50 protein-coding genes and 3 pseudogenes (1 of these 53 running past the window's edge) are annotated in these 57,671 nt (G+C 66.7%); 30 read left to right on the forward strand and 23 right to left on the reverse strand.

Annotated features, from left to right (window positions below; genetic code table 11):
* Positions 1-127: 127 nt before the first annotated feature.
* Positions 128-325, reverse strand: a pseudogene (locus tag ACXMYJ_RS15785) (SLC13 family permease); the annotation flags it as partial.
* Positions 326-811: 486 nt separating this feature from the next.
* On the opposite strand from ACXMYJ_RS15785, the pseudogene ACXMYJ_RS15790 reads away from it, so the two are divergent.
* The 5 genes and pseudogenes from ACXMYJ_RS15790 to ACXMYJ_RS15810 all read left to right on the forward strand — a co-directional run.
* Positions 812-1,033, forward strand: a pseudogene (locus ACXMYJ_RS15790) (2Fe-2S iron-sulfur cluster-binding protein); the annotation flags it as partial.
* Positions 1,030-1,677 (forward strand): FAD binding domain-containing protein, encoded by a 648-nt coding sequence (locus ACXMYJ_RS15795; RefSeq protein WP_460357513.1) that lies wholly within the window; start codon positions 1,030-1,032, stop codon positions 1,675-1,677. The pseudogene ACXMYJ_RS15790 and the gene ACXMYJ_RS15795, both read left to right, overlap by 4 nt.
* Positions 1,674-3,809 (forward strand): xanthine dehydrogenase family protein molybdopterin-binding subunit, encoded by a 2,136-nt coding sequence (locus tag ACXMYJ_RS15800; RefSeq protein ID WP_460357516.1) that lies wholly within the window; start codon positions 1,674-1,676, stop codon positions 3,807-3,809. Before ACXMYJ_RS15795 ends, ACXMYJ_RS15800 begins: the two co-directional genes overlap by 4 nt.
* A 291-nt stretch (positions 3,810-4,100) precedes the next feature.
* Entirely contained in the window at positions 4,101-4,529 is a 429-nt protein-coding gene (locus tag ACXMYJ_RS15805; RefSeq protein WP_460357518.1) for a PPOX class F420-dependent oxidoreductase, read from the forward strand.
* Between the two features lie 460 nt (positions 4,530-4,989).
* Positions 4,990-5,898, forward strand: a complete 909-nt coding sequence (locus ACXMYJ_RS15810; RefSeq protein ID WP_460357520.1) for a hypothetical protein — start codon at positions 4,990-4,992, stop codon at positions 5,896-5,898.
* 267 nt (positions 5,899-6,165) lie between these two features.
* Here the strand turns inward: ACXMYJ_RS15810 and ACXMYJ_RS15815 are convergent, their stop codons facing one another.
* Positions 6,166-6,549 carry a DUF2267 domain-containing protein gene (locus tag ACXMYJ_RS15815; protein WP_460357522.1) on the reverse strand — a complete coding sequence of 128 codons (384 nt, stop codon included), beginning with the start codon at positions 6,547-6,549 and terminating at the stop codon, positions 6,166-6,168.
* A 249-nt stretch (positions 6,550-6,798) separates the two neighbouring features.
* Between ACXMYJ_RS15815 and ACXMYJ_RS15820 the strand changes: the two genes are divergently transcribed.
* The 5 genes from ACXMYJ_RS15820 (at position 6,799) to ACXMYJ_RS15840 (ending at position 10,294) form a co-directional block, all read left to right on the forward strand.
* Complete coding sequence (locus tag ACXMYJ_RS15820) at positions 6,799-7,524, forward strand: type 1 glutamine amidotransferase domain-containing protein (protein WP_260756063.1); 726 nt, start codon at positions 6,799-6,801, stop codon at positions 7,522-7,524.
* Positions 7,525-7,542: 18 nt separating this feature from the next.
* Positions 7,543-8,154, forward strand: a complete 612-nt coding sequence (locus ACXMYJ_RS15825; RefSeq protein ID WP_460357525.1) for a hypothetical protein — start codon at positions 7,543-7,545, stop codon at positions 8,152-8,154.
* 88 nt (positions 8,155-8,242) lie between these two features.
* Positions 8,243-9,298 carry an MBL fold metallo-hydrolase gene (locus ACXMYJ_RS15830; protein ID WP_460357528.1) on the forward strand — a complete coding sequence of 352 codons (1,056 nt, stop codon included), beginning with the start codon at positions 8,243-8,245 and terminating at the stop codon, positions 9,296-9,298.
* Between the two features lie 179 nt (positions 9,299-9,477).
* Entirely contained in the window at positions 9,478-9,711 is a 234-nt protein-coding gene (locus ACXMYJ_RS15835; protein WP_443188260.1) for a hypothetical protein, read from the forward strand.
* 25 nt (positions 9,712-9,736) lie between these two features.
* Positions 9,737-10,294 carry a type 1 glutamine amidotransferase domain-containing protein gene (locus ACXMYJ_RS15840; RefSeq protein ID WP_460357530.1) on the forward strand — a complete coding sequence of 186 codons (558 nt, stop codon included), beginning with the start codon at positions 9,737-9,739 and terminating at the stop codon, positions 10,292-10,294.
* 48 nt (positions 10,295-10,342) lie between these two features.
* Here ACXMYJ_RS15840 and ACXMYJ_RS15845 read toward each other — a convergent pair whose 3' ends face one another.
* Complete coding sequence (locus tag ACXMYJ_RS15845) at positions 10,343-10,684, reverse strand: putative quinol monooxygenase (RefSeq protein WP_443188262.1); 342 nt, start codon at positions 10,682-10,684, stop codon at positions 10,343-10,345.
* A gap of 376 nt (positions 10,685-11,060) precedes the next feature.
* On the opposite strand from ACXMYJ_RS15845, the gene ACXMYJ_RS15850 reads away from it, so the two are divergent.
* A complete protein-coding gene (locus ACXMYJ_RS15850; protein WP_443188263.1) occupies positions 11,061-11,870 on the forward strand; it encodes an inositol monophosphatase family protein in 810 nt (269 codons plus the stop codon).
* A gap of 90 nt (positions 11,871-11,960) precedes the next feature.
* Positions 11,961-15,146 carry a beta-phosphoglucomutase family hydrolase gene (locus ACXMYJ_RS15855; RefSeq protein WP_460357532.1) on the forward strand — a complete coding sequence of 1,062 codons (3,186 nt, stop codon included), beginning with the start codon at positions 11,961-11,963 and terminating at the stop codon, positions 15,144-15,146.
* Positions 15,147-15,179: 33 nt separating this feature from the next.
* Here ACXMYJ_RS15855 and ACXMYJ_RS15860 read toward each other — a convergent pair whose 3' ends face one another.
* The 3 genes and pseudogenes from ACXMYJ_RS15860 to ACXMYJ_RS15870 form a co-directional block, all read right to left on the reverse strand.
* Complete coding sequence (locus tag ACXMYJ_RS15860) at positions 15,180-15,698, reverse strand: hypothetical protein (RefSeq protein ID WP_460357534.1); 519 nt, start codon at positions 15,696-15,698, stop codon at positions 15,180-15,182.
* Positions 15,695-17,101, reverse strand: a complete 1,407-nt coding sequence (locus ACXMYJ_RS15865) for a zinc ribbon domain-containing protein (RefSeq protein WP_460357537.1) — start codon at positions 17,099-17,101, stop codon at positions 15,695-15,697. The genes ACXMYJ_RS15860 and ACXMYJ_RS15865 overlap by 4 nt, the downstream gene beginning before the upstream one ends.
* A pseudogene (locus ACXMYJ_RS15870) lies at positions 17,101-18,432 on the reverse strand (S53 family peptidase); the annotation flags it as partial. The pseudogene ACXMYJ_RS15870 and the gene ACXMYJ_RS15865, both read right to left, overlap by 1 nt.
* Before the next feature lie 294 nt (positions 18,433-18,726).
* Between ACXMYJ_RS15870 and ACXMYJ_RS15875 the strand changes: the two are divergent.
* Positions 18,727-19,839 carry a coiled-coil domain-containing protein gene (locus ACXMYJ_RS15875; RefSeq protein ID WP_396885358.1) on the forward strand — a complete coding sequence of 371 codons (1,113 nt, stop codon included), beginning with the start codon at positions 18,727-18,729 and terminating at the stop codon, positions 19,837-19,839.
* Positions 19,840-19,859: 20 nt separating this feature from the next.
* Here ACXMYJ_RS15875 and ACXMYJ_RS15880 read toward each other — a convergent pair whose 3' ends face one another.
* The 7 genes from ACXMYJ_RS15880 to ACXMYJ_RS15910 all read right to left on the reverse strand — a co-directional run bounded on the left by ACXMYJ_RS15880 (position 19,860) and on the right by ACXMYJ_RS15910 (position 26,608).
* On the reverse strand, positions 19,860-20,669 hold the full coding sequence (locus ACXMYJ_RS15880; RefSeq protein WP_260756054.1) for a DUF1906 domain-containing protein: 810 nt from the start codon (positions 20,667-20,669) through the stop codon (positions 19,860-19,862).
* A 69-nt stretch (positions 20,670-20,738) separates the two neighbouring features.
* Positions 20,739-21,524: a 5'/3'-nucleotidase SurE gene (gene surE / locus ACXMYJ_RS15885; RefSeq protein WP_460357539.1), complete on the reverse strand. Its 786-nt coding sequence runs from the start codon at positions 21,522-21,524 to the stop codon at positions 20,739-20,741.
* A 25-nt stretch (positions 21,525-21,549) separates the two neighbouring features.
* On the reverse strand, positions 21,550-22,557 hold the full coding sequence (locus tag ACXMYJ_RS15890) for a 1-phosphofructokinase family hexose kinase (protein WP_460357542.1): 1,008 nt from the start codon (positions 22,555-22,557) through the stop codon (positions 21,550-21,552).
* A 94-nt stretch (positions 22,558-22,651) separates the two neighbouring features.
* Entirely contained in the window at positions 22,652-24,109 is a 1,458-nt protein-coding gene (locus ACXMYJ_RS15895) for an aldehyde dehydrogenase family protein (protein ID WP_260757874.1), read from the reverse strand.
* Positions 24,110-24,123: 14 nt separating this feature from the next.
* Complete coding sequence (locus ACXMYJ_RS15900; RefSeq protein WP_260756051.1) at positions 24,124-24,927, reverse strand: carboxymuconolactone decarboxylase family protein; 804 nt, start codon at positions 24,925-24,927, stop codon at positions 24,124-24,126.
* 25 nt (positions 24,928-24,952) lie between these two features.
* Positions 24,953-25,771 carry a mycofactocin-coupled SDR family oxidoreductase gene (locus ACXMYJ_RS15905; RefSeq protein WP_260756050.1) on the reverse strand — a complete coding sequence of 273 codons (819 nt, stop codon included), beginning with the start codon at positions 25,769-25,771 and terminating at the stop codon, positions 24,953-24,955.
* 6 nt (positions 25,772-25,777) lie between these two features.
* Positions 25,778-26,608 carry a mycofactocin-coupled SDR family oxidoreductase gene (locus ACXMYJ_RS15910; RefSeq protein ID WP_260756049.1) on the reverse strand — a complete coding sequence of 277 codons (831 nt, stop codon included), beginning with the start codon at positions 26,606-26,608 and terminating at the stop codon, positions 25,778-25,780.
* Positions 26,609-26,718: 110 nt separating this feature from the next.
* Between ACXMYJ_RS15910 and ACXMYJ_RS15915 the strand changes: the two genes are divergently transcribed.
* A complete protein-coding gene (locus ACXMYJ_RS15915) occupies positions 26,719-27,318 on the forward strand; it encodes a TetR family transcriptional regulator (RefSeq protein ID WP_460357547.1) in 600 nt (199 codons plus the stop codon).
* Positions 27,319-27,440: 122 nt separating this feature from the next.
* On the opposite strand, the gene ACXMYJ_RS15920 is transcribed toward ACXMYJ_RS15915, so the two are convergent.
* Complete coding sequence (locus ACXMYJ_RS15920) at positions 27,441-28,373, reverse strand: serine hydrolase (RefSeq protein WP_443188271.1); 933 nt, start codon at positions 28,371-28,373, stop codon at positions 27,441-27,443.
* 77 nt (positions 28,374-28,450) lie between these two features.
* Entirely contained in the window at positions 28,451-29,641 is a 1,191-nt protein-coding gene (locus ACXMYJ_RS15925) for a lycopene cyclase family protein (RefSeq protein WP_260756046.1), read from the reverse strand.
* 168 nt (positions 29,642-29,809) lie between these two features.
* On the opposite strand from ACXMYJ_RS15925, the gene ACXMYJ_RS15930 reads away from it, so the two are divergent.
* Positions 29,810-32,338: an excinuclease ABC subunit UvrA gene (locus tag ACXMYJ_RS15930; RefSeq protein WP_260756045.1), complete on the forward strand. Its 2,529-nt coding sequence runs from the start codon at positions 29,810-29,812 to the stop codon at positions 32,336-32,338.
* Positions 32,339-32,383: 45 nt separating this feature from the next.
* On the opposite strand, the gene ACXMYJ_RS15935 is transcribed toward ACXMYJ_RS15930, so the two are convergent.
* The 5 genes from ACXMYJ_RS15935 to ACXMYJ_RS15955 form a co-directional block, all read right to left on the reverse strand.
* Positions 32,384-34,522, reverse strand: a complete 2,139-nt coding sequence (locus tag ACXMYJ_RS15935; protein ID WP_260756044.1) for a DNA gyrase subunit A — start codon at positions 34,520-34,522, stop codon at positions 32,384-32,386.
* Between the two features lie 10 nt (positions 34,523-34,532).
* A complete protein-coding gene (locus ACXMYJ_RS15940) occupies positions 34,533-36,566 on the reverse strand; it encodes a toprim domain-containing protein (protein WP_260756043.1) in 2,034 nt (677 codons plus the stop codon).
* 126 nt (positions 36,567-36,692) lie between these two features.
* Positions 36,693-38,138, reverse strand: a complete 1,446-nt coding sequence (locus ACXMYJ_RS15945) for a serine hydrolase domain-containing protein (RefSeq protein ID WP_260756042.1) — start codon at positions 38,136-38,138, stop codon at positions 36,693-36,695.
* Between the two features lie 40 nt (positions 38,139-38,178).
* Positions 38,179-38,607 (reverse strand): NAD(+)--rifampin ADP-ribosyltransferase, encoded by a 429-nt coding sequence (arr, locus tag ACXMYJ_RS15950; RefSeq protein ID WP_260756041.1) that lies wholly within the window; start codon positions 38,605-38,607, stop codon positions 38,179-38,181.
* Positions 38,608-38,815: 208 nt separating this feature from the next.
* Entirely contained in the window at positions 38,816-39,517 is a 702-nt protein-coding gene (locus ACXMYJ_RS15955; protein ID WP_260756040.1) for a GntR family transcriptional regulator, read from the reverse strand.
* A 231-nt stretch (positions 39,518-39,748) separates the two neighbouring features.
* On the opposite strand from ACXMYJ_RS15955, the gene ACXMYJ_RS15960 reads away from it, so the two are divergent.
* Genes ACXMYJ_RS15960 through ACXMYJ_RS15995 form a run of 8 tightly spaced genes read left to right on the forward strand, consistent with a single transcriptional unit; the run spans position 39,749 to position 47,005 of the window.
* Entirely contained in the window at positions 39,749-40,531 is a 783-nt protein-coding gene (locus ACXMYJ_RS15960; RefSeq protein ID WP_260756039.1) for a transporter substrate-binding domain-containing protein, read from the forward strand.
* Positions 40,532-40,547: 16 nt separating this feature from the next.
* Positions 40,548-41,210, forward strand: a complete 663-nt coding sequence (locus tag ACXMYJ_RS15965) for an amino acid ABC transporter permease (protein WP_260756038.1) — start codon at positions 40,548-40,550, stop codon at positions 41,208-41,210.
* Positions 41,210-41,920 carry an amino acid ABC transporter permease gene (locus ACXMYJ_RS15970; protein WP_260756037.1) on the forward strand — a complete coding sequence of 237 codons (711 nt, stop codon included), beginning with the start codon at positions 41,210-41,212 and terminating at the stop codon, positions 41,918-41,920. The genes ACXMYJ_RS15965 and ACXMYJ_RS15970 overlap by 1 nt, the downstream gene beginning before the upstream one ends.
* Entirely contained in the window at positions 41,917-42,645 is a 729-nt protein-coding gene (locus tag ACXMYJ_RS15975) for an amino acid ABC transporter ATP-binding protein (protein WP_260756036.1), read from the forward strand. Before ACXMYJ_RS15970 ends, ACXMYJ_RS15975 begins: the two co-directional genes overlap by 4 nt.
* 1 nt (position 42,646) lies before the next feature.
* Positions 42,647-44,278, forward strand: a complete 1,632-nt coding sequence (locus ACXMYJ_RS15980; RefSeq protein WP_460357559.1) for an N-acyl-D-amino-acid deacylase family protein — start codon at positions 42,647-42,649, stop codon at positions 44,276-44,278.
* Complete coding sequence (locus tag ACXMYJ_RS15985; RefSeq protein WP_260756034.1) at positions 44,275-45,411, forward strand: mandelate racemase/muconate lactonizing enzyme family protein; 1,137 nt, start codon at positions 44,275-44,277, stop codon at positions 45,409-45,411. Before ACXMYJ_RS15980 ends, ACXMYJ_RS15985 begins: the two co-directional genes overlap by 4 nt.
* A gap of 5 nt (positions 45,412-45,416) precedes the next feature.
* Positions 45,417-46,043: a bifunctional 4-hydroxy-2-oxoglutarate aldolase/2-dehydro-3-deoxy-phosphogluconate aldolase gene (locus tag ACXMYJ_RS15990; RefSeq protein ID WP_260756033.1), complete on the forward strand. Its 627-nt coding sequence runs from the start codon at positions 45,417-45,419 to the stop codon at positions 46,041-46,043.
* On the forward strand, positions 46,040-47,005 hold the full coding sequence (locus ACXMYJ_RS15995; protein ID WP_260756032.1) for a sugar kinase: 966 nt from the start codon (positions 46,040-46,042) through the stop codon (positions 47,003-47,005). The genes ACXMYJ_RS15990 and ACXMYJ_RS15995 overlap by 4 nt, the downstream gene beginning before the upstream one ends.
* A 79-nt stretch (positions 47,006-47,084) precedes the next feature.
* Here ACXMYJ_RS15995 and ACXMYJ_RS16000 read toward each other — a convergent pair whose 3' ends face one another.
* Positions 47,085-48,509, reverse strand: a complete 1,425-nt coding sequence (locus tag ACXMYJ_RS16000; protein ID WP_260756031.1) for a GntP family permease — start codon at positions 48,507-48,509, stop codon at positions 47,085-47,087.
* 36 nt (positions 48,510-48,545) lie between these two features.
* Complete coding sequence (locus ACXMYJ_RS16005) at positions 48,546-49,061, reverse strand: gluconokinase (RefSeq protein ID WP_260756030.1); 516 nt, start codon at positions 49,059-49,061, stop codon at positions 48,546-48,548.
* Positions 49,062-49,184: 123 nt separating this feature from the next.
* On the opposite strand from ACXMYJ_RS16005, the gene ACXMYJ_RS16010 reads away from it, so the two are divergent.
* The 7 genes from ACXMYJ_RS16010 (at position 49,185) to ACXMYJ_RS16040 (ending at position 57,254) form a co-directional block, all read left to right on the forward strand.
* Positions 49,185-49,901: a FadR/GntR family transcriptional regulator gene (locus tag ACXMYJ_RS16010; protein WP_260756029.1), complete on the forward strand. Its 717-nt coding sequence runs from the start codon at positions 49,185-49,187 to the stop codon at positions 49,899-49,901.
* Between the two features lie 116 nt (positions 49,902-50,017).
* Positions 50,018-50,893: a CPBP family intramembrane glutamic endopeptidase gene (locus ACXMYJ_RS16015; RefSeq protein WP_260756028.1), complete on the forward strand. Its 876-nt coding sequence runs from the start codon at positions 50,018-50,020 to the stop codon at positions 50,891-50,893.
* The gene (locus ACXMYJ_RS16020) at positions 50,893-52,116 is read left to right on the forward strand and encodes a sensor histidine kinase (RefSeq protein WP_260756027.1); all 1,224 of its coding nucleotides are present in this window, start codon (positions 50,893-50,895) and stop codon (positions 52,114-52,116) included. Before ACXMYJ_RS16015 ends, ACXMYJ_RS16020 begins: the two co-directional genes overlap by 1 nt.
* Complete coding sequence (locus ACXMYJ_RS16025) at positions 52,113-52,790, forward strand: response regulator transcription factor (protein ID WP_443188275.1); 678 nt, start codon at positions 52,113-52,115, stop codon at positions 52,788-52,790. Before ACXMYJ_RS16020 ends, ACXMYJ_RS16025 begins: the two co-directional genes overlap by 4 nt.
* Before the next feature lie 983 nt (positions 52,791-53,773).
* Positions 53,774-55,012: a Tm-1-like ATP-binding domain-containing protein gene (locus tag ACXMYJ_RS16030; RefSeq protein WP_260756025.1), complete on the forward strand. Its 1,239-nt coding sequence runs from the start codon at positions 53,774-53,776 to the stop codon at positions 55,010-55,012.
* Positions 55,009-55,845, forward strand: a complete 837-nt coding sequence (locus tag ACXMYJ_RS16035; RefSeq protein WP_260756024.1) for a phosphoenolpyruvate hydrolase family protein — start codon at positions 55,009-55,011, stop codon at positions 55,843-55,845. Before ACXMYJ_RS16030 ends, ACXMYJ_RS16035 begins: the two co-directional genes overlap by 4 nt.
* 287 nt (positions 55,846-56,132) lie before the next feature.
* Positions 56,133-57,254 carry an aminotransferase class I/II-fold pyridoxal phosphate-dependent enzyme gene (locus tag ACXMYJ_RS16040; RefSeq protein WP_443188276.1) on the forward strand — a complete coding sequence of 374 codons (1,122 nt, stop codon included), beginning with the start codon at positions 56,133-56,135 and terminating at the stop codon, positions 57,252-57,254.
* A 17-nt stretch (positions 57,255-57,271) separates the two neighbouring features.
* Here the strand turns inward: ACXMYJ_RS16040 and ACXMYJ_RS16045 are convergent, their stop codons facing one another.
* A protein-coding gene (locus ACXMYJ_RS16045) for a GntR family transcriptional regulator (RefSeq protein ID WP_443188277.1) crosses the window boundary here: on the reverse strand, positions 57,272-57,671 show its 3' portion. The gene runs 611 nt beyond the window's last position; the window shows 400 of its 1,011 coding nt (coding positions 612-1,011); its start codon lies beyond the right edge, outside the window — the gene reads right to left on this strand; its stop codon occupies positions 57,272-57,274.

Raw genomic sequence — 57,671 nt, forward strand, 5'->3', positions numbered from 1 at the left:
ATCAGTTCCTCGTCACACTGACGGTGCACACGAACAAGATCAATTCGACAACGGCGGCACAGGCCACATCAGCACGCTCAATGACGTCCACATACCCCGTGATCGTCATCCCGAGAGACGGTCAACACACCAGCCCTCCATTGCTGGATAGCGGGCTCATATCGACAATGACCGCGCAGAAAGACAGTGCTGCAACAAATCCGATCAGCCCGAGATCGCCCCTGGCGAGCAGCGGTGCCGCCAGCGGCAGCACGATACCCAGGGTGCCGATGGAGGATCCAACTGCTGATACGGCTGCCACGGCGAAGCACAGGATGATGGCCGTGCCCGGGCGCCCTGCCGGTTTCCATCGCGGCTCGGCCCTCATACATGTGCAGATCAGATCCGCAAAAGGTGGGTAGTGGTTATCCGAACGATCACATCGGTGGGTTGCTCGATGGCGGCATCCGGGACGTCCGGCTCCTGGGCCCAGCGGGGCGAATCCACCACCCCATACTGGTCCTCGCAGGATGATCGAACGCGAATCCCATGGCCCGACTTGCTAATACAGCAGCTGCCGTTGCTCGCCCGACGTCAGGCCGTCCACTCAGGTGATCCGTCGTGCGTGACTCCACCAGCGTCCGAAATCGATCCGAGCGCGGGTAAGGTCGCCAGTTCAACATCAACGAGAATGCTGTGGTTTGAGAGCGCGGCGCGCGGGTAGGCACGCCCGATGGGGTCAGCCCACTTCACCGACATCACCGTGCACGTCGACGGCGTCGAGCGTTCGGCCCGCGTCGACAACCGCGTCACCCTGCTCGCCCTGTTGCGCGAGCATGACGGCTTCCAATGCGGCTACTGCACACCCGGCCAGATTTGCTCGGCGGTCGGCATGCTCGACGAAGTCAAGGCTGGCCCCAGCCACGTCACCGATGACATCGAACAGTCCGCCGAGCTCACCGACGATGAGACCAGCGAGCGCATGAGCGGTAATCTCTGCCGTTGCGTGGCCTATCCCAATATCGTCGCCGCGATTCACGAAGCCGCCCGATGATCCCCGTCGACGACCACCGCGCCACCAGCGTCGCCGACGTCGTCACCACCGTGGCCAACCGCCCTGACGCGATGTACCTCGCCGGCGGCACCAACCTCGTTGACCATCTGAAGCTCGGCATCGTCGAACCCGCACTGATGGTCGACGTCGGCCACCTGCCGCTCACCGATATCGAACAGCTGCCCGACAGAGGCCTGCGCGTCGGCGCCGACGTCCGCAACAGCGACCTCGCCGCTGATCCTGGGGTTCGCGGGCGCTACCCCGTGCTGCCGCCCGGCGCCCTCATCACCGCGATCGAGATTCCCCCGCCGCCCGACGCTGCCCGCTCGATGTACCGCAAGGTCCGCGACCGCGCCTGCTTTGCGTTCGCACTGATCTCGGTGGCTGGCGAACCGGTCGTCCATGACGGCAATGTCGCCTCGGCGCGCATCGCCCGTGGCACCGTGGCCCACAAGCCGTGGCGGGCATATCGTGCGGAGGAGGCCCTCGTCGGCGCCTCCGCCACCGAGGAGCCTTTCCGTCACGGGGAGGATGCCGAGCTAGAACCTGCAGAATCGTTGCCCCGGAACGAGTTCGAGGCCGAACTGACCGGGCGCACGATGGTGGCCACGTTGACCGCCCTGGCCGAAGGAAGGCAACGGTGACCGGCATTGAGCCTCGCGCCATCGGCACCGCGCTGACCCGGCTCGACGGGCGGGCCAAGGTCACCGGCACCGCCCCATACGCGTTCGAGTACCGCGTGAAAGACCCGCTGTACCTCCATCCTGTGCAGGCCACGATCGCCAGAGGACGCATCACGGCGATGGACACCACCGAGGCCGACGCCGTAGACGGTGTCGCGGCCGTGCTGACAGTGTTCGACGCGCCTCGCCTGGCTGATACCTCTGACGGCGACCTGACCATCCTGCAGGACGACCAGGTGCACTACCACGGCCAGATCATCGGCGGCGTCATCGCGGAAAGCGCTGAAAACGCCCGTCACGCTGCCAGTCTGGTGCGGGTGCGCTACGACGCCGATGCTCACGACACCGAACTGCGCTCCGACCACCCGGAGTTGTACGCGCCCGAGAAGGTCAAGTCGTTCTCCACCGACACCTCCGACGGCGATAGCGAGGCCGCGCTGCGCAACGCGCCGGTCACTGTCGATCAGACGTACACCACGCCGCTCGAGCACAACAGCCCGATGGAACCCCATGCCAGCATCGCGATTTGGGATAGCGACGGCGACCGGCCACAGCTGACGCTGTACGACTCCACTCAGGGTGTGCACGCCTGCCGGAAGCAGATCGCGACGACGTTCGGTCTCGACCAAGAGCAGGTGCGTGTCGTGGCGAAGAACGTCGGTGGCGGCTTCGGATCGAAGGGCGCACCGCATTCGCACAACGTCCTCGCCGTCATGGCCGCACAACGCGCCGAAGGGCGACCGGTGAAGTTGGCCGTCACCCGCCAGCAGATGTTCGCGTTCGTCGGCTACCGAACCCCGACCATCCAGCACATCCGCCTCGGTACCCGGCGTGATGGAACGCTGACCGCTGTCAGCCACGATGTCGTCGAACAGAGTTCGCGGGTAAAGGAATACGCCGAGCAGACCGCGACGGCGACGCGGATGATGTATGCCGGCCCCAACCGCAAGACCTCACATCGGCTCGTGCCGCTCGACGTGGCCGTCCCATTCTGGATGCGGGCACCCGGCGTGTGCGCCGGCATGTACGCCCTCGAGGTTGCGATGGACGAGCTCGCCGTCGCCTCCGGCATCGACCCCATCGAGCTGCGCCGCCGCAACGAGCCCGATGTCGACCCCGAGACCGGCCACCCGTGGTCGGACCGCCGTCTCGTCGAATGCCTTCACACCGGCGCCGAGCGCTTCGGCTGGGCACCGCGCGATCCCACACCCGGAATCCGCAGCGACGGCGAATGGTTGGTCGGCACCGGTGTCGCCTCGGCGGTATATCCGGCAAAAACTTCGCCCGGCAACGCCGCCCGCATCGAGACCGTCGCACCTGACCGCTACGCGGTGCAGATCGGGGCGGTCGACATCGGCACCGGAACCTGGACCGCGCTGACCCAGATCGCCGCCGACGCGCTCGGCTGCGAGACGACAGCTATCGAGCTGCAGATCGGGGACACGGCATTCCCGAACGCTTCGGTGGCCGGTGACTCGGCGGGCATCAGCTCGTGGGGTGGCGCCGTCGTCGCCGCCGCGCAGCGATTTCGGCGGGAACACGGCGAACAGCCGGCCGTCGGCACCAGCACCACGGTCGAGGCGCCGACGAGCGAGGAGGCCCAGAACTACGGAATGTATTCGTTCGGAGCGCAGTTCGCCGAGGCGCGGGTCAACCGCGTCACCGGCGAGATCCGGGTGGCTCGCATGCTCGGTGTCTTCTCGATCGGTCGGGTGATCAATCCGACGACGCTGCGCTCACAGCTGATCGGCGGCATGACCATGGGCCTGTCGATGGCGCTGCACGAAGAAAGCGTGCTCGACCACCGCTTCGGCCACGTCGTCACCCAGGATCTGGCCACTTATCACATCAGCGCGCACGCCGACATCCCCGACATCGACGCCATCTGGCTCGACAGCGTCGACGCGCACTCCAACCCGATGGGGTCGCGCGGCGGGGGCGAGATCGGCATCGTCGGCGCGCCTGCAGCGGTGGCCAACGCGATCTACCACGCCACCGGCCTGCGGGTGCGCGACCTGCCCATCACCTGTGACGCGCTACTGGCAGTGCCACCCGGCGGCCGATCGTTGCCGACGAAGTCACCCGAAACGTAGTGACCGCAAACCCCTTCCTGCGCAGCATGACGGGGCCGACGGTGGCGATCGCCCCCTCATTGGTTTGAACCCACCAGGCCCAGTTCGCCGGCGCAATGTTGCGCCGGCGGGGCGAAGCGCGGCTTGACGCGCTGCTGTGAGGTGAGTGCCATGAAGACGGCATCTCGTTCCGTAGCTCTTCGGGCCGACCCGGTCACGATCGACGGGGCATTCCCGCCGCCGACGCGACCACAGTCGCTCGAAATGCTTTGAGCCGGAGCCGAAACCACTCCCGCAGGAAAGGTAAGGACGATGTCGCAGATAACCGATGAGGAATACAGGCGGTTCCTGGGTGCGGGCACCAGAACAGCGAAAGTCGCGACCACCCGCGGCGACGGCCGTCCGCACGTGGTCCCGGTCTGGTTCCTGTTGGACCACGACGACCTTGTCTTCACCACCGGCAAGACGTCCGTCAAGGGCCGCAGCGTGCTGCGCAGCGGCCATGTCGCGGTGTGCGTCGATGACGAACGGCCCCCGTATGCGTTTGTTGCTGTCGACGGCAGGACCACGACCAACGACGATCCAGAGGAACTGCTCAGCTGGACGACCCGCATCGCAGCCCGATACGTCGGCCAGGAGCGCGCCGAGTACTACGGCAAGTTGAATGCCGGACCCGATCAGATGGTGGTGCGGGTCAGGCCGACGCGGGTTGTGTCCGAGAACAACGTCATGGGTGAGTAATCGTATGGCCCAGCCGTCGCGCACACAGTTCACAACGCTCCACCAGAGACTCTCCGAAATCACCGGGCGGTTGAACGCGTTGCCGGCCTCGGCGTGACTGCGCACTATTGCCGCCCTGCATCGCGGCGCGAGGGAGGTGGGGACGACGACTGTTGCGTACCAGACGGATTCGGGTATGTCAGGTAAGCGCGAAGCGCAGCCACGGGCACGTCCACCGCTGAGAACCGATGAGCCCCAGGCCCGAGGTGGTCATCGGTGAGCGCTAGCGGCAGGCGCCGCCGCGGGCATTGTCGTCGCCGCCCCGGCCGGCGTGCCACGATCGGCGCGAGCAGCACCGCATAGCCGGTGCATTTGAACAGAGGGGTGCTGGGAAGGCGGGACCAAGCTGGGCGGCACACCGTTATCGTCGAATAGGTGACATACCGTTGCGCGGAGCCTGACCAGCGTTGCCTGAGTCGCCGTGGCTGCTGATCGACCCCGGGCGTCAGCCGCGTCTCCCTTCGGTGGATCGGACACCGCGGCGGCTCGGGCAGCTGCCCTCACCGAGGCGACCCGCGACGATCCCGCCGGGCGCTTGCGTCTGCTCGAACGGACCTACCGCGGCCCGTACGACGAAGCCGGGAGACACCTGCCGTTTCGCCGCGCGGCCGTGTCGTTCATGGCGTGGCAGTTGCGGCGCGGCGTGCTGAATCCGCTGACGGACCGCCAGCCCGGCAGCCCGTGGTGGCGGGCGGTCAACGAACGGTTGCTGCGCGACCAGTGTGAGGCGGTCGCGGGTGCGGGCGGCGCGGGCGGCGCACCATCGTCACCGACGATCGCGCCGTGGACGGACTTCGTCCAGTCTCCAACGGGCCGCAACTGGTACCGGGCACACAACAAGAGCATCGTCGCTGCCTACGTCGACCACGAAGCGTCCGCGCGCCAGGAGAATGAGGCGGAGCGATTCTTCCTCAATGTGACGCTGGTGCGGGTGCTGTTCGCGCACGCACTGGCCGCGGCGCCCAAGATGGCGTTGGGCCCACTCAGCTCCGTGGCGCGCGTTCTCGGTGATCCCCGCCTGGGTGCTGTCGGACTGTTCATGTCCCTGAGCAAGGTGGTGCCGACGGTTTATCCCGCCGATCGAGAGGTCAAGGTTTATCTCGCTGATGAGAACCGGCTGAGCCGGCTGCTCGACTACGGCGTCATCGTGCCCCGCCTGCAGCGTCTGTACGCCTGGTCCGCGAGTGAACTCGAGCAACCTGAACTCCTGCGCTTCATTCGGGACGGCGCGCCGGTCTATGCCTGGCCGTACGAGTCGCGGTGGGTATGGCAACCCGCCACCCCCACGCTGCCGACGCGGCTGGTCCGTGCGGCGACGGTGCCTCGTTAGACTGCCGGCCTGATCTTGTCCGCGAGCGCGGCCAGGTAGGCAATCGCAGTGGGCCAGGTGCCTTCGGCGTGGCGATAGTCACGGGCGAAAGTTATTGTCGCCAACTGTAAATCGGTGTCGCCGGGGTCGACGGCGTACCCTTTAGAACCACAGGATGCATCAATTAATCGTCAGGTTCACCTGATGCGCCGCGCCCTCTCCATGTCATCGGTCTTCCGCAACCTACATCGACAGGCTGTTGCGCCAACGCAGGAGGCGCTACACCGGCTATGGCGGATTAGGCGAGGTGAGCAGCCTGGTGAAGTCCACAGGGAGCTGTGACATGAAGTCGTTGAACTCTTTGCGGTCAACCGCCTCCCGCAACGTCAGCAGGACCGCCTCCACACCGGTCATGGTCTCGGCCTTGGTCAGTCTGGTGCGGCCGCTGACACGCACGATCAGATCATCCAGGTCGAACAGCTCCGGACCTTTGCTGTTCCATCGCACCGAGTTGACGAGGTCCTCGGGGAGCGCTCGGATGAGGTGCTTTACCTCTCCGGCGCTGACTCGCATCGACAAGACCTCAAGTACCGCGCGGGTCAGATCGGCTGCCTCTCCCTTCGAGAGCATCGTGCGCTCGGCGACTTCGCGATAAAACTCCGGAGCATCCATCGGGTCATCTCCAACTGTCTGTTCCACAGACGACGGTTCCACCGGAGAATGCCCGCTTCTGCGTTGCACCGCACCAACCTGTGGTGAGTAAGACTCGATGGAGCACCTGTTCTGGCAGATCGAGAGCGCCGCAAAGGACCCTCAGGTCTAGCGAAGCCGACAGTTTTCGCACCTGTGTGTCCAAGACCCGAGGCAATGTCAGAGGCAGCATGTCGACGAAGACGGTCGGATCATCAAAGGAGGTACTCGATGGCTCGAATACTGATTGTGCTCTCCGGCAGCGATCACTGGACGTTGTCTGATGGCACCCGCCATCCCACTGGATTCTGGGCCGAAGAATTCGTCGAGCCCCATCGCACCTTCCGCGACGCGCAGGTCGACGTCGACATCGCCACCCCCGGTGGTGTCCGGCCGACCGTCGACCAGGTCAGCCTGGCGCCCGACCGGGCCGGCGGCGAAGAGCGTGCCGCCGAGCTTCGCAGCTACTTGGAATCGCTGGAGCACGAGCTCGCCGCGCCGATGTCGCTGGAGCACGCCGCCGACAACCTCGGCAACTACGACGCCGTCTTCATTCCGGGCGGCCACGGGCCGATGGAAGATCTGCCGGACTGTCGACCGCTCGGCCGAATTTTGACCGGTCTGTTCGCCACCGGACGTGTCGTCGCTGCGGTCTGCCACGGGCCGGCCGGATTGCTGGCGGGCCGCCGCGTGGACGGCGCCTGGCTGTTCGCCGGCCGACGGGTGACCGCCTTCACGAACGAGGAGGAGCGACAAGCGGGTCTGGCCGACCGTGCGAAGTGGCTCTTGGAGACCCGACTGCGCGAGGAGGGTGCGGACTTCGACCAGGGGCCGCCCTGGCGTCCGCACGTGGTGGTGGACGGGCACCTTGTCACCGGCCAGAATCCGGCGTCCTCCAAGCAGGCAGCCGAACGAACGCTTGCCGTCCTCATGGCGGCACAGTCCCCGTCGTCATGACGACTGAAGGAGCCACGGATGCATGTTCGGTACACGCTGATCACCGCCGACCCTGAACGGATTGACGACGCAATCGCATACCTCGCTTCTGACGGCCGATCGAGCCTCGAGTCAGAACCTGGCGAGAGAGGAATGTCGCTTCAGGTATCTCCCGACCTGGCGGTCGCGGTCCTCGAGTCGTTCTGGGTCTCACACGACGCCATGCGAGAAAGCGAACGCGTAGAGGCCGGTGTCCGCGACGAGGCGATCCGCCTCGCGCTCGGCACCGCCTCGGTCGAACGTTTCCGGAGGGCGAGCGTGACTCGGGTCGGGCGAGAAGAGGCCGGAGCGGGCGTGCGCCACACCGTCTATCAGACGGATCCGGCCGTCCTCGACCAGGCGATCGCCGGATATGAAGACACAGTCGTGCCTTGGCTGACGGAAACCGTCGGGTTCGTCAGTGCAGCCCTGCTGGTCGATCGCCGGTCGGGACGACAACTCAGCCAGACCATTTGGCGCGACATCGATGCGTTGGTAAAGAGCCGTAGTCCTGCCGCAGCGATCCGGGTGGACGCCGTCGCGGCGACCGACAGCACCGTAGTCGCACTCGACGAGTTCGGGCTCGTGTTTCGGTCGGCCCGAGCGGAATGATCCAGTGCCGGTCCGACATCTCATCCCACTGGCAGACGCCGCGTACTGACACCTACCCGTCGAGGTTCACGAAGCGCACACTGAAATCATGTGCGGTAACGGCAGCGGGCTCGCCGACGAGGTGGCGGCTTCCAGCCCGCGCCGAGCAGAAGGCCCGGCGGTGGACCCGATCGCCTTGGAACCGGTCGATGAGGTAATCGTCACCACCCTGATGGACAACAGCTACGACGCGCTGATGGGCGATACCGGACCCGCCCGCCGCACCTCGTTCACCCGGGTACCCGAGGTTGCGGCTCCGCAATACGTAGACGGTCGCACAGTACCTGGTTTGGTCGCTGAGCACGGATTCTCGGCGCTCGTCTCGACTCGCCGCGGAAACACCACCCACACAGTCTTGTTCGATACCGGGGTCTCCCCGGAAGGCATGGCCACCAACATTGAGCGCCTAGGCCTGGACGTGACCCCGATCGAGGTGCTGGTGCTCAGCCACGGCCACTTCGACCACGCCGGCGGCTTTCCCGGCCTGGCCCGGCTGCGCGGACGAAGCGGGATGCCGCTCACGGTTCACCCTCTGGTGTGGAGCCGGCGCCGCCTGGCGCTACCCGACCAAGACCACTGGACGATGCCAACCCTGAGCCGCTCGGCCCTGGAGGCCGAGGGATTCGAGGTGATCGAACGGCGGCAACCTTCGCTGCTGCTGGACAAGTCGGTGCTGATCACTGGAGAGGTCGACCGCACCACCGACTTCGAGCGCGGCATGCCGAATCACGAGGCGTGGCATGACGGGCGTTGGGAACCCGACCCGCTGATCCTCGACGAGCAAGGGCTGGTGGTGCACGTCCGCGGACGTGGGCTCGTCGTCATCACCGGATGCGGCCACGCCGGCGCGGTGAACATCGCCCGCCACGCGATGCGGTTGACCGGCGTGGATCGACTGCACGCACTGCTCGGCGGCTTCCACCTCACCGGCCCGGCGTTCGAACCCATCATCGAACCCACTGTCGCCGCCTTCACCGACATGGCGCCCGACCTGCTGGTCCCCGCGCACTGCACCGGCTGGAAGGCCCAGCACCGCCTTGCCGCCGCGTTGCCCGCCGCGTTCGTGCCGAATGCGGTCGGGACCTCGTACGCGTTGGCAGGATAAGCAGCCTGGCGATCCTCGAGTCAGCGAGTCGTGCGGCAGGCTGTCAGCGAATTATCCTGGGAAACACTGCTTTTAGCAGAGGGTCAGGACCGAAGTGATTCCTCGTGACAAGTTCGGGGGCTCAGAATCGACCTGCTGGGTCGACCACTGCCGACGAACGAGTGAATACCGTTGACCGCATGGCTAAAAGCACAGAAAACCAGCAGACCACCGACACCCAAACCGAGAACCAGTCCACAGATTTAGCGGCGCCCGGAGGTAACCCGGACAACCGTGAAACCGTTCAGAACATGGACGCACCCGAACTACGCAATGCCGTGATAGAGCTGCTCACGATCATCGACGATTCCGATGACATGGACGTGGTCATCACGATTTCGGACGACGGCACCGTCGTCGTCGAGGCCGCGTAGGCCGACGAGCACTGGGGAGAATCTGTTGACACAGGAACTTCGAGGCCAGCGCGTCGGCATATTGGCCGCCGACGGAGTCGAGCGGATCGAACTCGAGCAACCCCGCGGGGCGTTGCACGGCGCGGGTGCCATGACCGAGGTCATCTCGCTGCATCCCGGCGAGATTCAGGCTCGGCAATCGGACATGGAGTCGGCCGGAACCTTTCCCGTCGACCGCGTTGTCGCCGACGTGTGCGTTGACGACTACGACGCGCTCCTGATGCCGGGCGGAACGGTCAACCCTGACCAACTGCGAATGAACGCCGACGCGGTCGGCTTCGTCAAGGCATTCGCGAACACTGGCAAACCGATCGGAGTGATCTGCCACGGTCCGTGGACTCTCGCCGAAGCGGACGTCATCCAGGGAGTGAGGATCACGTCATGGCCGAGCATCCGAACGGACCTCCGGCGAGCGGGAGCGGACGTCGTCGATGAGGAGGTGGTGATCGATCGTCAGTTCGTCTCCAGTCGATCACCCAACGACCTACCGGCTTTCTGCGCCGCAATAGTGGCCCAGTTCGCGAAGGCGAAACAGCACACCTGACGCGCAGACCCGCAGCCCTCCGGCGGCGGGCGAAAGCACGGAAACGGCTCAGTGCGTTGCGGTCGGGCTGTCCTCGTGCCGAGGGGCACCGGCCGGGAGCTTTGCGGCGAGGACATCGGCTGTTTCGAGTACCGGGGTTTCCTCGAAGAGATGGTCATTGGCTTTGAGTGCTGCGGCAACCTTCCCGGTCAGATGAGCCTTCCTGGCGACCTCATCGGGAAACACCATGTACAAACCGAATTCGAGCAACCCGAAGCGAACAGCGAACCACGCAGTAGTGCCCGGTTCTTGCTCGACATCCGCGAGACCGCCGGACAGCAAATCCGCAACCTCTTGCGACTTGGTGGGCTTGGCCACGAGCCGCGCAGCCAACGCATATGTGGCGGTCATGATGTGCTCCTGAACAGTGGACAACGTAGCGGGAGTGTCGGTACTTCAGGCTAGGTTGGGCGGGCCTGGGGGAAATGGCACCGGCAGCAGCAACTGCGCACGCCCAATTCGGCCTGCCAGGTCGAATGTGCTGGTGAACGTCTGCTACACAACGATTCCCACCACCCCACCTTCCGCGGCAATTCTGCCGAACCAATTGGCGCACGTGCACTGTGCATGGCACACGAGGCTGATTCGCCGCCAGAAATTCACCGCGCCAGACGGAGGTATCCGCCGTCTCGGCGGGGCACCATGTCGCCCTGATGAGGGGCGGCGCTTCTAGCGGCTGGGGCGCCATCCAAGCAGCCCAAATGCCCTTTCGATGGTGAGGACCGGCATGAATAACACCGCAGATGACCTGGCTCTCGCGCTGTCGTTGGCAGACGAGGCCGAATCGATGACGATGCCTCGGTTTACGGCCGTGGATCTCTACGCGAAGGCCAGGCTGGAGGACGAGCCACTAACAGATGCTTACCGCGACGTCGACGTCGCTCTCCGCAGAAGACTGGCCATGAAGCGACCGCAAGATGCGATTCTCGACGAAACGATCCGCGGCCCAGAGCTGTTAGCCGGACGACGCTGGGTCATCGAGCCGCTCGACGGCAGGAGGAATTTCCTCCGCGGGGTACCTTTCTGGGCCACCGTTGTCGCCCTGATAGTCGACGGCGTGCCAACCGTGGGTGTCGTCGCCGCCCCCGCTCTGCGTCGGCGGTGGTGGGCAGCAGCCGGGCAAGGCGCGTTCGCAACGCGGTGGACTGAGCCGACGCGACGGCTGGCTGTATCGGCGATCGATGACTTGGGGACAGCCAATCTGACCTTCTCCAGTCTGGCCGGATGGGGCATTCTCGGCATGCGCGAGCGCTTCATCGTCCTGACCGACGACGTCTGGCAGGCACGCGGTTACGGCGATTTCTACTCGTACTGCCTGGTGGCCGAGGGAGTCGCCGACATCGCATTGGCTGCGCAAGCGTCCACCCGGCAGTTCGCGGCCCTCGACGTCCTGGTGCGTGAGGCCGGCGGCACATTCACAGACCTGGAAGGTTCGCCCGGACCACACGGCAAGACCGCCGTCGCCACCAATGGCCCACTACACAATGCGGTCCTTGGCCGCTTCTACGGCGCCGCAGCGGTGCCTCAGCCGGTGTGAGCACCTGGCAGACAAGAAGCATCCGAGACCGTGCTTTTTGCCCCGGCGGGTCGAAGTCGGCCGGGCATGCCGTCAATACACTCGACACATATGGCGGCAACCACGCCCCGCGATAAACCGGGTTACCACGCGTTCGTTTTTGACATGGACGGCGTGGTCACCGACACCGCGAAGATTCACGCCGCGGCATGGAAAGCCCTGTTCGACGAGGTGCTGACCCGGATCGGAACACCCGGTCAACCGCCGTTCGATCCGGTACGCGACTACCTCACCTACATTGACGGCCGCACACGCGAGGACGGTGTCAGGGCCTTCCTGGCCGCCCGCGGCATCGAACTGCCGGAGGGCAGCCCGGACGACGGCCCGGATCGGATGACCGTTCACGGGCTCGCTGAACGTAAGCAGCAGCTGTTTGCCGAAGCCATCGCCCGCACCGGGGTCACGGTGTTCCCCGATGCCGCCGATCTTCTCGCCAAACTCCTCGACCGCGGCATTCCCACCGCGCTCGTCACCGCGAGCCGCAACGGCCGGGCCGTCATCGACGCCACCGGCCTTTCTGGCATGTTCACCACCATCGTCGATGGGTCCGACGTCGCGCGGCTCGGGTTGCGGGGCAAGCCCGACCCTGCGATGTTCCTCGAGGCTGTAGATCACCTTGGTGTGGAACCGGCCGACGCCGTCGTCCTCGAAGACGCCATCGCAGGCGTGAAGGCAGGTGTGGCAGGTGGTTTCGGGCTCGTCGTGGGAGTCGACCGGGTGGGACACGGCGCCGAGCTGGCCGCAGCGGGCGCCCATCTCGTTCTCACCAGCCTCGATCAACTCGACGCGGTGGTGCGTGACGGCGGGCAGGCCGGCAAGTGGATCGGCGGTGCCGACAGGACCAGCTCCGATGCTTGGCACCTCGTGTACGAGGACTTCAACCCACTGCTTGAGGGAACACGCGAGGCGCTCTGCACGCTCGGCAACGGGTACTGGGCGACGCGCGGCTCGGTACCGGGTTCCATCGCCGACGGCGTGCACTACCCGGGTACCTACGTCGCCAGGATCTACAACCGGGTCATCAGCACCATCGGCACGCGAACGATGGAGACCGAACACCTGGTGAACACGCCTGACTGGACATACCTGACGGTCCAAACGGCCGACGGGCCTGTGCTGCGTCCGGGTATTCCTGAAATGCTCTCCCACCACCAGGACCTTGATCTGCGTGCCGGAATGCTGACCCGCGTCAACAGGTATCGCGATCACGACGGACGAACCACGAAGATCACATCGCGTCAGATCGTCTCATTATGTGAAACGCACACCGCCGCCTTGGAAGTCACGATTGAGGCCGAGGACTGGTCGGGCGAGGCGACTGTGGAGTCCGTCATCAATGGCGCAGTCGCGAACCGAAATGTCGCTGCCGATCTTCAACTCACGTCGCAGCATCTCGAATCGGTCGGCTCGACGGTCGTCAACGACAACACAGTGCGCCTCGAGGTGCGGACCAACCAATCGGTTATCGACATCGCGGTGGCGGCGCGGCATCGCGTCGGCCCCGCCGAAAATGTTGCAGACCGGCGGCCGATCGCTGAGGAAAGCCGTGCCGGCCATGCGTTCACCATTGTCCTCCGGGCCGGCGTCCCGGTGACTGTCGAGAAGACCGTGGCCGTGGCGACCTCGCGCGACAGCGCCATCTCCACCGCAGCACTGGATGTGGACAAGCGCATCGCACGCGCGGGAAGGTTCGATGACCTCCTGGAAGGGCAACGCACCGTTTGGCGGGACATCTGGCAGCGGTTCGGCATCGGCCTGGAGATCGGGTTCGAGCAGGCATTGGCACTCAACTTGCACATCTTTCACGTGCTGCAGGTGGTCGTCGCGGCCGACACCGATCTCGATGCGGGCCTGCCCGCGCGCGGGTTGCACGGCGAGGGCTATCGCGGACACATCTTCTGGGACGAGCTTTACGTCTATCCGTTGCTGACCATGCGGAGGCCGGCACTGACCCGCTGCTTTCTGCTGTACCGATATCGGAGGCTACCCGCAGCGCGGGATTTGGCGTGGACCAACGGTTTTGATGGCGCGATGTTCCCCTGGCAGTCGGGCAGCGACGGCCGCGACGAGACGCCGAGCGAGCTGTTGAATCTCCGTAATGGCCAATGGATGCCGGACAATTCCCATCGACAGCGTCATGTCGGCCTGGCGGTGGCCTACAGCGCGTGGCAGTACTACCAGGCGACCGGCGACAAGGGCTTCCTCGAGGACTACGGCGCCGAGCTCATCGTGGAGGTCGCTCGGCTGTTCGCCAGCATGGCAGTTCACGATCCGGTCGATGACCGGTACAACATCAGCGGCGTGATGGGACCCGACGAGTATCACGACGGCTACCCGGATGCCCCGGGCCTGGGTGTCCGGAACAACGCCTACACAAATGTGTTGGCGGCCTGGGTATCAGCACGGGCAGTCGACACGGTCGACCTGCTGGTCGGCTGCGACTGTGTCCCGCTGTGGCGCCGACTGGACATCAGGCCGGGAGAACGCGAGCACTGGCAGCGGGTGAGCCGACGGATGCGGGTGCCGTTCCACGAAGGCGTCATCAGTCAGTTCGAAGGATACGAGGCGCTGCAGGAACTCGACTGGGAGAGCTACCGCGAGCGCTACGGAAACATCGGGCGGATGGACCTGATCCTGCAGGCAGAAGGCGACTCCACGAACAGATACAAGTTGTCCAAGCAGGCCGATGTCGTGATGCTGTTCTGTTTGTTCTCCACCGAAGAACTGCGTGAATTGTTCAACCAGATGGGTTACTCCCTTGATCCAGATCTCGTGCAGCGCACGGTGAAGTACTACGAGGCGCGCACGACGCACGGCTCTACGCTGAGCAGGGTCACCCACAGCTGGGCGTTGGCCCAAAGCGACGTCGCCCAGTCGTGGTCGTTGTTCACCGAAGCCCTCAAGGCAGACCTGCAGGACACTCAGGGCGGAACGACTCGCGAAGGGATCCACCTTGGGGCGATGGCCGGAACGGCCGACATAGTGCTGCGCTGCTACGCCGGTGTGGAGACACGGGGCGACGTGCTTCACCTCAACCCGATGCTGCCGAACGAGATCGGCCGGGCGTCGTTCGAGATCATCTACCGCGATCAGCCGGTGGACATCGAGTTGACCCACAAACATGCGCGGCTGCGGCTGTTGCCGTGCGCAGCCGACCCGATCGAGGTGTGCGTGAGGGGCACCAAGAAGACCCTGGGCCCGGGCCAATCGTGGGCGGCGCGTCTTCCCGCCCGCTAAAGGCCTGGACGTCGCCGGCGCCCCCGGGGGAACTCAGCGGGACGGGTCGCCGCGCCAGCTGAAGCTGTTGACGTACTTGCCCATATCCAGCGCGAGTTGGAGGTTGGCCGCCGAGGGTTTACCGGAACCGAAGTCGGGTCCGAACGCGCGGTACGGACCCACCGCTCCCGCGATCAGCGCCAGATCGTTCTTCACCGCGACCATCACGATGACGCGCATCCTGGTCGAACTGCTCATCGCACCCTGGGGCCAGAAATCGGCGGTGAACCCGAATCCACGGTGATAGCCGACCATCGTGTTCGGGATCTCGTAGGCGGTCGTGGTGTCCGGAAAGGTCTTGTTCACCAACTCGACGGCGATCTCCTGCGCGCTGCGCCCACCAGCGGGAAGGCTGAACAACCGCATCGTGCCTCCGTCACCGGCTTGCAGCACCGCGGTCACCCCGTCGGTGTGCGTGGTCACCTGGTAGGCGGATCCTTCGGACGGATACGACACCGAGAACGCCCCGTCCGCGGCGGTGAAGCGCGGGTTGATCTCTACCGCCCGGTTCATCGGTGGACTACCGCAATCGGGTGGACAGACATACCTGGCGCGGGTTTCGAAAGAAGGCCCGACAGCCCGACCAATCCACCGGCCAGCACCACGACGGAGACTCCGAGCGCCAGCGCCACGGTGCGGAACGACGACGTCGACGGCCGGTCCGCCGTGAAGGTGCCGGACTGGATCGAATAACCGGGCAACAATCCGACGACGATTTCTCCGGCCGCCGGGTCCTCGGCCAGCCGGATGGGACGATGCTCGCGGCGGGCCCGGCGTGACCGCTGTGAGCACGCCTGCATCGCAGCACCGCACCGGGCGCAGAACGGCGCATCGGGCACCACATGGTTGCACTCGACGCACAGAATGGGCTCGTCGACGTCGGATTCGTCGTGCGCCTCGTGCAGCAGCGCCAGATGCAATCCGATCCGCAGTGCGAACAACGCCATCGCCGCCAGCATCAAATGCACTGCCAGTTGCGCCAATTGGGGAAGCCGGGCCACGTCGGCCATCCCCAGCAGGGCATAGATGACGACCACCACGACCGCGATCAGGATCAGGGTCGTGCGCACGAAGCCTCGGTGCTGGTGGGCCTTGGTCGGCGGCCGGGTGAACCAGAGTGCGGTGCCGACGAGGCCGCCGACGGCCGCGGCGGTCAGCGGCATCGCGATGCCGCGGATCCCGGCCTCGACGAGCAGGCCGTCCAGCGGCCGCACGCGGTTGATCATTCCGGTGGTGACCTGGGGCGCCAACCGGGTCAAGGTGGCGGCGGCGGTGAACGTCAGAGCGCCCAGCGCGCCGATCACGTAGCCGTCCAACGCTGCTCGGCGGCCGCGCCACGACCAGCGGGTCAGCAGGGCCGGGAACAGCATGAGCAGCATGCTGCCCAGCGGCACCCCGATTCCGTCGCGCAGGATTCGCGTCCCGGCGATGCCCGCGCCGAGCGGGACACCATAGGCGCGGGCGACCGCCGCGCCCGTCAACAATGCCCACCCGACGCCGAAGATGACTCCCAGGACCGCCGTCAGTACCAGTGGGCTGCGCGGAAGATCCCGGAACACATCGGATTCCCGGAGATAGAGGACAAACAGCAGCGGAAGACCGAGTGAGGCGATCGCGGTGAGTGCGGCAGGCATCCGTAGAAGCGTGGCGACGGCGAGTGCGGCGGCGAGCAGGCCGAGACCCATCAGAAACACCGTGCGCGACCGCGGTGTCAGGTGCGGGAACAGCGAACTGGTCAGCGCCGGCGTGAACAGCCGCTGTCCGGGGGCGGCACTGAACGCGCGTGCACGCAGCCAGCGGGGACCGTCGCCTTTGTGGTGTTCGGCCAGCGGCACACCGCACAGTCCGCAGTATTCGCCTGCGGGAACGTCCATCTGGCAGACCGGACACTCCACCATCGCCGAAGGCGCGCTCATCAGGCCTGCACCTTTTGGGCGATCTGGAGGTTGCGCACCAGGTTGTCGATATCCGGGGTGCCGAGCCCGGTGACCAGGTCGTAACCGGGACCGGCGTTGTCGACGGCGTTGCCTCCCAACGTGATGTCCCGGTAGGCGGGGCGTGGAGCGCCCTCGGCGACGCGGTACAGCAGCGGATTGATGTCACCGATGAGGGAGCCGTCGTGTTCGGTCAGATACTGATTCATGACGGCGGTCAAACCGGCCCAGATCGGCGCGGACTGTGAGGTGCCGCCGCCGACGAGCACCTGATCGTTGAGCACGATCCTCACGCCGGTGAACGGGTCGGCGACGGCAGCGATGTCCGGGGTCATGCGCTTGCCGCTGCGGCGGTCGGCCGGTACCGCGCCCGCGGCCGCACGCTGCCAGGGCGGCATGTCGAACAGCGCCGAGACGCCGCCACCGGTGCCCTGGGACAGCGGCACGTCGAACCAGGTCTGCTCGGACACCCAGGTCCCGTCCGCGTCAGTGGACAGGGTGGTGCCTCCGACACTGGTCATCTCGGGCAGCGACGCGATCGAGTCGAGGCCGATGTCCTGTTCGCTCGGCGGTGACGACCAGTCTTGTCCGCCACGGCATTCCATGCCGGCCAGGTCACCGCTGGCGTTGAACGCGGTGGTGCCGTGCGACTGGGCGATGCGCAGCGCCGACCGCACCGGGGCCAGGTCGGCGGCGGTGATGAGCTTGTCGCAGCCCCAGCCGATCGAGAAGCTCCACACCGCCCCCGGGAACCGGCGGTCGGTGTCCTCTAGCATCTCGCCGATCTTGCGATATCCGCCGTCGCCCTCGACGGTCGGGCGGGCGTTCACCACGACCTTGCGGGCGTCGGGTGCAATGGCATGTGCCACTTGAAGATCCATCGACAGCTCGCCTCGCGGCTCGCCGGGGGATCCGCCGACGACTTCCGGCGTGAACTGCGGCAAGCCGAACATGGTGGCGAACGTGTCGAGGTCGGACTGATGGAACCCGTCGAAGGCGAAGACCACGATGGTGGTGCCCTTACCGGTGAATCCGGCCCGGTTCAGATCGTCGGCGTTGTAGGTGTTCAGCAGGGCGTCGGGAGCCAGGCCCCGATCGGGAACATCGAGCGGGATGTGGTCGGGTCGCGAGATGCGGTGCGGGAGGTAACCGAGGATCCGGCCCATTTCCGACACCTCGCCGCGCAGGTGCTCGGGCACCGCCGGCTGATGCGGTGACGCATAGAAGAGTCGCCCTGTCCGACCCCGGTAGTCACGCACCGAGACATCGAACGCCCGCCCGACCGCATCGGGTGAGCCCTCGACGATCACCGATTCAATGCCATGTTCGGTCCGTTAGTTGTTGACTGCGTGGTATCTCCGGCCAGCGCGATCCGCCACCCTGTGGGACATGTCCATCCTAGGAGGAAAGTCGAGATTCGGCGTGTAACCGAAACCCGGCCCGCGGCATTCCCACCGGCAGCGACGGTGAGGGCCGAGGCTGCTGCGGACAGCGGGACGGGGTGCAAGTTAGCTGGGTGGACATCGTCGGTGCCAGTTCGTACCCTCACCAAGACTCGACAGCCGGACCGGCACCGGTCTCTGCAGAGAAGGATCGTGATCATCCGAATCACCGCGGCGCGCCTTTGGGTTCGGCGGACGGCCTACGGTGCCGCGGCGACGGTCCTGGCGCTTGCGGTGTCGATCGGCGCCGTGGCGGCCGACCCGGCGTCAGACGCGCTGTCCCGGCTCAACGAATTGTCGCGTCAGGCGGTGCAGAGCCGCGAGGCGGTCACCGCCGCGCAACACGACGCAGACGCCAAACAGGCGGACCAGACCGCGGCCGAAGAGCGGCACCGCGGCGATCTGGAAGCGCTGGACGCCGCGAACGCGAAGCTGGCGCCCTATCAGGCCGCGGTGAATCGGGTCGCGGCGATGACCTATATGGGTGGTCGCACCGGCCAGGTGTCGGCCGTGCTCGGCGCGTCCTCCCCGAAGCAGCTCATCGACGAGCTGGCGGTGGAGCGTGCGGTGGCCGCCGAGATGGCCGCTCAGATGACGGCCTTCAAGACCGCACGTGAGCGCGCGGCCGCCGCTGCCCAGGCCTCGGACCGCTCGGCCGCCGAAGCTCGCGCCGCGGCCGAGCAGTCCGCTGCGGTGCGCGCGGACCTCGAAACCAAGTGGGCTGACCTGCAACGTCAGATACTTGCCGCGGAGGCGCAGTACGCGGCGCTGACACCGCGCCAGCAGGCGGTGATCGACAATGCCGCGGCAGTGCTGCCTCCGGCCCCGAATGCGTCCGGTCCGGCAGACCCGCCGCTGGCCGCGATTCCCGGCGTCCCCCCCGGCGACGTCGCTCCACCGCCCGCGGCGGTCCCGGACCTCCCGGAAGCGTTGCCGGTCGGTGTCGCGTCGGAGGCCGGGCTCCAGCCCAACACCATTCTGGCTGCCCGCGCCGTCAGCGCACGGTTTCCCCAGATCGCCGACATCGACGGAGTGCGGCCGGACTCGAAGCCGTGGCATCCGAGCGGACTGGCGATCGACATCATGATTCCCAACCACGACAGCCCCGAGGGCATCGCGCTCGGAAACGAGATCCTCGCCTTCATGATGGCCAACGCGGCACGCTTCGGGTTACAGGACGTGATCTGGCGCGGCACGTACTACACGCCGGGCGGTCCGCGGGGATCCGGTTACGGGCATTACGACCACGTGCACGTCACGACGACACCACGCCGCTGAGCGACGAGCGAGACGCTTTGCTACGGATGAAGATTCCACTGGCCGCAGTCCTGGGCCAGCACGTCGTTGACATCGACGCGGATGCCGCCGACTACCGGGCCGGGATTCGAGGCGGTGTCGATGATCCGCTGATAGAGAACCGCGGCGGGGTAGATCTGACCGCGCGACCAGGACCGGGTCTGCCACGCCCACACGCGACCCGGCGTGCCTGACCGCCCGATGACACCGTCGGATGCGGCCCACTGGCAGGTGTTGATCCCGCCGTACACGCCGGTGCGCTGCACGCCGAGCACCGAGTTGATCCCGCGGAACCACGGCAGTGCGAGGGTGTCCCACGCGTGGCGGTCGATGTCATCGTCGACGCTGAAGTAGATCGGCGCGCTCCGCCCGCCGCCTGCCGCGGTGTGCAGCTGCCAGGCGGTGCGTGCGTCGGCGACGCCGCCGGCGTATCCGCGCGTGAAATCCGAAGGGGCTGTCCCACCCGGCTTGCCGTACTGGTAGTTGCTGACGATGACCAGACCGGCGGCGGTCAGAGACTTGGCGTAGGGCAGGGTGATCGGCTTGGCGCCGAAGTTGGAGCCGGGCCGGGATGTGGACACGTAGTTGATGACCCCGGCGTGGCCGGCGGCCCGGATGTCTTGGGCCGGGATCTGGCGCATCGCGTAGTCGATCAGGGTCGGAGCGGCGGCCGACGCGGCAGGCATGCCCGCGGCTGCCGACGCGGCACCGAGCCCGGCCAACGCGGACGCTGCGGCGGCGTAGCGCAGCGCGTCGCGGCGGGTCACCGGACGCGGGCGCTGTCCGCTGCTGGTTCCCGGCGTCTCACGCACCGAGGGAGGTTAACAATGTGACAGCTGTGAACTGTGTTGCCACGCCGCGGGCCGGTGATCGGCCGACCGCTATCCGCGATCTTGACCGGGCTGTGCCGCCAACCATGTGGCGACGATCCCGCCCTCATCCGCCTCGACCGACCGCAGCTCGGTCAGTGTCGGGTGCCCGGCGTCGAGCAGTGCGCTGTCGGTGCCCTCTTCCGGCTCGTCGGACACCTCCACCTCACTCAAGCGCACGCCGCCGTCGCGCACCTCCTCGACCCGGGTCTGCACCGCCCCGCCCCGGGCCAGCCGCGCGTGGCGGATCGGACCCACCTCCGCCGCGGGCCGATCGGGGACGTTGAGGGACAGCACGGTGCCCGCGGGTGTATCGAACAGCAAATCCAGCACCGGTGCGAGCAGTCCGGCCGCTGTTCTCCAGTGCCGCTCGCCGGTGGGATTCAAGGCGACGTCCAGCGAGACCGCCAGGGCGCGGGTGTCGCTGATCTTGGCGGTGAGTGCCGCGCCGACGGTGCCGGAGTGCAAGACGGCCCGGCCGACGTTGGCGCCGTGGTTGATTCCGGACAGCACGAGATCCGGACGCGGATCGAACCAGCCGTTCAGGGCGGCGGCGACGATGTGTCCCGGTTGGGCGTGGACCGCCCACGCCTGCACGTCGAGGCCGGGCAATTGCCGGGGCTCAACGACCGTGCGACCGTCGCGGCGGACGGCGCTGAGCGCGGCGCTCGCGCCGCTGGCCTGCTCGGCCGGCGCGGCCACGATGACGTCCAACCCGGCGTCCAGCGCTGCGAACGTCAAAGCGTGCAAGCCTGCGGAGTCGATCCCGTCGTCGTTGGTCACGAGTGCGAGGGGCACGAGCCAACCTCCTGAATCGGGACGGTCACTTCGTCCATCGGCGCAGCTCCACCCGTTCGGCGAGTGTCTCGACGGCCCGGGCACCGCCGGTACCCAGCCCGTGCCGCACCACGTTGAGCGCTCCGCAGGCCGCGCCGATCTGCAACGCCCGGGGCAGCGGGCGACCGCTCGCCAGCGCGGCGACGATGCCCGCGGTCATGGAGTCCCCGGCGCCCGCCGAATCCGCCGGCTCCAACGCCGGCATGCAGATCTCGACGACGTCACCGCCGCGCGGTCCGCCGCCGTCGGGTTCACGGTCGTCGAGCAGGGCGAGGGCCGGCGCCGAACCCGCCCGCGACACCACGATCGTGCCCGCACCCTCGTCTCGCATGGAGTGCATGGCCGCGACCAGATCCTGCGCGTCGTCGGACTTCGCCCGCCCGTCGTCGAGGAGCTCTTCGTGGCTGACCTTGATCAGGTCCGGCTTGCCGGCGAGCACCGCTTCGAGCCGGTCGCCGGAAAGGTCGGCGGCCACCTTGCAGCCGTTGGCGCCCAGATCGGTGGACAGTCGCCGGTAGAGGTCGGCGGGCACCACGTCCTTCTCCTGCGGCCCGGACAGCAGGACCCGGCCGTGGGTGAGTCCCTCGGTGAGAGTGAGCTCGTAGAGCGAGTCGAGTTCGTGGCGGTCCAGCGGAGTGCCCGAGGCCTCCGCGACGACTTCGCGCTTGCCCGAGCGACGGTCATGTACGTACGAGCCGTTTCGTGCGCTGACCGGCACCACGCGCAGGGTGACGTCGCAGATGGGCAGCAAGTGCCCGAGGACATCACCCGTCTCCCCGCCGAGCGCCGAACACAACACGACCGGCACACCGAGCGACGACATCATGCGCGACTGCCAGACACCCTGTCCTCCGGCATGGACGTGGATGTCGGCTTCGCCCGAACGGTCCTCGACCGTCACCGTGAGAACGGGGAGCGGAGCGAAGATGACGACGGGATGGCGATCATCTGACTGGTCGCCGCGAGGTTCCTGCTCTTCCGTGGGGTCTGCCATGGGCTTGGGTGTACCCACCCGCACCGGGAAGCCCACCCGGGGAGCACCGGTCATTCGATGCCCGGCGAGCCGTGCCTGACCGGAGCGGCAGCCGCTAGCGCATACCTATCCGGATGTTCTTGACTTGCTGGAACTCGTGCAGGCCGGCGGCGCCGCCGGTTCGGCCGAAGCCGCTCTGTTTGTATCCGCCGTAAGGCCCCTGCGGCGAGATTCGGCTGTTCTGGTTGACCCAGACCGAACCGGCTTCCAGTTGCCGTGCCACGCGATGTGCGCGGTTGAGGTCATTGGTGTGGACGAACGCGTTGAGTCCGTACCGGGTGTCGTTCGCGATGCGCACCGCGTCAGACTCCTCCGCAAAGCGCATGACCGACGACACCGGGCCGAAGGTTTCAATCTGCGCCAGATCCGAGGTGTTGTCCACGGCACCGAACACCGTCGGCTCGATGTAGTAGCCGGAGGCCAGAGCGCCGCCGAGTCGTGTTCCGCCAGTGAGTAGTTCACCGGATCCTGCTTCCGTGGCGGCGGCGATGACGGACAGGATGCGATCGGCTGAGGACTCGCTGATCACCGGTCCGAAAGAGACCGTGGGGTCGAAGGGGTCACCGATCTTGGCGACGGCGACCGCGGCGAGGAACTTCTCGATGAAGGCGTCGTAGACCGATTGATGAACCAGGATGCGGCTGGCGCACGCGCAGCTTTGACCCGACTGCATCAGTAGCCCCTGGTGCACGGACAGCGCCACCGCGAGCTCGAGATCGGCGTCGTCGAAGACGATGCCGGCTGACTTGCCGCCCAATTCCGCGACGACAGGGGTGAGATGCGTGGCGGCGTCCCGGATAACCCGTCGGGCGGTCTCGCCTCCGCCGGTGAAGCAGATCTTGCCGATGTCCTGGTGCCGAACGAGTGCGCTTCCGCCCTCGGCAGCGGCGGGTATGACGTTGACCAGACCGAGTGGCAGGCCGGCTTCGACGCACAGCTCACCGAATCGTCGTGCCGCCAACGGCGCCAGTTCGGAGGGCTTGAAGACCACGGCGTTTCCGGCGGCCAGGGCGGGCGCGACGCAGGAGGCGGCCACCGCCAGCGACCCGTTCCACGGTGCGAGAACGGCCACCACGCCGTACGGTTCCCGCTCCACGAAGTTGAGATCGGACGAGCCGCTCACCGGCGTGCTCGACCCGTGGGGTTTGTCGGCGTAACCCGCGAAATGCCTGAGGAACTGCTCCAGCATGAGGGCGGTCCCGGCGAAGGACACCGGTACCGCGTAGTCGTGCACGTTGAGTTCGGCGAGCTGCTCGAGGTCGTCATGCACCGCGTCGGCCAGGTCGATCATCAGGTCGCGCCGGCGGTCGACAGGCAGTTCCCGCCACTGCCGTTGAGCGTCCGCGGCCGAGGCGACCGCCGTGTCGACTTCCGCCTCACCCGCGAGCGCCACCGTGGCGTTGGGCAAGCCGGTCGCCGGGAAGATGTGGCTGTGCCGGGCGCCCGATGTCGTGGTGAGCCGGTCACCGCCGATGAGCGGGCCCACCACGTCACCGAACACGCCGGGTGGCATCGACGCGGAGTCTGTCACGAGGCTTCGTCCGCCCATTCTTCGGTCACCCGCTGCTTCTGCTCGGCGATCACCTGGTTGAGATGGCTGGCTTTGGGCCAGCCGTAGTAGGCGGCGAAATGCAGTGCAAGTTCGTCCATTTCATCGAAGGAAAGGTCCCGACTTTTCAGCGCCGCGTACACGTGGCTCAGAATCGGATAGGGCGCGTCCTGAAACGCCACACATGCCACCGTCACCAAGCGGCGCTCCCGCATCCCGAGGCCCGGGCGCAACCACATCTCCCCGAAGACGAAATTGAGGATGCCGGCACCGGAGAACGGATTGTCGCGGCCGGGGGCATACGGAAGACAGTTGACGGTCTTGAAGGTCTGCTCGCCGACTCTCAGCCGGGCCTCCGGATCACTGGGGGTGGGCAGGGGCAGCAGGGGTTCTGCCGGTGGGGTGCTCCGGCCGTGCTCGCGGTTGATCCTCTCCCACTGTTCGTCCACCACCATGTTGAACCGGGAGGCTTTCGGCCAGCCGCCATAGACGGCGAAATGCAATACGGTTTCCCGCATCTCGACGATCGATACGTCGCCGCTGTTGAGTGCTGCGTACACGTGATCGCGGAGCGCCCCCTCCGCGTCGGCGGCGGCCACGCAGGGCAGTGTGACGAACCGCCGGCTGCGTCGGGTCAGGGCCGGCCGTTGCCAGACCTCTGCGTAGACGAAGTCGAGCAGGGTGGTCGTCGCGGGGGAGGCGTCGTCGGGCGCCGGAAACGTCATCACCTCGGCGAAAGCTCTTCTGCCACGCTCCAAGCGGCCGGTCTCGACGCTGGTCATAGGGTGTCCTTTCCCAGGGTGCCGCTCATCGGAGCGTGACGCCGGCGTCGACCTTGAACTCCAACCCGGTGACGTACCGGGATTCATCGGAGATGAGGAACAGCACTGCATTGCTGATGTCGACGGCCTCGGCCATGACGATCGGAAGCGCGTTGCCGAACAGCGGTGCCAGGTCGGGTCGCTTTTCGGCGAGCAAGTGATGCAGCGAATCGGGGCGCATGCCGGTCGCGACGCCGGTCGGATGCACGGTGTTGACCCGGACATTGACCGCCGCGAGTTCGTTGGCCAGGGCGCGGCTCATCCCGACGACGGCGTGCTTGGACGCCGTGTACGGGGTGTGCAGAGGAGTGCCCTTCACCCCCGCCGCCGAACTGATGTTGATCAGGCTTCCCCCGCGCTCGATTAGGTGAGGCAGCGCCGCCGCGCAGGTGTTCCAGGCGCCGATGAGGTTGACGTCGACCACGGTGCGCCAGTGCTCGGCGGTAGTGGTGTCCCAGGTTCCGGCAGTCAACACCCCGGCGTTGGCGACCGCGGCGTCCAACCCGCCCAACTGCGACACACCGTCGGCGACGGCGGCCGCCAGCGCCGACTCGTCACGGACGTCGACGACGTAGGTGGCCGCTCGGCGTCCCAATGCAGCCACGAGTGACGCTGTCTCGTCGAGATCCTCGCGGGTGGCCAACGGGTATTCGACCGCGGGCAACGAGGCGCAGATGTCGACGAGGATCAGGTCGGCGCCTTCCTCGGCCAATCGGACCGCGTGGCTTCGGCCCATACCCCTCGCGGCGCCGGTGATGAGGACGCGCTTGCCTGCGGCCCGGCCGGTCGTTGTCGTCTCGGTCATCGTCGCCTACAGCTTGTTGCAGAAGCCGGCGTCGACGGGGAAGGTGACGCCGGTGACGTACCTGCCGGCATCCGAGACCAGGTAGGAGATCGCGGCGCTGACATCCTCGGGCTCGATCAGCGAGACCGGCATCGGGTTCTGCAGGTGAGGTCCACCGTCGGGATAATGTTCCAGGAACGCCGTCATGGCGGGGTTGTTCGCCATCATCGTGTTGACTGCGGTCGGATGGACGGTGTTGACGCGAATACTATGCGGTGCAAGGGCGTTCGCGAGTGTCCGCATCAGGCCGACGATCCCGTGCTTGGAGGCCGCGTAGCCGAGGCCGCCCCCCTGTATACCGCCGAATCCCCTCAGTCCGGCGGTGGAGCTGGTGAAGACGATGCAGCCGCCCCGGCCACCGTCGATCAGGTGCGGCATGGCGGCTCTGGCAGTGTGGAACGCCCCGACCAGGTTCACGTCCACCACGTCGGTCCACATCTCGAGTTCTTCCTCGATAGTCAACTGGCGGAAGCCCATCGCGGCGATACCGGCGTTGGCACAGACGATGTCGAGACGACCGAAGTGTTCGACACCGGCGTCCAGGGCCGTTCTCACCGCGTGGAAGTCTCGGACGTCTGCTACCGATCCGAGCATTTTGCCGCCCTGCGCCTCGACCAGCGCGACGGTCTCGTCCAGTTCCTCGCGCGAAGCCATCGGGTAGCCGTTCGAGGCGATGTCGGCGCAGATGTCGATACCGATAATGTCGGCACCGTCGGCGGCCAGGCGTAGCGCGTGACTGCGCCCCTGTCCGCGCGCCACACCGGTGATGAACGCGACCTTGCCGTCCAGAGAGCCCATCGATCCTCGTTTCGTACCGCGGGCCACGTCGTGCACACCGCTCGGGAATGAGTAACACGGTTACACCAGGTACGGTAACTGAGTTACTCAGACACGGCAAGGGGGTTCGGGTGGCTGACCCGGATAGCGGGGGGCGCGGTGGCGACGACCGCATCGTGGCCGTCGTGGTGGACATCCTCGAAACCGAAGGCTATGAAGCGGTGCAACTTCGTGAAGTCGCCCGGCGTGCTCGGACTTCTCTGGCCACCATCTACAAGCGGTACGGCACCCGTGACGAACTGATCGTCGCGGCCATCGAGGTCTGGCTGGCCGAGCACCGGTACTCAGGGGTGCAAGCGCGGCCACGGGAGCCGGGAACCACGCTCTACGCCGCTCTGATGGGGCTGATGCGGACCATCTTCGAGCCATGGGAGCGCCATCCCGGCATGCTCACGGCGTATTTCCGGGTGCGGTCGGCGCCGGGGGGGCTGAAACTGTTCCGGCGTGGGCTGGACATCGTGGGCCCGGCCGGCCTGGAGCTGCTGGCCGGTGTGGACGACGAGTTCGTGGCCAGCCTGGATGCGATCCTGTCGAATGTCATCTACGGGCTGCTCGGCAGATTCGCCGCCGGCGAGATCGCCATCACCGATATTCTTCCGACCCTCGATCGCACCGTGTACTGGCTGACCAAGGCGTACGAGGCGTCTCTCGACGCCCCGGGCTCCAGCTGACCATCGCAGTCTGCCGGCGACCCTCGATGGTGTGATGCCAAACCCGTTGGCCTACAACGGCACTGCGGCGCCGGTGCGTTCAGGCCCTTCCGACGAAGCCGCGGTGACGGTATCGAGTAGCGTCAGATTCGGCCGCCGGGGAACATCGTCCTGACTGCCTGGGTGATGTTCTCGCGGGCGCTGGCCTCATCGGTCGGGTCCAGCGAGCTGATCGCCATCACGTAGCGGCGGTCGGGGCCGATCACGCCGGTGGATACGTGCAACTGGTTGCCGCCGTTCCAGCAGCAGAACCAACCCTGTTTGACCGCAACGGGTTCGGCGTTGAGCCCGTCGGGGATGCCGAAGCGCTGCGGGTAGCCGTCGGTTCCTGTCGGAGTGGATCTCGCGAGGTTGTCGACGATGACGTCGGCCTGTTCGGGCGGTAGCCCTCCGGTGCCGTCCAGCAGCATGTCGTAGTAGCGGACGAGATCGCCTGCCGTGCTTTGGGTGACATCCCAGTGCCCGTTGTAGGGGGCCATGGTGCCCGTCAATCCGTACCGGTCGACGATGCGCGCGATCACGGCGTTCTGCCCGCCGCGGTCCCAGAAGTTCTGGGCGGCGCTGTCATCGGAGGAGCGAAGCATGACGTCGAGTGACTTGCGGTCGGCGGGGGAGAGCGGCGTCTCGCTCTGCGACGCCTGCAGCAGCAGGTCGTCGGCGATGAACAGCTTGACCACCGAGGCGATCGGGAAGGGCTTGTCGGCCCCGTTGGAGACGACCTGGCCGGTGTTGCGGTCCAATACGGCGATCTCGATGTCGGCCCCGGACGCGGCAGCGTCGGCGGTGGCTTGCTGCACCCGTGCGTCGAGCCCGGCGAATGACTCGGCCGGCCGGTCAGGAGGGGCTTGCGGCAGTGCAGGAGGCGGGGCCTGCGGGGCGGCGACGGTCGCCTGCGGGGCGTCCCCGGCGGCCGGGGGCGTACCCCAGACCTGGGCCTCACAACCGCTGACGAGCAGCGCGGCACAGACGAACGCCGTTCCCGTGATCGCCCGATTCAGCAGCGGCCGCCGACGCATGAGTCTCCTTCGAGAGGGTTTTCGACCAGAGGGCCGGGTCAACGCTGTACCCCGCGACCGACCCGCGCGACCGGCGGTCATCGAGCCGAGCCCACCGTGTCATTGGTGCGCAGTGGCGGCAGCACGGCCGGCAGCACGAGGCGACGACGCAACCGGCCGCTCGACACCCGAAAGAGCCGACCGTGCGTGACGAGATTTCCGCGAAGATCGTCGCGCGCAGTCAGGTAGGTCCAGCGGTCGGTGTCGGGCAGAGCGAAGAACTGATCGAAGAAGCCGGGCACCTCGCCCGGAGGCATCCGCAGCAGCGCTTCCAAACCGATGCGCCGCAGGCGGTGAACCACACGTGCCGCGAGCGGCCAGACCATGTCCTGGGCGGCAGCCAGCGCTTTGTCCGGACCGTCGGGCAGGCCGGCCGCGAGAGCGCCGGCCACCCGCGGGGCGAGCGTCAACGAGGCCGCCACGCTGAATCCGGTCGCCGGGTGGATCAGGGGCGCGGCCGCTCCGAATCCGAGCACGCCGTGGCCGCGATGCCGGGGATGGTCGACTCGAAACGAAACCTTCTCGCTGCGTGCGTCTTCCGGGACCGCAATGCCGTGCCGCGCCAGCCGCGAGTGGAGCCTTCGCCGCAGCGTCGCCAGCGGCAGGCCGGGCCGACGCGCCAGTGATGTCTCCTCCAGCAGCACCCGGCCGCCACCCAGCGGAACGGCGTAGAGGAAAGTCGGCCAACCGGTTTCGCCGTGATCGGCGCGCCAGTCCATGAACAGCGCATCGCCGGGGGCGACCCATGGCGCGGCCGCATCTTCGCCGACGATCAATCCATACGCGGTCTGTTCGGCAGGGGTGCGTTCCGGCGACGGGCGGTCCAGCGGGCGCCACCGGCCGGTGGCGTCCACGACGACCGAGGCGCGCAGCTGTGTCCCGTCCGCCAGGGCGACCACCCCCGGCTGCGGGGATCCCACGGCGCGGCCGCGATGGACTCGCACGCCGGTCAACTGGTCGGTCAGGTGCGCACGCAGCGCCGGTACGTCGAGTACGGCGTACTCCCACCCCAGCGTGTGCTCCGTCAGCGCGATCGCCCGGCCGGCCGATCGGGCCGCGACCACGGATTCGGGCAGGTCGGCGGGGAGTTCCCGACTCCACAGCCCGTACGTCGCCAGCCACGGCCGGTCCGGCGCCGGGTCGAGCACCCCGGTGGCCAGTCCGAGCCGGGCACAGGCCCCGGCCAGCGCCAACCCGGCGGGTCCGGCCCCGACCACCAAGACATCCATCGCTCCATACTGCCGCTAGTCGGCTGATCGACTGGGCGCCGAGTCCGCCGTGGTCGGTTTCCGGTGACCGGGAGCGCTCACCTCCTGACATCGCAGCCGGCGCGGTCCCAGCGGGTTCTGAGCTGCTCGTACGGCGCACCGGCCGCCGCGTCGTCCACAATGGTGCAGATGGACGGCGGTACCCGACCAGAGGCACACCAGCCGGACCCGTACCTTCGGGTCTACGCGTCCCGTGTGCACAACCTCAAGTCGGTGGATGTCGCCGCCCCCCGCGATTCCTTCGTCGTATTCACCGGGGTGTCGGGATCCGGGAAGTCGTCCCTGGCGTTCGGCACCATCTACGCCGAGGCCCAGCGCCGCTATTTCGAGTCGGTGGCGCCATATGCGCGCCGGTTGCTGCTGCCGCAGGACGCCCCGAAGGTCGATGACATCACCGGGCTGCCGCCGGCGGTCGCGCTGCAGCAGCGCCGCGGCAGTGCGACGTCGCGGTCGACCGTCGGTACCGTGACCACGCTGTCGAACCTGCTGCGCATGTTGTTCTCCCGCGCCGGCACCTATCCGCCCGGGGCCACGGAGCGCCTGGATTCCGACGCGTTCTCCCCGAACACCACGATCGGCGCGTGCCCGAAATGCCACGGTCTGGGACGCATCCACGAGGTGACCGAGCAGACGCTGGTGCCCGACCCGTCGCTGACCATCCGCGAAGGCGCGGTGGCGGCCTGGCCCGGAGCCTGGCAGGGGCAGAATCTCCGGGACATCCTCATCACGCTCGGCTACGACATCGACAAACCGTGGCGCAAACTTCCCAAACGGCAACGGGAGTGGATTCTCTTCACCGAGGACCAACCGACCGTTGAGATCGATCCGAGCCAGAATCCGGTCACCGCGGACTACTACTACAACGGCACCTTCTCCAGCGCCGAACGCCACGTTCGCCACACGCTGGCCAACTCGCAGAGCGCGGCGATGCGGCGCCGGGTGTTGCAGTTCGTGCACAGCACCGATTGCCCTGTCTGCGGCGGCACCGGGCTGCGACCCGAAGCGCTGGCGGTGACATTCGCCGGCCGCAACATCGCCGAGCTGTCGGCCCTACCACTGACGGCGCTCACTGAAGTTCTGACGCCGGCGGCGATCAGGACGGGATTTGCCGCGGCCTACGAATCCACCGAGTCGGGTGAATTCACCGAAGTGGCAACCATGATCGCTTCCGATCTGGTGGCCCGGATCGCCGTGCTGGTCGACTTGGGGCTCGGCTACCTGAGCCTGAACCGCCGCACACCGACGGTGTCGCCCGGCGAACTGCAGCGTCTGCGGCTGGCCACCCAGCTGCGGGCCGGGCTGTTCGGCGTCCTCTACGTGCTCGACGAGCCGTCGGCCGGTCTTCATCCGGCCGACGCCGAACCGCTGCTCAACGTGTTGGACAGGCTCCGGCGCGCCGGGAATTCGTTGTTCGTGGTCGAGCACGACATGGATGTGGTGCGCCGCGCCGACTGGATCGTCGATGTGGGCCCCGGCGCCGGTGAGTGGGGCGGCGACGTGCTCTACAGCGGGCCGGTGGCCGGCCTCGCGGACGTCGAGTCGTCGGTCACCCGTCGTTTCCTGTTCGCCGGCGGACCGCCCGCCCAGCGATCCGCACGCACGCCGTCTGGCGTTATGCGGTTGCGCGGCATCACTTTCCACAACCTGCATGACGTCGACGTCGAGATTCCCTTGGGGGTGTTCGTTGCCGTCACGGGGGTGTCAGGATCAGGCAAGTCGACGCTGGTCTGCAAGGTGCTCGGCGATGTGATGGCAAGGCAGTTGGGAAACTCCGTCGAACCCGACGACGTCGGCGCCGACGGTGAGGCCGAACTGCTGGACATCGACGCCGACTCCAGTGTGGGGGTGACCGTCGAGGGCGCCGAATTGATCGACCGTCTGGTTACCGTGGACCAGCGGCCGATCGGACGCACTCCGCGGTCGAACCTGGCGACCTACACCGGGCTTTTCGACGCAGTCCGTAAGGCGTTCGCCGGCACCGACGAAGCCCGTCGGCGAGGCTGGAGCGCAGGCCGCTTCTCGTTCAACGTCGCCGAGGGCCGCTGCCCCACCTGTCAGGGTGAGGGTTTCGTGGCGGTCGAACTGTTGTTCCTGCCGGGCACCTATGCCACCTGTCCCTCGTGTCACGGCGCCCGTTACTCGGACGAGACCCTCGAGGTCACCTACCGCGGCCGCACCATCGCCGACGTGCTGGCCCTCACCGTCGACGAGGCGGCCGACTTCCTGAGCGATCTACCCAGCGCGGCAAGGAGTTTGACGACGCTACGGGATGTGGGCCTTGGCTACCTGCGGCTGGGGCAGCCCGCGACCGAACTGTCCGGCGGCGAGGCGCAACGCATCAAGCTGGCCACGGAATTGCAGCGCGCCAAGCGCGGTCACACACTCTACGTGCTCGACGAACCCACCACGGGGCTGCACCCGGCCGATGTCGAACTGCTGGAGAATCAGCTGCACCGGCTCGTCGATGCCGGCAACACCGTGGTGGTGGCCGAGCACGACATGTCGGTGGTGGCGGGGGCGGATCACGTCATCGACCTCGGGCCTGGCGGCGGCGACGAGGGCGGCACCGTGGTGGTAGCCGGGCCCCCGGCTGTGGTCGCGGCTCACAAGCGAAGCCGCACCGCGCCGTACCTCGCCGCACAGCTGCGCTCGGGTTGACACGATGTGCACCTCCGCCGGAGTGCATCACGGACCTGCCCGCCGTCACCCCGCCGGGGTCACCTCCACGCCCGAGCCCTTGATCGCCGCCTTGGCGCGGTTCTCCGCGCGCACGGCTTTCTTGCCGCGCACGTACCCGGTCGCCGAGATCGATGCCGCCAGCACGGCGTCCTCACCCTTGACGAACGGATGGAAACCGACGCCGGCGCCGCCGCGGCCCTTGACCGGAATGTCGGCGACTTCAGTGACCTTCCAACTCTTTTCGGCCACGGACAGGATCGCCTCGCCGTTGCCGCACGACACCGGCAGCGCGGCGATCACCTCGTCCCCGTCGCCGGACAGCTTGACGCCGGCCACGCCGTTGCCCGCCACGCCCTGCGGGTTCACCGCGGCGGGGTCGATGCGCAGGATCTTGCCGCGTCGCGTCACGAGCGCCAGGTGGTAGCCGGACGGAAGCACCCCCGACCGCAGCAGCCCGGTGATGTCCGGCGCGACCGGGATATCGCGGATCTTGTACGGCAAGCCACCGCCGGTGGTGAACTTGATCCGGCCGTCGGTCCACACCGCCCAGCCGAGGCCGCCGGTGAGCAACTCGCCGTGGCTGTCGGAGAACACCCCGCGATCGTCCAGGCGCCAGGCAGTGTTGACCTTGCGCTCACGCGGCCCGTCCTCGTTCGAACCGGAGGACACCGGGGTGGCGTCGTAGTCGAGGACCGTGCGGCGATCGAACTCGGGGCCCTTGAACAGCTTCGCGGTCTCGACGAGCTCCTGATCGATCACCTTGCGGCGCGCGTCGGGGTTGGCCACCAACTCGGTGAGCTCGGCGAACTCGGCGTCCAGCTTCTCCGCCTCGGCCCGCAGTTCGATGACGTCGAGCTTGGTGAGTCGGCGAAGTTGAAGCGCCAGAACGTAATCGGCCTGCACCGCGTCGATTCCGAACCGCTCCTGCAGGCCCTGACGGGCCTCGTCGACGGTGTCGGAACCGCGGATGACCGCGACCGCGGCGTCGATGTCGAGGTGGATGGTCATCAGACCGGCCACCAGGTGGCGCCGGGCGGTGACCTTCTCCAGCCGGTATTCGCTGCGGTGCAGCACCACCGAATCCCGCAGCGACAGGAACGCGGCGATCAGCTCGCGCACCGACCACCAGCGCGGCACCCGGTTCTCGTCGAGCGCGACCAGGCTGGCGGCGAAGGTCGACTCCAGCGGGGTCAGCGCGAGCAGCTGGTCGCGGATCTGCTCGGCACTGTGGCCGCGTTTGGCGGTGACCACGATGCGCAGCCCGTTGCGTCGGTCGGTCAGGTCCGACATGTCCGCCACCCCGGACATCTCGCCGGACTCCACCAGCGCCCGGATCCGTTCCTGCACGGTGTTACTCGCGACACCCGGAGGCAGCTCGGTGATGATGCAGTTCTTGCCGTCGACCGACACGGTGCCGCGCACCGTGAACTGGCCGCGGCCGGTGGTGATGTATTCCCGCAGCCCGGCCGTACCGACCACGGAGGCCCCGCACCCCCAGTCGGGGCCCGGGATGAGTTTGACCAGCCGGTCGTCGGTCATGTTCGGCGTCTTCAGCAGCGCCCGGCACGCGGCCATGATCTCCCGGGGATTGTGGGCGGGCACCTTGGTGGCCCATCCCTCGGCGATGCCGACGGCGCCGTTGCACAGCAGCACCGGCCACTGGGCCGGGAGCACGGTGGGCTCGGTCCACTCGCCGTCGAACGTCGGCACCATCGGCACCGCGTGGCTGTCGAGTTCGGCGGTCAGCGCCGCACCGGGCGGTGACAACCGCATCTCGGTGTAGCGGTCGGCCGCCGGGATGTCGCCCTGTATGCGGGGGAAAGCGCCTTGTCCGTCAATGACTTTCACACGCTGGAAGTCGGCGGCCATCAGTGCGGCGGCGCCGTACATCGACGCGCCACCGTGCGGGTGCAGGTTGCCGGTGACCGCCGAGCACACCTTCGACGACTTCTGCGGCTTGTTTCCGGGCAGCAGTCGCGATTCGTGCATCTGGTAGAGCAGGCGCCGCTGGCCGGGCTTGAGGCCGTCGAACGCCGACGGAATGGCGCGGTCGCTGACGCTGTAGAGCGCGAAGGTCAGCTGGTAGTGGTTCCAGTACTCGTCGGCGCTCTGGTCGAGGACCAGGTCCGGGTTCTGTTCGGGAACGTCCAGGGTGGCGGTCACGGTGATTCCCCTACGTCAGGTCCAGCGAGGCGGTGTCGACGCGGGCGGCGACATCGGCCATCCACGTGCGCCGGCCCTCGGGCGGTCCGCCGAACAACGTGTGGTGCAGCTTCTTCTCGCCGTCGTCGGGATGCACCCGGATCACGGTGCGCCGCTGCGGATCCAGCACGGTGTTCCAGAAGTCGTCGGCGTCCATCTCGCCGAGGCCCTTGTTGCGCTGCACCTCGACCTTGCGTTTGGAGGTGGCCTTCAGCTGCGCCACCGCGGCGTCGCGCTCGGACTCGTCCTGGCAGTAGATGCGCTGCTGCCCGTCCTTGACCACGAACAGCGGCGGCAGCGTCACGTACACCATCCCCGCCTCGACGAGCGGGCGGTAGAAGTCCAGAAACATCGAGATCAGGCTCGAGTTGATGTTGCCGCCGTCGGGGTCGGCGTCGGAGGCGAACAAGATCCGGTCGTAGCGGCACAGTTCCGGGTCGCAGTTGTCGCGCACCCCGCAGCCCAGGATGCGTTCGATCGAATCGAACTCGTCTTTGGCCCGCGCCTTGCTCAGGGCGAACCCGTAGACGTTGGGAGGCTTGCCTTTCAGCGGGAATGCGGCCTGGAACGTGGCGTCGCGCGCGGCCTTGATAGTGCCCAGCGCCGAATCACCCTCGCAGAGAAACAGCTCGGCACCGGATCCGCGCCCGGTTTCCCTGCTGGGCAGCAACTTCGGCGGCAACGACAGGTTGGTTCCCAGGCCCTTGGCTTTCGACGCCGCGCGGGACCGGGCCTTGGCCCCTTCGGCGCTGCGCCGTGCCCTGGCCGATTCCAGCGCCAGCTTCGTCCACAGTGACACCGCGTCGGCGTTCGCGGGGTTGGCCGCCCAGATGGTCACGCTGCGGGCCACATCGGGGGCCATCGCCAGATTCAGCGACCGCGAGGACACCGCCGTCTTGGCCTGGGAGTCCCACGCCACGTCCGGTGCGCGGGTGTCGACGGCCAGCGCGGTGACCGCGGCGAAGTCCTGCGGTTCCGGGCCGTCCTCGCCCTTGGCGAGGCCCAGGTCGCGGATCCGGGAGGCGCGGTCGGCCAGGGCCTCGGAGAGGCCCTTCACCGCGGCGGTCAGGTGTGATCCGCCGCCGGGGGTTCGCACCGTGTTGCAGAACGCGGCGACCGTCGCGGGTTCGGCCGGGCCGGCGGTCAGTGACCAGCGGAACGGGGTCGGCCCGCGCCCGGTGGTGTACTCGCCGCGGCCTTCCACCTCCGCCCGTACCTCCGGTGCGGGCGTGCCGGCGGCGGTGCACATGAGATCGAGCAGTGTGTCGGTACCCCAGGGCCCGCTGAACGGTTCGAGCAGCGCCGGCGGCACCTCGTCGCCGGGCCAGCCTTCGTCGACGACGACCAGGTGCACACCGCGGGACATGCGCGCCGCGGCGTGGGCGCGGAGCAGCACCTCGCCGATGTCGACGGTGGAATCCGGTACGACGGCCGGATCGAACAGGATGCGCACCGTGGTGCCGTGCGCGTCGGGCTTGCGGTTACCGGTACCGCGCAGTTTCTGCGTGTCGGCGCGGGTGAACGGGGCGTCCGGATCGAAGTCCTTGCCCTCGAACACGCCGGGGTAGCCGCGGCCGAAGCTCTGCAGGTAGGTCTTGCCGCCCCGGCGGACGGTCACGTCGGTGCGGGCGGAGATGAAGACCGCGGCGGCGGCGCCGATGCCGTTCAGGCCGGCGCCCGTGCTGGCCGCGTCGGTGTGCGCGGAGAACTTGCCGCCCGCCCGGGCGGTGCCGAGGGTCTTGACGATGCCGTTCTTGCCGGTCGTCGGGTCCGTGTCGACGGGCAGTCCGCGGCCGTCGTCGGCGACGCTGACCGAGCCGTCGGCGTGCAGGGTGATGGTCACGCATGATCCGCCGTGACCCGGATCGGCCACCTCTTCGACCGCGTTGTCGATCAGCTCGCGCAAGGCGGTGTTCAGGACGTCGAGACCGAGGTTGACCGCCGGCCGCAGGCGTGTGTGCTGGACATCGTCGAGCTCGGTGATGTCGGCGGCGGTGTAACTCACTGCTGTTGCTTTCCGTCGAGGCTGGGCGGGGTGCCGCAGGAATGGTAGACGGCCGGACCGACATTTCCCCGCATCCGAGCCGTTGTGCGGAGCACGAGGTAATCTCCGCCACAGTGCGCCGGCCGGCTAGCTGCCGTAAAGATGCAGCGCACGGGCCGCTTCGGTGGCCACCGCGCCGCTCAGCGGCGCGATCGGTGGACCGCCGCGCTGATGGATCACATTCGCCAGCACGATCACGTAGGTGTCCGACCGCGGGTCCATCCACAGTGACACCCCGGTGAAGCCGGTGTGGCCGAAGCTACCGACAGGGAAGACCGACCCTCGGGGCCTGGAGTGCGCGGTGTCGATGTCCCAGCCGAGACCGCGCAGATCCTGTCCCGCCTCGATCTGAGCGGGATCGTGTCCGGGCTGCTGCGGCGTCGTCATCGCCTCGGCGCTCGGCTGCCGCAGCGGAAAAGCGCTGGGGCGGTGGGCGAGCCGGTCGAGCAGAGCCTGCGCGAACCGGCCCAGATCGTGCACGGTGGAGAACACCCCGGCGCTTCCGGACACCCCGCCCATGCGGCGGGCCGTGGGGTCGTGCACGGTCCCGCGAAGCGGGTGGCAGTGGTCGGGGTTCAGGGCCGGCGCGTCCTCGTCCCGGGCGGTCGGCGCGACGCGCGCCAGCAGCTCGGTGCTCCACGTGCCCGCCGGACAACGGCCCGGCTCCGGTCCGTGCGGATCCGGTGCGATCGCCGTACCCCGGATCCGACGTGGCCCACATGCTTTGGCGACGGGCAGATAGCGGGAGTCCGACATCCCGAGTGGGGCGAACACGTGGTCGTGGACGTAGACATCCTCGGGTTCGCCGCTGATTTTCTCCAGCAGCGCGCCCAGGATGATGAAGTTGATGTCGGAGTAGTGGAAGCGCTCGCCGGGATCGAACACCACCCACGCGGCGAGCGCGCGGCGGATTCCCTGGGCTTTGTCGGGCTTGTCCAGTCCCCACGGGCCGTCCAGACTGAGATCACCCGCGATGCCCGAGGTGTGGGTGAGCAGCATGCGCAGCGTCACCTGTGCGCGGCGCGGATCGCCGGCCGGGTTGAAGTCCGGCAGGTATGTCTGCACCGGTTCATCGATACGGATCTTGCCCTGCTCATAAAGCTGCATGACGGCAGTGGTGGTCGCGACGCTCTTGGTCAGCGACGCCAGGTCGAAGAGGGTGTCCTCGGTCATGGGTTCGGAGGGGGAGGGTTTCCCGTCCAGACCGGGTTCACCGGCGAGCTTGCGGGCGCCGAACGCCTGCCGGAAGACGATCTTGCCGGCGTGCCCGACCTGCACCACGGCGCCGGGTAGTCGATGCGCCGCGATCGCCTCCGCGACGAGCCGGGAGACGGCGGAGAAATCACCGGTCGGCGTCACCTCGGGGACCGCGGGTGCGGGTGACGCGGCCACCGGGGCGGACGGTATCGGTGCTGTCGGGGTGCCGGTGGACGGCGTAGGGGGCAGCGGATGCCCGCACGCCGCAGACACCATGATCAGCGCGACGGCCCCGACGGCGAAGAGCCGGGCACGTCGCGGTCGTGACTGCGTCACCAGGCCGACGGTAGCCGCGCCTGCTGCCTCCGGCACGGTTTCAGTCGTAGATGACGTCGAGCCCTTTGCGGCGCAACTCCTCCAGCCCGGCCCGAAACGCCTCAAGCTGCTCGGGCGGATGTCCCACCCAGTCGGTGAGCTCACCGACGATCCTCACCGGCTGGCGGCTGCGGTAGGAGTGGGTCGGGTTCCCCGGGAACTTCTTGTCCGTCACATTCGGGTCGTCCTCGACGGCCCCGAGCGGTTCGACCATGTACACGCGGCCGCGGCCCTCCCCGACAGCCAGCTCGGCCGCCCACACCGCCGCATCCAAAGTCCTGGTGATGTAGATGTGGTTCGAGACCCGGCCCGCGTCGAAGTTGGACGGCTGGCCCGGCATCAGCAGGTCGCCCACATCAAGGTCGGCTTTCGTGCCGTGCAGGTAGGCGCCTGACTCGTGAACCACGAATCGTTCTGGCGTACCGGTCATCTCCGACATACAAACCCCCTGCGTTCCTGTGGCCCGGCGATTGTGCCCGAGGTACGGGGCCTTGCCGCAAGCCCCCACCCCGGCCCTATAGTGAGACTGGGAACGGCATCGCCGCGCGAGCGCACTGCAAGATTCACGACACGACGACGATCTTCTCGGTCAGGTCGGACTCGTGACCCGTTACCCGATCGGCGGTAGCCGCGCGGCACTACGTTTCGGAAATCACTGACGCAGAACCGGTTTCGAGCGCCAGAAGCCGACGCGCGCTGGTCACGATGTGGTCTTCCAGCGTACAGCGAAGTTGTTCGGGTTCGTCATGCTCGATCGAGTTGAGAAGTACCCGGTGCTCTTCGGCGATTGCGAAGGGAGTCGAGTGCCGACGGGCCAAGCGGTGGATCTGCATTCTGATCCGGGGTTGCACGCTGGCCCACAGTTGCAGTGCGTGGTCGGAATGCGCGCTGCGAACGATTGATTCGTGGAACGTCACGTCGAGCTCATTGAGCTGATCCAGATCACCTGCTTGGGCGGCGACGTTCATCTGTTCCACGAGGTGCCGTAACTCGTCAAGTGTGGTGGGATCCGCGCCGGCTGTTCCGACAGCGAAGGATTCGATGGCCAACCGTACCGGCAACAGAACCCCGAGCAGTTCGTCGGAGCTCACCGAGGTGACGAAGGCTCCGCGATTGGGGATGTGCTGAACCAGTCCCTCGCTCTCGAGTTGACGCAGGGCCTCCCGGACCGGCCCCGGGCTGGTGCGCAGATGCGCGGCCAGGACGTCCTGTTTGAGTTGCGCTCCCGGTGCGATGAGACCTTTGACGATCTGCTCCCGCAGCCAATCCGCAATCTGGTGTCGGCGCGACGCGGCCAGTGGGGCTGGAGCGGTGGCACCCAGTCCCTCGGCGTGAGTCATGCGGTTTCTCCCTCTGCGCCGTGCCTGCGCGCATTTCATCCTAGGCATCCAGTGAGCGCGCGGGACCGCGAACTTCTCTCAGACACCCTTGCACAGATTACCGATTATAGATAATCTCCAAAAATTTGGATGGTGGGGCACCACACCTCGCCGCCGAACGGCCATCGAGCCGCCGACCTCTACCGAAGGATGACAATGCGAAAAGGCCTACTGGCAGTGGTTGTTGCGCTGATGACGGTTCTGGTGGTCACCAGCTGTACGTCATCGGGTTCGGGGAACGGTGCGGTGGGCGCCGGCCCGAGCGTTCTGACCAAGGTCCTCCAAACCAAGAAGGTGTCGATCGGGGTATTCGCCGATGCCCCGCCCTATGGGGTCATGAACAGCTCGGGCCAGTACGAAGGATTCGACATCGACAAGGCGCGCGCCCTGGCCGAATCGCTGGGCGCCGAGGTCGAGTTCATCAGCACCACCAACGCCAGTCGCATCCCGATGCTTGAGACCGGCAAGGTCGACGTCATCATCGCCGCGCTGACCAATCTGGACGAGCGGGCGCAGGTGGTCGCAATGACCCGTCCGTATGCCTCGGAAGGACAACTCGTGGTGGTGCCCGCGGGCAGCGACATCCGCACCTATGAGGACCTGACCGGAAGGAACGTCGCCGCCACCCGAGGAAGCGTGCCGGCCACGATCCTGGCGGCCCAGTTCCCGCAGGCGAATGCCAGCTTGTTCGAAGCAGTGGCGGATTCGATCCAAGCACTGCGCAGCGGGAAGGTCGATGCGCTGATGGAGAGCACAGCAGTGGTCGCCGACATCCGTGACAGCGAGGGCGACGCAGTCCGGGTTCTGGACGCCCCGGCGCTGGCACCGTCGCTGGTGTCCTTCGGGGTGAAGATGGGCGACCAGCTGTGGTTGAACTACCTGAACAACTTCATCATGAACTACAACATCGGGCAGGCCGCCAACGAGTCGTACAACAGATGGCTCGGGATGGACGTCCCCGAGCTCATCAAGTAAGGCCGAGCAGCCGAAGATGCAGCTCTACTACGGCGACGTTCTGCCCCACCTGGGTCCACTTCTGACGGGACTGGCGATCAGTATCGCGGTGAGTTTCGCCGCTGCGCTGGCCGGCGGCGCGCTGGGAATCCTCCTCTACGCCGGGCGCACCTCCGGCACTCGCGCCCTGCGCGCCGTGGCCGGCACCTACATCGAGATCATCCGTAACACACCGCTTCTCCTCCAGCTGTATCTGGTGTACTTCGCGCTGCCGCAGGCTGGTGTGAACCTGGATCCGATCGCAGCGGGCATCGTCGCGCTCACGGTCAACAACGCCGCATACATGGCCGAGATCTATCGGGCCGGATTCCAGTCTGTACCAGCAGGCCTGCGGGAAGCGGGGGAAGCGCTCGGGCTCAGCGCACGTGACACCTTCTGGCGGGTCCGGGTACCGCCGGCGATGCGCAATGTTCTGCCGGCGATCACCAACCAGACCATCCTCCTGTTCCTGGCATCCTCGGTGACCTCGGTGATTGCACTGCCCGACCTCATGCACGCGATGCTGGGCATCACCTCAACCACATTCCGGACGATCGAGACGCTCACCGTCGGCGGCCTGATGTACTTCGGCGTCGCTTTCCTCATCGCCGGCGTTTCGCGGGTAATCGAAACGCGCCTCATCGCCTGGAAGGTGGCGTGATGTTCGAACAATTCGGTTGGCAGCACCTCTCTTTGATCCTGCAAGGCGCGGTGGTGACCATCCAGATCTGCGCGTTGTCGGTAGTGTTCGGCGGTCTTCTGGGGCTGGTGATCGGCTTGATGGCCGCCGGGACCGTGCGTCCCCTGAAATGGGTCAGCGCCATCTACATCGCGATCATCCGAGGTATCCCGGTGCTGCTCGTCATCTTCTTCGTGTACTTCGGGGTGCCACTGCTGGTGCCCGGCAGCGGTCTCGCCGAGTACTGGGCGGCGGTGATAGCGCTGTCGATCTTCGCCTCGGCGTACATCGGTGAGTTGGTGCGCGGCAGTATCGAGGCCGTATCGCGCGGGCAGTTCGAGGCGGCGGACGCTCTCGGCCTGAGCTACCCCGACCGAATGCGCTTCATCATCCTTCCGCAGGCGGCCCGCCTGATCGTCCCACCGGGCGTCGGTTTTCTGGTCATCCTCATCAAAGACAGCTCACTGGTGGCTGTCATAGGCCTGATCGAGTTGACGCGGGCTGCCAATATCGTCAGCTCGCAGACCGCGGATCCGATACTCGCCTACACCGTGGTCGGCGCCTTCTACTTCGTGATCTGTTTCGTGCTGTCCACATTGTCCCGCCGCTACGAACGCCGACTCGGCACCAGAGTGCCGGCGCCGAAGTTCGCAGATGCGCTCACCAACCTGACCCCGGGAGCAAGGAAATGATCGAAATTGAGGACCTCCGGCTGAGTTTCGGCGACAACGAGGTACTGCGGGGGATCTCGTGTTCGGTCAGCGAACGCGAGGTGGTGTGCATCATCGGCGCTTCCGGGTCGGGTAAGAGCACGTTGCTGCGGTGTATGAATGGGCTGGAACGCCCGTCACACGGCAGCATCGTCATCAACGGTCACCGACTCGGGCCCAATGAGTTGCCCGCCGATCTCGCCGTCATCCGCCGTGATGTGGGAATGGTGTTCCAGCACTTCAATCTCTTCCCGCACATGACGGTCATGGAGAACATCGCGCTGGCTCCCCAACGGGTGCTCAAGCACACCAAGAGCCAGGCCCGTGATCGCGGCCGGGCACTTCTCGATCGAGTCGGGCTGGCCGACAAGGCGCAGGTCTATCCCGACTCTCTCTCCGGTGGTCAGAAGCAGCGGGTGGCCATCGCCAGAGCGCTCGCCATGGATCCGGCGATCATGCTGTTCGACGAGCCGACCTCAGCGCTGGATCCGGAGATCGTCGGCGAGGTCCTTGCCGTCATGAAAGATCTGGCCGCCGACGGGATGACGATGGTGGTTGTCACCCACGAGATGGGATTCGCACGCGAGGTAGCCGACCGGGTGATCTACATGGACCACGGGAGCGTCATCGAAATCGACAAGCCAGCAGCGCTTTTCGGATCACCTCGGGAGCCCAGAACGCGCGAGTTCCTCAGCAAGGTGCTCTGACATGCCGGCTCTTGACACCCTGATAGTCGGGGGCGACATCGTCGACGGCGCAGGTGCAGTCCCCAGGCGCTGTGACATCGGCATCGCGGACGACCGCATCGCCTACCTCGGACTGTCGCACGATGTCCAGGCTCACCGGGTGGTGGACGCCAGCGGCATGTACGTCCTGCCCGGTTTGATCGACCCGCACAGCCACAGCGACTGGTCAGTGCTTGGGAATGCGGAGGCGTACAGCACAATTCACCAGGGTGTCACTACCGAGGTGGTGGGCAACTGTGGTGTCACCTACGCGCCGCTGGGGGCGGCCGCCGTCGAATCCGCGCAGAGTGCGCTGCGGGCGATGGGCTACGAGGGGCCCGTCGACTGGCGCAGCTTCGGGTCCTTGTTGGACACCGTGCACAGCGCCAGGACCGCGCAGAATTTGGTGTGGTTCGTCGGTCACACCGCGATCCGATCGGCGGCCAGATCCAATGCCGAATCGACCGGCGTCGACGAGTGCAGGGAGCGGATTCGGCTGGTAGAGGACGCCCTCGACGCCGGAGCTATCGGGCTGTCGAGCGGGTTGGAGTACGGTGACGGACGATTCGCCGACCGCCAGGAGCTCGCCGACCTCGCCCGTGTCGTCGGTCGGCGGGATGGCATGTATGCCAGTCACATCCGGAATCGGGACAGTGGGCTCGGCGCCGCCGTCGACGAGTTCTTCGACGTGGTCCATCAGGGCGGGGTGCGGGCTCAACTGTCACACCTCAACGTCCGGTACGGGACCGGGGCTGATCCCGGCGCATGGCACCGGGCGGTCGATCGGGTCGTCGACGAGCGCCGGCGCGGCAGCGAGGTGCTGGCCGACATGACGCCGTACCCGCACGGGATCGGGATGGCCGCGGGGCTGCTTCCGGGATGGCTCATCGAACGTCCCGCCGCCGAAGCCGCGCAGATGTTGCACGACAACGAGGTACGGGCCCGGGTGAGGGCTGACTGCGACCGGTATTGGCGCTTCGTCCACCGAGGCCATTGGGAACGGGTCAGTCTCGGTGTGTCCATTACCCATCCGGAATGGGAAGGACTCACGTTCCCGGAGATCGCTGCTCGTCACGGCCGCGACGAGTGGGAGTGCTTGTTCGACATCCTGGCCGCCGCCGGAGCCGATATCGGCAACGTGCAGTTGCTCGGACATCTGTTCACCGAGGACCACCTCGCAGACGCGATCGGTCACGACCACTTCCTGCTGGGCGTCGACGCTTTCACCACCCGGCGGGATGGCGCCCTGCACACCCGCACCCGGCACCCGCTGTTCTACTTCGGTCATACGCATTACCTGGCCCATCACGTGCCTGCGGGCACGCTGACGTTCGAGGACGCGGTGCACCGGATGACCGGCATGGTCGCCGACCACTTCCGCATCCGCGACCGTGGATACCTGCGGCCGAACAAGTATGCCGACGTCGTGGTCCTTGACCCGGACATCCTCGCGCGCACCGACACCTGGGTGTTACCGCAGGCCTATGCCTCTGCGGCCCGCCACGTCTGGGTCAACGGGACGGCCGTGGTCACAGAGGGCCAGCACACCGGCACGCTGCCGGGCCGACTGCTGCGCTGCCGTCGCACTCACAACACGAAGGAACACACCAGATGAAGATCGAACGCATCGAGACCTGCGGGCTGCGCGGGGCGACGCCGGAAGGCGGATGGTCCAACGAACTGCGCCCCGACGACGTTGTGCACACGCTCGTCGCAGTGCACACCGACACCGGCCATGTCGGTCTCGGTAGCTCGTTCACCGCGGAGGGGTTGGTGCGCGCCGCGCTGGATCTGCTGCGTCCCCAGATCATCGGCCAGAGTGCTCTGGAGGTCGAACGAGTGACCGAGACTCTGCACCAGAGCGCCTTCTGGATGGGCCGCGGTGGGACACTGACCCACGCGACCAGCGCAGTCGACATCGCGCTGTGGGACCTGGCCGGTCAGGCGCTCGGGCAGCCCGTCGGCCGGCTGCTCGGGGGACGCTATCGAGATCGCGTCCGCCCGTACGCATCCGTGCTGATGGACGAGACACCCGCGATGACCGAGAATCTGGAGACCCTGGTCGCCCAGGGGTTCACCGCTTTCAAGATCGGGTGGTGGAAATTCGGGCGTGTCGATTCTGCGACTGATGAGCGTACGGTGGCCGCGGCGCGCGACGCCGTCGGTGACCGGATGCTCGCTGTTGACGCGGGGGGATCGGAGGCGTTTTTCCCCGGCGGGTTGTCCTGGGCCAAACGCACGGCCGACATGCTCGCCGCCTACGATGTCGCCTGGTTTGAGGAGGCCCTCGCCCCCGACGACGTCGACGGGTTCGTCGCATTGCGCCGCCATTCCAAGATCCCGATCAGCGGCGGTGAGGTCCTCACGCGCCGCCAGTCGTTCGCTCCGTTCATCGAGGCCGGTGCTTTCGACATCGTGCAACCCGACACCACCAAGGGTGGTGGGTTGAGCGAGTCGCGACGGATCGGCTGGGCCGCTCAGGACCGGGGGATCCGACTGGTGCCGCATGGGTGGAATACCGGCGTCGGTCTGGCAGCTGATCTGCAACTGGCATCGGCGCTGGCCGCCACCGATCTGGTGGAGTACAAAACCGGGTCGGCCTACATCGACGACCTGATCCTGGGTGGCTGGGCCTTAGACGCCGAAGGGATGCTGGCGGTGCCCGACGTGCCTGGCCTCGGCGTGGCCCTCGACCCGGAAACTCTGCACCGGTACGGAACCGATCCGATGTTCGCGCAGGCCGGGTGAACGGTATGCAGCCTACTGATCTGCTCTTCTCGCACAACGTGATTCCGCTGGCATCCATAGCGGACATCGGTCATGTCGATGACATCGGCGCCGGACTCGTCGATGGCGGTTTGCCGGTGGTCGAGGTGGCCTTGCGGGGTCAGCACGGCATCCCTGCGATACGGCGGTTGACGCGACGCGGTGATCTGCTGGTCGGCGCCGGTACCGTACGCAGCACCGCGCAGGCTCACGAAGCCCTCGAGGCGGGTGCACGATTCGTGGTTTCACCCGGGCTGGACCCGGATGTCATCGAGGTGGCTCGGCACGCCGGCGTCCCGGTGATCCCGGGCGTGATGACGCCGTCCGAAGTGCAGGCGGCCGTACGTCTGGGGCTTGACCACCTCAAGCTCTTCCCGGCCGGTGCTGTGGATACGGCGGCCTGCCTGCGGTCGTACTCGCAGGTCTATCCCGACGTGCACTTCATGCCGTCCGGCGGTGTGGGTCCAAGCAATCTGAGCGAATATCTCTGTTTACCCACGGTTTTCGCGGTCAGCGGCAGCTGGATCACTGCCCGTGCGGATAGGGGTCGCGCTGCGGTGGCGCAGGCCTGCCGACAAGCGGTGGCCGCGGCCGAGTCGGTCCGCCCGCGGTGAGCACCCACCGGTTGGACGTGGTGACGGCAGGTGAGTCGCTGGGCCTGCTCACCGCCGACGATGTGGGGAGTCTGTGCCGAGTCAACAGGATGCGGATCGGATTCGGGGGCGCCGAGAGCAATGTCGCGATCGGCGTCGCCCGTCTGGGCGGCACGGCCGCGTGGATAGGTCGAGTGGGCGCCGATGCACTGGGCGAGCTGATCCTGCGTGAGCTGCGCGCTGAGATGGTGGAAACCCATGTGACAGTGGACCACGACGTCTCGACAGCGCTGATGCTCAAAGAACGTCCCCGGCCTGCAGCGAGCCGTATCACCTATTACCGGCGCGGCCACGCCGGCAGCAGGTTGTGCCCGAGCGATATCCCCGCCGAGATCATCGGCCGTGCCGGGATCGTCCACGTCACCGGCATCACCGCGGCGCTGGGTGAGCGGCCGTTGGCCGCGCTGCACAGCGTCATCGACCACGCCGGGCGGGCCGGTGCGAGGATCTCTTTCGACGTCAACCACCGCGCCGGTCTGTGGGCCGACACCGCCGACGCCGTCCTCATCTACCGCGACCTCATCACGCGAGCGCACATCGTGTTCGCCGGTGAGGACGAAGCGCAGCTGGTGACCGGTGAGCACGATCGGCAGCGGCAGCTCGATGCTCTGCTCGCGTTGGGCCCGGATCAGGTTGTGGTGAAGTGTGGGTCGCAGGGTGCGGTGGCGGCAACGGGCACCGGCACCCGCCTGTCCCGCGACGCACACCGGGTGACGGTGGTGGACACCGTCGGCGCCGGCGACGCGTTCGTGGCGGGCTGGCTGGCCGAGTCGACGCGAGGCTCTGATCTGAGCTCGTGTCTGGACGTGGCCTCCGCCTGTGGCGCGCTCGCCTGCACTACGCCCGGTGACTGGGAGGCTGCACCGACGCGAGCCGATCTCGCCCTGCTTGCCGACCCCGGACACGACCCGGTCAGCCGTTGAAAAGCGCTGGACCGACCTGGAATTGAGCTGACGCTTTCATTTCCCGGTGTTGATCCACGAGCAGCTGCCGGTCCAGCGGTCAGGCCAGCGCCCACAATCCGAGGCTGATCACGAACGCGCTGAGCCCCAGGGTCGTCTCCATCACCGTCCACGTCTTGAGGGTGGTCTTGACGTCCATGCCGAAGAACCGGCTCACCAACCAGAAACCGGAGTCGTTGACATGGGACAGGACCGTGGCACCGGCCGCGATCGCCATCACCAGCGCCGTGAGCTGGAGATTGCTCAGCTCGGCGGCGGCCACGGCGGCACTGAGCAGACCGGCGGTGGTCGTCAACGCGACGGTCGCCGAGCCCTGCGCCACACGCAGCAGCGTGGAGATCACGAACGCCTGCAGGATCAGCGAGATCCCGAGATTGGACAGTGAACCGCTCAGCGCGTCACCGATTCCGCTGAGCCGCAGCACTCCGCCGAACATGCCTCCGGCGCCCGTGATCAGGATGATCGCGCAGATCGGGCCGAGGGCTTTGTCGAGGATGTCGGTGACGGTGGCCATTGACCGGCCGCGCAACCCCAGCACCAGGATCGCCACGATCACGGTGATCAGCAGCGCGATCGAGGTGGTGCCGATCAACTTGAGGTACTCGGCCCACGTCGCACCCTCCTCGATCACCCCGGCAGTCATGAGTGTGTCGACGACGGTGTTGAACGAGATCAGGACGAACGGCAACAGCAACACCCCGAGCACCGTCCCAAAGGCGGGGGCGGTGCGGGTGGCGGTCGCGGTGGCGCCGGCACCCGTGGCTTCGTCGGTGTCGGTGTCGCGGCCGCCGTTCATCTCACCGAACAACGACGTAGGGATGTCGACGTGCACCCGCCTGCCCATCACCTGGGACACCAGGAAGGCGCCGACGTACCAGGACGCGACCGCGACAGGGGCCCCGACGAGCAGGGTGAGGCCGATGTTGGCGCCGAGGAGTTCGGCTGCCGCAACCGGACCGGGGTGCGGTGGGACCAGGGCGTGCATCGCCGCGAAGGCGCCTGCGGCCGGGAACGCGTACAGCAGAAGCGATCCGCCGAAGCGCCGGGCGACGGTCATGATGATGGGAAGGAAGACGACCAGCCCGGCGTCGAAGAAGATCGGGAAGCCGAACAGCAGCGCGGCGACACCGAGAGCGAACGGTGCGCGCTTTTCGCCGAACCGGCCGATGAGGGTGTCGGCGAGAACCTGTGCGCCACCGGTCACCTCGAGGAGCCGGCCGATCATGACACCGAAGCCGACGAGCAGGGCCACCGAGCCGAGGGTGTTGGAGAAGCCGAACGTCAGCGCGCTCGGGACGTCGGCCACCGGGATCCCGGCGGCCAGCGCGGTCAGCAGGCTCACCAGCACCAGGGCGATGAAGGCGTGCAGTCTGACCTTGATGATGAGGAACAGCAGCAGCGCGACCGCGGCCGCGGCGATCAGCAGCAGCGTACCGGTCCCGTATGCCGGATCAATCGCCTCCACGACGCCCCCTCACCGCAGTGCTGTCATTGCCTCGAATCATTGGGAATCCTCCTCGGCTGTTGGGGAATGCGTTGTGCTGACGAAGCGTTCGACGATGGCGTCGATACTCTGGTCGACGTCGATGGCGATACCGCGCTCATCGGGCTCCAGCGGTTCCAGCGTCTGGAACTGGGACTGCAACAGGTTGGCGGGCATGAAGTGCCCGGGCCTGCTGGCCTGCCGCCTGCCGATCGTCTCGACGGAGCCGGCCAGGTGCAGGAACTCGATGTCAGGGCAGTGCCGGCGCAGCTGATCCCGGTACGAGCGCTTCAAGGCGGAGCAGCTCATCACCCCGCCGTCGGGGTGGCCGGCCAGCCACTGGCCGATCGACTCCAGCCAGGGATAGCGGTCGTCGTCGTTCAGCGGGTGGCCGGCCGACATCTTCGCGATGTTGGCCGGCGGATGGAAGTCGTCGGCGTCGGCGAACGGGACGCGCAGGCGCTGCGCCAGCGCGGCGCCCACGGTCGACTTTCCGGAGCCGGAGACTCCCATGACGACGATCGGAACGGCCATGACCTCTGCCCTATCAGTGTGTGTGACGTCACACAGTGTCCATCAATGATCAGATCATTGCAATAGCGTTTCAGGAATCAGTAGCTCTTTTCGGGCCTCCGGTCGGTCTGGCATGATCAACCAGTGCTCGATCGGCCGTATGCAGGCGCGCTCCACGGCAGTCTGGTGACTGCGCTGGGCACCGGCATCGTGTCCGGGCGGTACCCGGCCGGCGGGGTTCTCACACTCGAGGGCGTCAGCGCCGAGCACGGGGTGTCCCGCAGCGTCGCGCGGGAGGCGGTCCGGGTGCTGGAGTCCATGGGCATGGTCGAATCGCGGCGCCGGGTCGGGATCACCGTCCAGCCCGCGGATAGGTGGAATGTCTTCGACCCCGTGGTGATCCGGTGGCGGCTGGACGTGGGCGACCGTAGCGCGCAACTGGTTTCACTCTCGGAACTGCGGCTGGGGTTCGAACCGGCGGCGGCGGCGCTGGCCGCGCGGCGGGCCAGTCCGCACCAGTGCCGGATCATGGCGACGGCGGTGTCGGACATGGTGGTGCACGGGCGGACCGGTGATCTGGACGCCTACCTCAACGCGGACAAGCTGTTTCATCAGACTCTGCTTGAGGCCAGCGGAAACGAGATGTTCCGGGCGCTGACCGGGGTGGTTGCCGAGGTACTCGCCGGTCGCACCCATCACGGCATGATGCCGGAGAAGCCCAACATTGCGGCGATCGCCTTGCACGACGAAGTGGCACGGGCGATCAGGATGGGCGAGGAGGAGCAGGCCGAACAGGCGATGCGCGCGATTATCGGCGAGTCTGCCGCGGCCATCGTCGAGGACTTCCCGCCGTCGCAGTAGCCGGGCAGCGCCGAGGATTCCGGCGCGGCCGACGCCGCCGACGGTAGCGCACGCGCTACCGTCAGCCGGGCGCGCAGGTGACCGACGTGGGACCCGTGCTCCGGTGGACTCAAGGGATGAATGCCTCATCGACGACCGGCTGCCGTAACCCCGTCGAGATCGCGCTGCGCGAACCGCCAGAACAGCGGCGCCGTGGCGTCCGCTGGTTTTTGGGCCTCGCGTTCCCCGGAGCGTGGATTCCGTGGACGGTGGTGCATCTCCTCGGTGGATCGCTCGACAACCCGCTGACCCAGCTGGCCACCGCGGCCTTCGTGCCGGCCATCGCGGCGTGCGTGGTCCGGCGGTGGATCACCCGACAGGGTTTCGCCGATTCCGGTCTGCGCCCGAACTGGCGGTCGTCCTGGCCGTATTACCTCGCCGCCACGACCATTCCGTGGGCAGTGCTGCTTCTCGCCGTGGCCGTCGCGGTGCTCGCCGGAATGTGGTCGCCGCAGCAGTTCGAGATGAGCACCGCCGCGTGGGTGTATCTGGCAGCCGGGCCGGCCGTATGCGTGGTGACGGCGCCGATCTTCTGGGGTGAGGAGTATGGGTGGACGGCGTATCTGCGGGACCGGTTGGTGCCCGGACGCCCGGTCGCTACCACTTTTCTGACCGGCCTCATCTGGGGGGTGTGGCATTGGCCGTTACCCTGGGTCGGCTACTTCGGCGGCGGAACCGTTGCGGCAGAGGCGATTTGGAGCATGCTGTGGTGGCTGCCGCTGAGCATTCTGCTGGAGTTCCTCATCGGCTGGCTGTGGTCGGCGACCGACTCGGTCTGGCCGGGCGCGATGCTGCACGCCGGTAGCAATCTCGTCGCCTCGGCCGGCATGCTCCACGTCTTCGGCGACACTGTCGGCATCAACGACACCACATTCCTGCTGTGCGTCGGCCTGCTGCCCTTCGTCACGGTGATCGTGATCAGCCGGAATACCGGTGGACCTAAACTCGCATGATGGTCCTGGCTCCGGCTCCGTCGTTGGGCGCTGCGATGGCGTCGGGGCCGCGGTATCTGCTGTCGGCGTGGCCCTGGCGGGCACTGGTGTGCACGTTGTTCGGTGGGGTACTGAGCGCCGTTCTGATCGTCGGTATGCCGTTGACACTAGTTCTGGGAGTGTCGCGTTCGTTGCGTAACGCGGTGTCGTCGCCGCTGTTGGAGGTGGAATGCGCCCGCCTGTCGCTGATCGACGAACAGACCGCGGAACGCATCCGCGGCGACCTGGCCGGGGCCCGTGCCGAGCAGCGCCTGCCAACCCCGCGTCAGGTCGGCTATGTGCTGTTCACCGCGTTGATCACCGGACCGCTGGGCGTGGTGATGGTGGGCTTCCTGGCGATTCTGACCACCGTGATGGTGGCCGCGCCGTGGCTGGTCCGGCCGGGCGAGCCGATCAACGTCGCGCTGTGGTTGGTCGACAGCTCCGGCGAGGCGTGGATCGCGGCGCTGCTGGGCGCCGGATTCCTGATCCTGACGGCCTATCTGGTCGGCGCCTACGCCGCCGCGCTGGGGCAGCTCGCCGGTGCCGCGCTGACCGATCCGCAGGCGTTGCAACGCGAAGTGGCCCGGCTCGAGCAATCCCGGACCGCGCTGTTGACCGCGGTCGAACAGGAGCGCCGGCGCATCGAGAGCGACCTGCACGACCGTGTGCAGCACCGGCTGGTGGCGCTGGCCCTGACGCTAGGGATCGCCGAGAACGCCCACGGCGACGACGACACGGGCCGTCTGGCCGCCGACGCGCACCGCCAGGTCGACGACATCGCTGCCGAACTGCGTTCGGTGCTGCTCGGCATCATGCCCCGGGCACTCACCGAGCACGGTCTGATCGCGGCCGTCACCGACCTGGTCGGCCCCTACCCGTTGCCGGTCCACGTCGCCTTCGGCGATACCGAGGTCCCCCGGCGCCTGCCGCCGGCGGTCGAGCACACCGCCTACCTAGTGCTCAACGAGGCGCTGACGAACATCGTCAAACACGCTTCGGCGTCGACCGTCACCCTCACCGCCGGACGGCATGAGGACCTGTGGCGGCTCACGATTCGCGACGACGGATGCGGCGGCGCCGTGCTCCGTCCCGGCCGGGGGCTGGCCACCTTGATCGCTCGCGTCGAGGCCGGCAACGGCACACTGACGATCTCGAGCCCCACTGGCGGACCCACCGAGGTGAGCATGCGATGCCCGGTGTGACGAGAGACGGTCGTGACCCTCTGAGGATCGTCCTCGCCGAGGACGCCCCGCTGCTGCGCGCCGGGATCGTCAGCGTCCTGGAATCGGACGGCCATAAGGTGTGCGCGGCGGTCGAATCGGCCGACGAGCTGCGCGCCGCGGCGCGGACTCATGCCCCGGACGTGGTGATCACCGACGTCCGGATGCCGCCTACGCACACCGATGAGGGCATCGGGATTGCGATCGAACTCCGGCGGGCCACACCCGGCCTTCCGGTGGTCATCCTGTCGCAATACACCTCGGTGGGCTCACTGGACCAACTGCTCGATCGCACCGCTGACACCGGCCGCGGCGGTCTCGGCTACCTCCTCAAAGACCGAGTCGCGCATGTCCGCCACTTCCTCGACGCGGTCCGTGACATCGCCGCCGGATCCATGATCATCGACCCTGATATCGTCGTCGCCCTCGTCGGCGCCTCGCGCAGGAAAGGCGTGCTGTCGGCGCTGACACCCCGCGAGGAGGAAGTCCTCGGACTCATGGCCCAGGGCCTGACCAACGCCCAGATCGCACAGCGGCTCGTCGTGTCCGAGGCGGCGGTGCGCAAGCACGTCGGCGGCATCTTCGCGAAGCTCCCGCTCTCCGACGACGGCGACCGCCGAGTCCTCGCGGTGCTGACCTACCTCAGCGAGTTCTGACCGAGTTCAAGCTGCGTCATTCGCTTCCGATACGTGGCTCGCCACTGGCGGTCACGGATGCGGGGAACGCCGTAGGTGGGCCCGGCAAGTACGACGCAGTCCAGATACACCACCCGTCGCTCCGGGAAATCGGAAGGCCCACGCGAACTCCGTTGACAAATTCGCCTGCCTCCGTGGCGATGATGCGGATCTGCGCGATGACATGATCCGAAATCTCGTGAGCAGTAAGCGTGGCGGGCAGAGTGATGTGCACTGCCTTCCATATGTTCATCCGTTTCCTACACCTTCGTGTTCGGGTCCGTCCAGTGGGAAGTGAAGCGGGAAGGTCGGCGGCGACGGCGAACGCTCACAGCCACCACGCCTGCGGTTCAGGCCACCGTCGGCTTATTTCCTGGGCTTCCCGGACAAGCTGACAGAACACCCTCCGGGGAGGAAGGGCTGATCTGCGCGGTCAGCCGAGGAAACGCTCGTCGCGCCGCGGGTCAGCTGCATCGTCCAACTGAGGTGTACCAGAACTATTCCACAAGAGGTCCGAAATCTTGGTCGTTTATCAAAAATCGCCGCAACGGCGCCAGCGAGAGGCGAGGCCCCTTGTCTAACGGCACACTTTCGGTACATAATGATCCACGTCACACAACGTGAAGAAGCATGGCCGGCTCGACCGCTTCCCTTGCGGGGCCTGCGGATGGAGCCGGCAGCTTGCGACCTTTTGCTTGTGAACCAGGTTGGAGAGTATCGATGTCGCCGAAAACCCTGCAGTGCGACGTGTTTCGGCGCGCTAGCTGCGCAGCTGCATCTTCAGCGCCAAGGCAGGCACGCGCGTGATGTGGCGCGCCCCTTCGTTCGGCACCGGAGAACGGGCTTAGTCGTACGCCCCGGCGCCACCCTTCTCGCGTGGATTACGGGCGCCGCCGCCGCAACTGTGAGCACATGTGAACCCGCGTAGTGAACCCGCAATGGCTTAGTTACGAATTGGAGGCAAGGTGAAGAAGATAGTGCTGGTCGGTTCGCTCGACACGAAGGGTCGCGAGTATGCGTACTTGCGAGATCGGCTGTACGACAATGGCGTTGATGTGATCGTTATTGATGCCGGCGTGCAGGATCCCGTCGGGATAGAAGCCGATCACAGTAACCAAGTAGTCGCTGAGCTTGCGGGAACGTCGCTCACGGAGCTTCGCGAGCGTGGAGACCGTGCCGAAGCACTCAACAAGATGGCGGCAGGCGCGGGCGTTCTTCTGCGGCGACTCCACGCCGAAGGCCATCTCGATGCGGTCGCCGGGCTTGGGGGCACGGGAGGTTCGACTCTTGTCAGCGCCGCGATGCGCGAGTTGCCGGTAGGCACGCCGAAACTCCTTGTGTCTACCGTTGCCTCTGGAGACACGCGGGCCTACGTGGGCAATACCGATATCACCATGATGAACTCGATAGTGGATATCGCCGGAATCAATCGGATCAGCGCGAAGATCCTCAACAACGCCGCGGCTGCAGCGGCCGGACTGGCGAAACGCACTGAAGTGCCGAGCTCGGGTCATGGGCGCGTTATCGGAGCGACCATGTTCGGCCTCACCACTCCTTGCGTCACTGCCGCCCGTGAGTACCTCGAGGCTCGTGGGTATGAAGTTCTCGTGTTTCATGCCACGGGGGCGGGCGGCCAGGCGCTCGAAGGCCTCATCGATGCCGGACTTGTGGACGGCATGTTGGACACAACCACCACCGAGTTGGCCGACAACCTCGTGGGCGGTGTCTTTTCCGCCGGACCGGATCGCCTGACGGCCGCTGGACGGCGCGGTATACCGCAGGTCGTTTCCGTCGGAGCCGTCGATATGGTGAACTTCGGCCCAGAAGATACTGTGCCAGAGAGGTTTTCGACACGTCGATTCCATCGGCACAATGCTACGGTTACCTTGATGCGGACCACTCCGTCGGAAAACGAGCTGATCGGTAAGGAAATTGCGTCGAAGGTTAATGCCGCGACTGGGCCTTCGGCGGTGTATTTTCCGTTACGGGGAGTGTCGGGCATTGACGTGGAAGGCGGGAGTTTCTTCTGGCCCGAAGCCGACGCAGCACTTGAGAAGGCGCTGTCAGAGAATCTCAACCCCGAGATTCCGCTGGAAGTGCTCGACATGACTCTGAATGATCCCGAGTTCGGCGTCGCAATGGCGTCGCGGCTACACGATCTGATGCAGGTGGCGTATCCAGATATTCGCGAAAGGCATTCATGAGCGGTCGCGTGTTACGTGTCCTGCGAGATGAGATCGCGACAGGACGCGTGATCATCGGCGCGGGCGCTGGAACCGGGCTGTCCGCCAAGTGTGCCGAAGCTGGTGGAGCAGACCTGATCGTCATCTACAACTCCGGTCGCTACAGGATGGCCGGACGTGGATCGCTGTCGGGCCTCATGCCCTACGGCGATGCCAATGCGGTGGTCTTGGATATGGCCCGCGAGATCCTCACTGTTGTAGACCACACTCCGGTCCTGGCCGGCGTCTGCGGCACCGATCCCTTTCGCGACATGGGTGTGTTCTTGCGCCAACTCGCTGACCTCGGTTTCGCCGGAGTGCAGAACTTTCCCACTGTCGGATTGATTGACGGTACCTTCCGCCTGAACCTGGAGGAGACCGGTATGAGCTACAGCCTGGAAGTCGAGATGGTGCGGCATGCCAGTGAGTTGGGTCTGCTCACGGCTCCCTATGTGTTCACACCTGACGACGCCAAAGCCATGGCAGAGGCCGGCGCCGATATCCTCGTGGCGCATATGGGGTTGACCCGGTCCGGCACGATCGGAGCCCAAACATCGAGATCGCTCGACGAGTGCGTGACGGCCGTTCAAGCGATCGCCGAAGCGGGGCGCGCTGTCGACTCCGACATTCTCGTGCTTTGTCACGGCGGGCCGATTGTCGAACCGGCGGATGTGCAATACGTCCTTGACCGGACCCAGGGTGTGAGTGGGTTCTTCGGCGCATCAAGCGTCGAGAGGATCCCGACCGAAGAAGCAATTACCGGGCAGATGCGCAAACTCAAGGCCAGCTCGCCGGCAGGGCGCGCTCGGCTCTAGGGGGACTGTGCCATGGAACGGGGGCATTGCGACATATGTCGCCGGCCTGTGTGGTTCGCTCACCACGAACCCACTTGGAGACTGGTATGCCTGGATCCCACACCGTCGGTTTCGGGAAAATACGCGGTATCTCGGAGCCACGATGGAACAATTGTCGTTCGCAGTGTCTACAACGTGGAACAGGTTGAGACCGCGCCCGCGGCCCTGTTCTCCGAGCATGGTTGCACCGCATCTGCAGTCCTCACGATTGATTGAGGGCAAGCGCAAGGACGTTGGGAGAACGCAAGATGTCACTTGAAGAGATTCCGTTCGGCCACACGGCGTGGTCAGCGCCATACAGATCCGTCGCCTCGCACGTTCTCAGTTCCAGCGTCGTCGCGCCGATGTCGCTGCACGAGCTGGCTGTGCTGACCGACGTCGACACCACCGAGTTCATCAACCCGACAACGGTATTCGATTACGGACCCACTGGTGGAAGTGTCGAGCTGCGCGAGGCCGTGGTCAGTGGGATGCCCGGCTTGATACCGGACAACGTTGCTATCAGCTCCGGAGCCGGTGACGCGCTGGCGACAGTGGCGCGTCTGTTGTGCGTTTCGGACCGGCATGTCATAGTCTCGCTGCCCAGTCACGAAAGCGTAGTCTCGATCGCGCGTGCGAGCGGTGTCGATGTCACATTCGTGCCACCGCCCCTGTCTGTGGACGACATCCTGCCTCATATCCGGCCGAACACCGCAGCAGCCTTTCTGAGTTCTCCACAGACCCCAACGGGCCAAGTCGTCCCTGCGGAATCCCTGACACGTCTCGCGCAAGAGCTCGCCCGTCACGGCGGCTTGCTGATCGTCGACGAAGTATTTCGGGGTGTGCCCATGGGTGTCCCCGCAGTACCTTTGCCTGTGGCTTCGCTTGTGCCCAACGGAGTCTCAATCGGTAGCCTGTCGAAGGTCCACGGGTTGCCCGGACTCCGTTTGGGTTGGGTCGCCGGCCCCACGTTGCTGGTCGACGATGTGCGATCCATGCAGCGGTGGACGTCACGAATGCCGTCGACTACGTCTGAACCGATAGCAATTTTGGCATTGCGGAACGCCGATGCACTCTTAGGTCGGGCCCGCTCGCTGATCTACGACAGTTTCGCTGAGTTCGCCGCTCTGGTCGACCATGAGCCGGGACTGGTAGACCTTTGCCTTCCCGACGGCGGTACTACCGCCTTTCCGGCCATCCACGTGCCCAATGCGGATGCGTGGTGTAACAGCGTCGCCGAAGAGTACGGACTGTTGCTGGCGCCAGGAGGAATTTGCTTCGGAATGCCGGGCAGATTCCGCATCAACCTCGGCTTGCGGCCTGAGGTGCGCTCCGCGGCGTTTCCGATCCTCGCGCGTGCGCTGGCACACGCGCGTCAACTTCAAACGTGAATCGTCGTCAACGGCAGTCAGTCGATCGCTGATTCCGTCCTCTGCCGATTGAAGCCGTCCGCCGTCGCCTTGGCCGAGTCCGGCGTCATCAATCTGGCCTTGAGGAAGGCGAGTTCGTTCGAGGTGATTCCAGTGCGATATTGGCGAAGTGCAACGCGGTCGTCGGTCGAGGGGGCCGGGACGTCGGCGGAATGTAGCAGGACGTCCAGACGCAACTCGCACTCCTTCGAAAGGGAATCGCGGCCAGTCAGCTCAACCTGCAAGTCGGGCCGGATTTCAGCGAGTCGGCGACATACGTAGCGGTATTCCGAGTCGTCGTGAGTCGCGATCCCAACGCGGGCCGCCGTCGGTAGCTCGCACACCGCCAGTCGTAGATCGGTATCCAGAGCGAGGCCTACTGAGAAGGTGTCGTTGACG

The organism is Mycobacterium sp. ZZG, from assembly GCF_054786995.1.

Bases quoted from the DNA above. Each gene is read 5' to 3' on its own strand.
- ACXMYJ_RS15795 (WP_460357513.1), top strand. From the start codon at position 1,030: ATGATCCCCGTCGACGACCACCGCGCCACCAGCGTCGCCGACGTCGTC.
- ACXMYJ_RS15805 (WP_460357518.1), top strand. From the start codon at position 4,101: ATGTCGCAGATAACCGATGAGGAATACAGGCGGTTCCTGGGTGCGGGC.
- ACXMYJ_RS15815 (WP_460357522.1), bottom strand. From the start codon at position 6,549: ATGGATGCTCCGGAGTTTTATCGCGAAGTCGCCGAGCGCACGATGCTC.
- ACXMYJ_RS15820 (WP_260756063.1), top strand. From the start codon at position 6,799: ATGGCTCGAATACTGATTGTGCTCTCCGGCAGCGATCACTGGACGTTG.
- ACXMYJ_RS15825 (WP_460357525.1), top strand. From the start codon at position 7,543: ATGCATGTTCGGTACACGCTGATCACCGCCGACCCTGAACGGATTGAC.
- ACXMYJ_RS15830 (WP_460357528.1), top strand. From the start codon at position 8,243: ATGTGCGGTAACGGCAGCGGGCTCGCCGACGAGGTGGCGGCTTCCAGC.
- ACXMYJ_RS15835 (WP_443188260.1), top strand. From the start codon at position 9,478: ATGGCTAAAAGCACAGAAAACCAGCAGACCACCGACACCCAAACCGAG.
- ACXMYJ_RS15845 (WP_443188262.1), bottom strand. From the start codon at position 10,684: ATGACCGCCACATATGCGTTGGCTGCGCGGCTCGTGGCCAAGCCCACC.
- ACXMYJ_RS15850 (WP_443188263.1), top strand. From the start codon at position 11,061: ATGAATAACACCGCAGATGACCTGGCTCTCGCGCTGTCGTTGGCAGAC.
- ACXMYJ_RS15855 (WP_460357532.1), top strand. From the start codon at position 11,961: ATGGCGGCAACCACGCCCCGCGATAAACCGGGTTACCACGCGTTCGTT.
- ACXMYJ_RS15860 (WP_460357534.1), bottom strand. From the start codon at position 15,698: ATGAACCGGGCGGTAGAGATCAACCCGCGCTTCACCGCCGCGGACGGG.
- ACXMYJ_RS15865 (WP_460357537.1), bottom strand. From the start codon at position 17,101: ATGAGCGCGCCTTCGGCGATGGTGGAGTGTCCGGTCTGCCAGATGGAC.
- ACXMYJ_RS15890 (WP_460357542.1), bottom strand. From the start codon at position 22,557: ATGGCAGACCCCACGGAAGAGCAGGAACCTCGCGGCGACCAGTCAGAT.
- ACXMYJ_RS15895 (WP_260757874.1), bottom strand. From the start codon at position 24,109: ATGCCACCCGGCGTGTTCGGTGACGTGGTGGGCCCGCTCATCGGCGGT.
- ACXMYJ_RS15900 (WP_260756051.1), bottom strand. From the start codon at position 24,927: ATGACCAGCGTCGAGACCGGCCGCTTGGAGCGTGGCAGAAGAGCTTTC.
- ACXMYJ_RS15905 (WP_260756050.1), bottom strand. From the start codon at position 25,771: ATGACCGAGACGACAACGACCGGCCGGGCCGCAGGCAAGCGCGTCCTC.
- ACXMYJ_RS15910 (WP_260756049.1), bottom strand. From the start codon at position 26,608: ATGGGCTCTCTGGACGGCAAGGTCGCGTTCATCACCGGTGTGGCGCGC.
- ACXMYJ_RS15920 (WP_443188271.1), bottom strand. From the start codon at position 28,373: ATGCGTCGGCGGCCGCTGCTGAATCGGGCGATCACGGGAACGGCGTTC.
- ACXMYJ_RS15925 (WP_260756046.1), bottom strand. From the start codon at position 29,641: ATGGATGTCTTGGTGGTCGGGGCCGGACCCGCCGGGTTGGCGCTGGCC.
- ACXMYJ_RS15930 (WP_260756045.1), top strand. From the start codon at position 29,810: ATGGACGGCGGTACCCGACCAGAGGCACACCAGCCGGACCCGTACCTT.
- arr (WP_260756041.1), bottom strand. From the start codon at position 38,607: ATGACCGGTACGCCAGAACGATTCGTGGTTCACGAGTCAGGCGCCTAC.
- ACXMYJ_RS15955 (WP_260756040.1), bottom strand. From the start codon at position 39,517: ATGACTCACGCCGAGGGACTGGGTGCCACCGCTCCAGCCCCACTGGCC.
- ACXMYJ_RS15960 (WP_260756039.1), top strand. From the start codon at position 39,749: ATGACGGTTCTGGTGGTCACCAGCTGTACGTCATCGGGTTCGGGGAAC.
- ACXMYJ_RS15965 (WP_260756038.1), top strand. From the start codon at position 40,548: ATGCAGCTCTACTACGGCGACGTTCTGCCCCACCTGGGTCCACTTCTG.
- ACXMYJ_RS15970 (WP_260756037.1), top strand. From the start codon at position 41,210: ATGTTCGAACAATTCGGTTGGCAGCACCTCTCTTTGATCCTGCAAGGC.
- ACXMYJ_RS15975 (WP_260756036.1), top strand. From the start codon at position 41,917: ATGATCGAAATTGAGGACCTCCGGCTGAGTTTCGGCGACAACGAGGTA.
- ACXMYJ_RS15980 (WP_460357559.1), top strand. From the start codon at position 42,647: ATGCCGGCTCTTGACACCCTGATAGTCGGGGGCGACATCGTCGACGGC.
- ACXMYJ_RS15985 (WP_260756034.1), top strand. From the start codon at position 44,275: ATGAAGATCGAACGCATCGAGACCTGCGGGCTGCGCGGGGCGACGCCG.
- ACXMYJ_RS15990 (WP_260756033.1), top strand. From the start codon at position 45,417: ATGCAGCCTACTGATCTGCTCTTCTCGCACAACGTGATTCCGCTGGCA.
- ACXMYJ_RS16005 (WP_260756030.1), bottom strand. From the start codon at position 49,061: ATGGCCGTTCCGATCGTCGTCATGGGAGTCTCCGGCTCCGGAAAGTCG.
- ACXMYJ_RS16015 (WP_260756028.1), top strand. From the start codon at position 50,018: ATGAATGCCTCATCGACGACCGGCTGCCGTAACCCCGTCGAGATCGCG.
- ACXMYJ_RS16020 (WP_260756027.1), top strand. From the start codon at position 50,893: ATGGTCCTGGCTCCGGCTCCGTCGTTGGGCGCTGCGATGGCGTCGGGG.
- ACXMYJ_RS16035 (WP_260756024.1), top strand. From the start codon at position 55,009: ATGAGCGGTCGCGTGTTACGTGTCCTGCGAGATGAGATCGCGACAGGA.
- ACXMYJ_RS16040 (WP_443188276.1), top strand. From the start codon at position 56,133: ATGTCACTTGAAGAGATTCCGTTCGGCCACACGGCGTGGTCAGCGCCA.